A 57,671-nucleotide genomic window follows, 5' to 3' on the forward strand; every position below is an offset into this window, starting at 1 on the left:
GATCGTGCTGCTGGCCATCGGGGTGTTCATCGCCCTGACGCTGCTCGCCGCCCCACTGGCCCGGATCCGTGCCCGCCGCCGCGAAACGGCGGACGAGCGGTGCACCCTGGAAGTACCGGCCACCCGCCCGGCGGCGGACGACGTTCACGTCTGACCCCGCCGCCGGTGCGTACTGGCACAATGGCCCGACATATGTACGGGCGACACGAGGAGGCTCCTGTGGCGACGGCGCCGATCAGTGGAACGAACGCTGCACCGGTACGCGGCCGGTCGACCCGGCAGCGGGCAGCGGTGGCGGCGGCGCTCGACGAGGTGGACGAGTTCCGCAGCGCCCAGGAACTGCACGACGTACTCAAGCACCGCGGTGACTCGGTCGGGCTGACCACGGTCTACCGCACCCTGCAGTCCCTCGCGGACGCGGGCGAGGTCGACGTGCTGCGCACCACCGAGGGCGAGTCCGTCTACCGCCGGTGCTCGACCGGCGAACACCACCACCATCTGGTGTGCCGGATGTGCGGCAAGGCCGTCGAGGTCGAGGGCCCGGCGGTGGAGACGTGGGCGGAGACCATCGCGGCGCAGCACGGTTTCGTGAACGTGGCACACACCGTGGAGGTCTTCGGTACGTGCGTGGAGTGCGCGAGCGCCAAGGGGTGACCTCCGGGGGCGCGGCCCCCGGAGCCCCCGCTGCTCAGCTGCTCAGCTGCTCAGCTGCTCAGCTGCCGGAGGATTCCGCCTTCTGTGCCGCCTCCACCGCACCGCCGAAGCGCCGGTCGCGCTGGGCGAACTCCAGACAGGCCCGCCACAGGTCACGGCGGTCGAAGTCCGGCCACAGCACGTCCTGGAAGACCATCTCGGCGTACGCGCTCTGCCAGATCAGGTAGTTCGAGGTGCGCTGCTCGCCGCTGGGGCGGACGAAGAGGTCGACGTCCGGCATGTCCGGGTAGTAGATGTACTTCGCGAACGTCTTCTCGTTGACCTTCGACGGGTCGAGCTTCCCGGCCGCGACGTCCTGGGCGATCCGCTGCGCGGCGTCCGCGATCTCGGCCCGGCCGCCGTAGTTGACGCAGAAGTACAGCGTCATCTTGTCGTTGTCCTTGGTCTGCTCCTGGGCGACCTGGAGCTCCTGGACGACGGACTTCCACAGCTTCGGCATGCGGCCGACCCAGCGGATCCGGATGCCGAGTTCGTCCATCTCGTCGCGGCGGCGGCGGATGACGTCCCGGTTGAAGTTCATGAGGAACTTCACCTCCTCCGGGGACCGTTTCCAGTTCTCCGTCGAGAACGCGTACAGCGAGAGGTTCTTGACGCCCATCTCGATGCAGCCCTTGAGCACGTCCATGACGACGCCCTCGCCGACCTTGTGGCCCTCGGTGCGCGGCAGACCGCGCTCCTTGGCCCAGCGGCCGTTGCCGTCCATCACGACGGCGACGTGCTTGGGCACGAGCTCACCGGGGATCTTCGGGGGCACGGCACCGGACGGGTGCGGCTCCGGGGTCTTGTAGTCGCGCCGGTTACGGCCACCGAAAATCCCAGATACTGCCATGAACTGTTTCGCTCCCTGTGCCTGATCTGCCTGTGCTGCCTTGGTCATTTCTCTACGTACCGCAGTGAGCGCAGCCCGCGCTCCAGGTGCCAGTGCAGATAGGCGGACACCAGCCCGCTCCCCTCCCTGACATGACGCGCCTCGCACGCGTCCGCCGTCTCCCAGTCACCGCTGAGCAGTGCGCTCAGCAGGGTGACGGCCTCAGCCGAGGGTACGACGCTGCCGGGTACCCGGCAGTCGCCGCATATGACGCCGCCCGCCGCGACGGAGAAGAACCGGTTCGGACCGGGCATTCCGCACCGGGCGCAGTCGACGAAGCTGGGGGCGTAGCCGTTGACCGCGAGGGAGCGCAGCAGGAAGGCGTCGAGGATGAGATTCGGCTCGTGCTCCCCGCGGGCCAGGGTGCGCAGGCCGCCCACCAGCAGCAGGTACTGCTGGACCGCCGGCTCGCCCTCGTGGTCGGTGAAGCGTTCGGCGGTCTCCAGCATCGCGGTGCCGGCGGTGTAACGCCCGTAGTCGGTGACGATTCCGCCGCCGTACGGGGAGATGGTCTCGCTCTGGGTGCAGAGCGGCAGACCACGCCCGACCAGCTCGCTGCCCCGGGCGAAGAACTGCACGTCCACATGGGAGAACGGCTCCAGCCGGGCCCCGAACTTCGACTTCGTGCGCCGCACCCCGCGCGCGACGGCCCGTACCCGGCCGTGGCCGCGGGTCAGGATCGTGATGATCCGGTCGGCCTCGCCCAGCTTCTGCGTGCGGAGCACCACGCCGTCGTCCCGGAACAAGCTCATGGCTCCATTGTCCGGTACGCGGGCGGCCCGGCGGGGCCGCCCCCGCAACCCGGTCCGGTCAGTTCCCGTCCGCGCCGCCGCCCGCGGGCACGACGAGGCCGGATTCGTAGGCGACGATCACCAGCTGGGCCCGGTCGCGGGCGCCCAGTTTGCCCATGATCCGGCTGACGTGGGTCTTGGCGGTGAGCGGGCTGAGGCCGAGGGTCTCGGCGATCTCGGTGTTGTTCAGTCCGCGTGCGACGAGGGCGAGGACCTGGCGTTCCCGGCCGGAGAGCGTCCCGGGGCCGCCGGGTCCGGCACCGGTCGGGGGCTGCGGCGCGCTGAGGACCCGGGCGATGAGCCGGGCGGTCGGGCCGGGCGAGAGCAGGGACTCGCCCGCGGCCACCGTCCTGATCGCGGCGAGCAGGTCGGCGGGCCGGGTGTCCTTGACCAGGAAGCCGGAGGCTCCGGCGCGCAGCGCGTCGACGATGTGGTCGTCGGTGTCGTACGTGGTCAGGACGAGCACCCTCACCCCGGCCAGGTCCTCGTCGGCGGCGATGCGGCGGGTCGCCTCGATGCCGTCGAGCTCGGGCATCCGGATGTCCATCACGACGAGGTCGGCACGGGCGGTGCGGGCGAGGGCGACGGCTTCGAGGCCGGTGCCTGCCTCGCCGACGACCTCCATGTCCGGGTCGGAGCCGACGAGCATCGCGAACGCCGCCCGGACGAGGGTCTGGTCGTCGGCGAGCAGTACGCGGATCATGATGCGGTCTCCGATGCCTGTCTCTGTTCCGGGCCACGCGCTCGTCCCGGTCCCGGGTTCTGTCCCTCGCCCTCGTTCTGGAACGGCAGCAGCGCCGAGACCTCGAAGCCGCCGCCGGAGCGGGGCCCGGCATCCAGGGTGCCGCCCGTGCTGCGGGCCCTCTCCCGCATCCCCACGATGCCGAACCCGGGCGCGGAGCCGTCCTCCACCGGGCCGGTGCCGTCGTCGGTGACCGTGACCCGCAGGGCGCCCGTGCCGGCGGGTTCGACGGCGACGACGATGCGGACGCCGGGGCCCGCGTGCCGTACCGCGTTCGTCAGGGACTCCTGGACGATGCGGTACGCGGCCGCTCCGGTCGCCGGGGCGAGGCGGCTGTCCGGTGCGCGCACCCGGAGGTCCACCTGCGCCCCGGCCGCCTCCGCGGCGCGTACGAGACCGGGCAGTGCGGCCAGATCGGGCAGCGGGCCGTCCGTGTCGTGCCGGTTGCCGTTCCCGGTGTCGCGCAGCACCTGGAGGGTGGTCCGGAGCTCCGCCCTGGCTTCCCGGCAGGTGTCCGCGATGTCGTCCAGGGACGCGGCGACGGCCTGCCGGTCGAGCCGTTCCGGGTCGACGGTCAGGATGTGCGAGGCGACCGAGGTCTGCACGCCGATGAGGGTGATGCTGTGGGCCAGCAGGTCGTGCAGATCGCGGGCGATCCGCAGCCGCTCCTCGGCGACCCGCCGCCGGGCCTCCTCCTCGCGGGTGCGTTCGGCTCGTTCCGCGCGCTCCAGCATCGAGGCGACGTACTGGCGGTAGATGCGTACGTCGACACCGCAGAACAGCACGGCGACGATCCACCCGGAGATCCGCAGCAGTTCGAGGCCCTGATGGGCGTCGATGGTGAGCACCACCGTCACCATCACGGACGTCACCCCGATACCGGTGATCAGGGTGCGCAGCGGGCGGCCGGTCACGGCCACGGTGTAGAGCGCGATCCAGGTCTGCGGCATCGGAGCCGTATGGGCGTTGTCGAGGCCGTGGTAGAGCATCAGCAGCGGGATCATGGCGAGCAGGACGAGGACGGGGTTCCGCCGCCGCCACACGAGCGGTGCGGCGCTGCCCAGCAGCAGGAGCCAGCCGAGAGCGTCGGGCGCGGCGGCGGCGTCGGCGAACAGGGCGAGGACGGCGGAGAGCGCACCGGCGCCCACGGCTACGAGGGCGTCGGTGCGCGTCTTGTGCGGCGCGTGCATGGGGTCGCGGTTGACGACGGCCAGGATGCGCTCGCGGCGGCGTGCGGTGGTGGACACGCCGCCATCCTCCGGTACGGGTCGGGGCATTGTCAGGGGGCCCTGACGAGTTCCTGTTCGCGCGGGGCGGGCGCGGCAGGAGTACGGCTGAGCGCGCCGGGCCACCACATCCTCCGCTGCAGGGCCACGCTCGCCGAGGTCACCAGGTAGGTGCGGACGAGGAAGGTGTCGAGCAGGACCCCCACGGCGATGACGAAGCCCATCTCGACCAGGGAGGTCAGCGGCATGTTCGTCAGGACGGCGAAGGTGGCGGCGAGCACGAGTCCCGCAGAGGCGATCACACCGCCGGTGGTGCGCAGTGCGGTGAGCGCGGCCTCGGTGGGTTCGGCGCCGCCCCGGGCCTCCTCGCGGACCCGGTGCATCAGGAAGATGCCGTAGTCGACGCCGAGTGCCACCAGGAAGACGAAGGAGAGCAGCGGCAGACCGGGATCGGTGCCCTTGAGCCCGAAAAGCGGTTCGAAGAGCAGTCCGCCGATGCCGAGCGCGGCGCCCCAGACCGCGACGACGGCGGCGACGAGCAGCAGCGGGGCGACGAGGCTTCGCAGCAGGACGATCAGGATCAGCAGGACGGAGAGCAGGACGAGCGGGACGACGATGTTCAGGTCCCGGGAGCTGGCTGTCTCCAGGTCCATCTGCTGGGCGCCGGGCCCGCCGACGTGGCTGCCGTCCAGGCCGTCGCGCAGGGCGCGGATGGTCTCCCGCTCCCCCGCGGACTCCGGCCGGTCCCTGGCGACGACGGACAGTTCGGTCCAGCCGCCGCCGCTGCGGCCGCGTTCGGCGGAGGCGACGCCCTCGGTCGTACGGGCCTTCGCCAGCGCGGCGCCGGCCCGGTCGCTGGGGGTGATCACGGTGATCGGCTGGGCGGAGCGGCCGGGGTAGGTGTCGGCGAGGATCGTCATGGCCACGACCGAGTCCGGCTTGCTGGTGAAGGAGTCCTCCTGCTTGAGGTCGCCGGGCAGGTTGAACGCGCCGAGCGACAGGGCGCCCAGCAGCACGCCGCCGACGACGAGCACGGCGACGGGCCTGCGCTCGGCGGAGCCGCCCATGGCGGCGAAGAGCGAGCGGCGCTTCTTCGGCTCGGTGCCGTACACGGGGACGAGAGGCCAGAACACCCGGCGGCCCAGGAGCACCAGGACGGCCGGCAGCAGCGTCAGCATCGCCAGGAGCGCGCACAGCACCCCGACGGCGGCGATGGGCCCCATGCCCCGGCTGCTGGTGAGATCGGCGGCCAGCAGGCACAGGAGGCCCGCTGCGACGGTGGCGGAGGACGCGAGGACGGCGGGCCCGCAGCCGCGCAGCGCCGCCGCCATCGCCTCGTGCGGCCGGGCGACACGGGTGAGTTCCTCGCGGTAGCGGGAGACGAGCAGCAGGGCGTAGTCGGTGCCCGCGCCGAAGACGAGGATGGTCATCACCGCGGAACTCTGGCCGGTGACGGTGACGTCGAAGCCCCGGTTGAGGCCGTATACGACCGCCATCGACAGGGCGTCGGCGACGCCCGCGACGACGAGCGGCACCAGCCACAGCAGCGGGCTGCGGTAGATGAGGATCAGCAGGATCGCCACGACGGCGACAGTCGTGTAGAGCAGCGGCCCGCCGAGCGAGCCGTAGACCTTCTGTGCGTCGGCGTTCAGTGCGCCGGGTCCGCCGACCTCGACGCTCAGCCCGCCGCCGCCCTTCGCGGTCTCGCGCACCTCGTCGACGAACGCGGTGCGCGCCTCGTCGTCCTGGCCGGGCTCGGTCGTGGAGACCGGGTACATCAGCGTCGTGCCGTCCTTGGACGGCACCGCCCGGGGCGGCGTGGTGAGGGTGTGGCCGCTCGCCACCTCGGCGGTCTGCCGGGCCGCAGCGGCCCGGTCGGCGGCGGTCAGTCCGCCGTCGCGGTGGTAGACGAGGACGAGGTCGGTCGACTCGCCGCCGGGCAGCGTGTCCTGGATCTTCGCCACCTGGGTGGAGTCGGCGCTCGCCGGCAGATAGTCGACGGCGCGGTTGACCTGTACGTCCCCGAGCTTGCCGGCCAGCGGGCCGGCGATCGCGATCACGGCGACCCAGAGCGCGACGATCGCCCAGGGCAGCATGCGCCACCTGCTCCGTGGTCGTGTCCGCTCGCCCTCGTCCTGTGCTGCGGCCCTCATGAAGGGCCCCCCTTCCGTACGGGTGTCCGGTCATCTCCAGACTCCCGTCGGACCGGGGGCGGTTCGTCGCGCTGGGGGCCGACTTCCCGGCTACTGCCGGGGAGGGCAAGACGGCCCGGCTACTCCCGCGGGAGTACCGGGCCGGTGCAGAGAGAAGGGGATCAAGAGGGCGTACGTGCTGCCGCCGCGAGGAGTCGGGCGGTGTCCTCGGCGCGGAGCCGCAGCGCCCCGCCGATCGTGGTCAGCACCTCGCGCTCGGCCGGGCTGTACGGTCCGTCGGCGAGGGCGATCCGGGCGCCCTGGAGCAGAATCGATTCGCGCCCGGCGGAGGCGAGATGCGGGGCGAGCGGCTCCAGCGCCTCGTGGAGCTCGATGGCAAGGGCCGCACCGCACGCCTCGGCCGCGGGGTCGAACGCGGAGCCGTGGCCGATGTCGGCGGAGAGGATCTCGACGACGGTGGCGAGCTGCTCCTGCGTGCAGTCGTCGAAGCCGGCGCCGCGCACGGTCTCGACCGCCGTCTCCAGGACCGTACGGGAGGTGCTGCCGCCCGCCGCGAGGACCCCGAGGGTCACGGTGTGGACGGCGTCCCTGAGCATCGCGGAGAACCGTGTGGTGGTGGGGTGGTCGAGCGCCTCGGTGTCGAAGTGGGCGTGGCAGGCGGCGCATTCGACGACCGGGCCCACGGTGCCGCGGCGCAGCAGCGGCACTCCGAGGACGGCCAGGCGGCGGCGCCCGGTGAGGCGGCGGTAGTTGCGGTCGCCTCCGCAGCCGGGGCAGAAGAACTCGCCGTCACCGACGGTGTCCCACATCGTGCGAATGCCGCAGATACGCAGCTTTATGGCGCGTTGTCCCAGGGCTGACCGCACGTCGCACACCTCCGTAACTCCCCCGTAGCCCGAAGGGCACGGGAGGTGCCCCCTCCGGCAACATTGCCGTGTTGGACGTGATGTTAACCACATCCATGAAGCGGCGTCAGCACCTCGATCGTCACAACCGTCGGGAGATGGCCGAACCCCGCCCCCCGGGTGCGGGTGGGCGGGGTTCACGGACCGTACGACTTCATGCCCTTTCGGGCACCGGGTCAGCGGGTGGCGCGGTTGACGGCCGAGACGACCGCCTTCAGGGAGGCCCGCGTGGTGTTGGCGTCGATGCCGATGCCCCACAGGACCTTTCCGTCGATGGCGCACTCGATGTACGAGGCGGCCTGCGCGCTCGCACCCTCGCTCATGGTGTGCTCGGTGTAGTCCAGCAGCCGGACGTCGATGCCGATGGCCTGCAGCGCTTCGAAGAACGCCGAGATCGGGCCGTTGCCGGTGCCGTTGAGCACGGTGTCCACGCCGTCCACGGTCGCCTCGACGGTGATCGTGTCCTGGCCGTCCGAACCGGTCGTGGTCTGGCCGGAGCGGATCTGCACGCGCCCCCAGGCGTTTTCCGGGTTGGGCAGGTACTCGTCCTGGAACGTGGTCCAGATCTGCGTCGGCGTGACCTCGCCGCCCTCGGCGTCGGTCTTGGCCTGAATGATCCGGGAGAACTCGATCTGCATCCGGCGCGGCAGGTCCAGCTTGTGGTCGTTCTTCAGGACGTATGCGATTCCGCCCTTGCCGGACTGCGAGTTGACCCGGATGACGGCCTCGTAGGAACGGCCGACGTCCTTCGGGTCGATCGGCAGGTACGGGACCGCCCACTCGATGTCGTCGACGGTCTTGCCCTGGGCGGCCGCGTCGGCCTCCATGGCGTCGAAGCCCTTCTTGATGGCGTCCTGGTGGGAGCCGGAGAAGGCGGTGTAGACCAGGTCGCCCGCGTAGGGGTGGCGCGGGTGGACCTCCATCTGGTTGCAGTACTCGCTGGTGCGGCGGATCTCGTCGATCTGCGAGAAGTCGATCTGCGGGTCGACGCCCTGCGAGAACAGGTTCATGCCCAGCGTCACCAGGTCGACGTTGCCGGTGCGCTCGCCCTGGCCGAACAGACAGCCCTCGATCCGGTCCGCGCCTGCCATCAGCGCCAGTTCGGCGGCGGCGACGGCGGTGCCGCGGTCGTTGTGCGGGTGGACGGACAGGCAGACGAACTCGCGGCGCGACAGGTTGCGCGACATCCACTCGAACCGGTCCGCGTGCGTGGACGGCGTCGAACGCTCCACGGTGGCGGGCAGGTTGAGGATGATCTCGCGGCCCTCCTCGGGCTGCCAGACGTCACAGACCGCCTCGCAGACCTCCAGGGCGAAGTCCAGCTCGGTGTCGGTGAAGATCTCGGGGCTGTACTGGTAGCCGAAGATCGTCTCGTCGCCCAGGATCTTCTCGGCGTACTCCATGACCAGCCGGGTGCCGTCCACGGCGATCTGCTTGACCTGCTCCTTGGAGCCGCGGAAGACCACGCGGCGGAAGGTGGGGGCGGTCGCGTTGTACAGGTGCACGGTTGCGCGGTGGGCGCCGCGCAGGGACTCGACGGTCCGCTCGATCAGCTCCTCGCGGGCCTGCGTCAGGACGGAGATCGTCACGTCCTCGGGGATCGCGCCCTCTTCGATGATGGAGCGGACGAACGCGAAGTCGGTCTCGCCGGAGGACGGGAAGCCGACCTCGATCTCCTTGTAGCCCATGCGCACCAGCAGGTCGAACATCTCACGCTTGCGGGCCGGCGACATCGGGTCGATCAGGGCCTGGTTGCCGTCGCGCAGGTCGGTGGAGAGCCAGCGGGGCGCGGTGGTGACGCGCTTTTCCGGCCAGGTGCGGTCGGGGATCTCCACGGCCTCGTACCGGCCGTACTTGTGAACCGGCATCCCGGACGGCTTCTGCAGCCCCGTGGCGTTGGTGATCGGCGTGGGACGGCCCACGGCGTTCTCGGCGGGGGTCTGCGCGGGGTTCACTACGGTCATGGCGTGGGGCTCCTCGGGGTCCTGCAAGGGGACGGCCGACTGTGTCGCTGCAACACCAGACTCCGCGGGGAGGGGGTCGGCCTACGACTACAGGCCCTCGCCGCGGCAGCTAAGAAGAAGCAGCCCGAAACGCATGATGCGATGAGGTTAGCCCAGTGGCGCCCGAGACGTCGGTGCCGTATCAGTATGCGGGACCGGACGCCGGTAACGGGTGAACAGTGATGGATCACTCTATTTCGTCAATCCAGGTAGCAACCAGTGACTTTGCCGTCACACGCTGCCACAGTCGTGTGTATGCAGCCTCGATCTCAGCACGGGTCCCACCCCGTCTTCTGCACCATCGTGCCGCCCCACGTCCTCGACAAGCTGTCGCAGTCCGACGACCCCGTCCTGGCGGGCCCGGCCCGCCGCACCCTGGAGGCGGACGCCGCCCGGCGCACCCGCCGCCAGGTGACCACCGTCGTACGGTCCACCATCGCCCCCGCACCCGAGGGCGACCGGTCCGGCAAGCCCGACCGCACGCTCTACGACTGCCGCCACGGCACGGACCTCCCCGGCACCGAGGTCCGCGCCGAGGGCGATGAGCCCACGTCCGACGCCAGCGTCAACCGCGCGTACGCGGGCCTCGGCGCCACCTTCGAACTGCTGCTCAGCGCCTATGGCCGCCGTTCGATCGACGGCAACGGGCTGCCGCTGATCGGCTCCGTGCACTACGACGAGAAGTACAACAACGCCTTCTTCGACGGCGAGCAGATGGTCTTCGGCGACGGGGACGGGGAGATCTTCCTGGACTTCACCGTCGCCATCGACGTGATCGCCCATGAGCTGGCGCACGGACTGACCCAGTACACGGCCAACCTGAACTACTACGGCCAGTCCGGCGCGCTCAACGAGTCGGTCTCCGACGTGTTCGGGTCCCTGGTGAAGCAGTACTCGCTGGGCCAGACCGCCGCACAGGCCGACTGGCTGATCGGCGCGGGGCTGCTGGCTCCCCGCGTCCAGGGGGTGGCGCTGCGCTCGATGAAGGCGCCCGGTACCGCGTACGACGACGACGTGCTCGGCAAGGACCCGCAGCCCGCCTCGATGGACGACTACATCCACACGGGCGAGGACAACGGCGGGGTGCACCTCAACTCCGGCATCCCGAACCGCGCGTTCTACCTGCTGGCCACCGCGCTCGGCGGCAGTTCCTGGGAGCGGGCGGGCCAGCTCTGGTTCGATGTCCTCACCGGTGGTGAACTGGCGGTGGACGCGGACTTCGCGTCCTTCGCCCGGCTCACCGTGGCGGCGGCCCGCAGCCGCTTCGGCGAGGGCGACGAGGCGGAGGCGGTCCTCAAGGCCTGGTCGGAGGTGGGCGTGCCGACCACGTAACCGGGCCGGGCAGGCCTGTCCGTCGAGGAAGGACACCGCATGCGGATCCAGGTGAGCAGGACCGGAGGCTTCGCCGGCATCGCGCGCCGCCGCGAGATCGACACCTCGGGACGGGCCGACGCCCACGATTGGGAGGCCCTGGCCGAATCGGCACTCACCGGCGGCCGGGAGGCTGCCGCGACGGGCGTTCCGGACGGCTTCAGCTACCGGATCACGGTCGACGGCCGCACCGTGCACTGCGCGGACCCGCGGCTGACCGACGCCCAGCGCGCCCTGGTCTCACGCGTCCTGAAGGAGGGCGCGTGAGACCGGCGGCGCACGACTGACGGGGCTCGGGAACGGTCCCCGCTCCCTGCTGGGCTCAGAACCCCAGCTTGCGCAGCTGCTTGGGGTCGCGCTGCCAGTCCTTGGCGACCTTCACGTGCAGGTCGAGGAAGACCGGTGTGCCCAGCAGGGCCTCGATGTGCTTGCGCGACTTCGTGCCGACGTCCTTCAGCCGCTTGCCCTTCGGGCCGATGATGATGCCCTTCTGGCTGGGCCGCTCGATGTAGACGTTGGCGTGGATGTCCAGCAGCGGCTTGTCCGCCGGACGGTCCTCGCGCGGCAGCATCTCCTCGACGACGACCGCGATGGAGTGCGGCAGCTCGTCCCGTACGCCTTCGAGTGCCGCCTCCCGGATCAGTTCCGCGACCATGACCATCTCGGGCTCGTCGGTGAGATCGCCCTCCGGGTAGAGCGGCGGGCTCTCCGGGAGCAGCGGGGCGATCAGGTCGGCCAGCAGGCCGACCTGATCGTCCTTGACGGCCGATACCGGGATGATCTCCGCCCACTCGAAGCCGAGCTCCTCGCCGAGGCGGGAGACGGCCAGCAGCTGTTCGGCGAGCTGCTTGGACTCGACCAGGTCGGACTTGGTGATGATCGCGATCTTGGGCGTCTTCTTGATGCCCGCGAGTTCCTTGACGATGTACTTGTCGCCGGGGCCGAGCTTCTGGTCGGCGGGCAGGCAGAAGCCGATGACGTCGACCTCGGCCCAGGTGGTGCGTACGACGTCGTTGAGACGCTCGCCCAGCAGGGTGCGTGGCTTGTGGAGGCCGGGGGTGTCGACCAGGATCAGCTGTGCGTCCGGCCGGTGCACGATGCCGCGCACGGTGTGCCGGGTCGTCTGGGGCCGGTTGGACGTGATCGCCACCTTCTGGCCGACCAGAGCGTTCGTAAGGGTGGACTTGCCCGCGTTGGGACGGCCCACGAAGCAGGCGAAGCCGGCCCGGTGGGGGGCGGTGTTCTCAGCCTGCTGCGCAGCAGCTTCTGGGTTAGGTCGAGCGCTCATGGCGCCCATTGTCCCCGATCCCGGCGGCCGCGGGGCACCAAGGAGGCCGCCGCGGCCACCGGACCCTCTTCTCAGGCCGTGCGGCGACGGTTCCGGCGTGACCGGATCCACAGCGCCGCACCCCCGGAGAGGACCGCCAGCAGCGCCCCGGCGACCAGCCAGGGCAGTGCGAAGTACGAGACGGAGGCGGACTCGCGGGTGTCGCGGGCGCTCGCGGTCAGCTTGATCTCGCCCCACTCCACCTGCGGCGCGCCCGCCCACTCCTCGGTGAGCCGCACCTCCTGGCGCGGCAGCAGCTCGGAGGGGATGCGTTTGAGGTCGCGGGCGAGCAGGGTGCGGCCGAAGAGGCCCTCTGCCTTGAGGGCGACCTTGGGGCTGAGGGTGACGTTGCCGCGGTTGCGGAGCGTGTACGAGATGACGGCCCGGGACTTGCCCGTGCCCGGGACCAGCGGGTGGGTGTGCTTGACCGCCACGTCCTCGACGGAGAGCGCGGGCATCGTCGGGCCGTTGACCCGCAGGTAGATCCGGGCGCCGACCGCCTTCTGGATGCCGACGGCGACGGCGCCCGCGTCGGCGGGGTCGATGCGCTCGTCGAGAGCGACGAGCGCGCCGGGGTGGTCGCCCGGTTCGGCGTCCTCGGGCACCTTGATCGTCACGGGCACGGTGACGGAGCCGTGCGGTTTCACGGTGACCCGGTCGCGCCCGGCCTTCGCCCAGGCGCCGACGGAGCGCTGCTTCTCGTTCTGCGCCCGGACCGCGAATCCGCCGTCGCGTGCGGTGTTGTAGGCGTCGGCGGCGTACAGCCGGAAGGCCAGCGGCTCACCGGTCTTGTTGGTGACGGTCACCTTGTCGGTGAGGGTGGCGCCGGGGTCGGCGGAGAGGTAGAAGTACGGCCGCGTGCCCGCGTCGGCGGTGGCGGGGAAGACCGACCAGCTGCCGTTGTCGGCGGCGGCGGCCGTGGGCGCGCCGAGCAGGAGCAGGCCCCCGGCCAGCAGGGTCGCCAGGGTCGTCAGGAGTACGGACGGTTTGCGCACGGTGCGGGCCCCCAGGTGCACGCTCGGGCGGGGTGGGCCGGCCGGGTGCGCGCCCGGCCCACCGGTTGATCAGTGGTGCTCGCTCACGTGATCAGCTGTTCTCGCTCACGCGATCGGTTGTTCTCGTTCACGCGATCGGTTGTTCCCGCTCACGTCAGGGTGAGCGTGAGCACTCCGGTGTACGAGCCGGCGGCGGTGAACGCCGGTACGTCCAGCGACAGCTGTGCGTCGACGGTGAACTCACCTCCGGTGAACGCGCCGTCCGGCGTGGACGCCAGGGTGGCTCCCCCGCTGCCGACCGTTCCTTCGGACCCGGCCGCGCAGGTGCTCGGGCTGCCGGACTTCGTGGCGCAGGCCGGACTCCAGCCGAGCGCGGAAGCGCCGATCGTCGCCCCGCCCGGACCCGTGAAGTCGGTGACCTTGCCGGTCAGGGACCAGCCCGCGGGGCCGCCGCGGAAGTCCTTGACCGTCACCGTCTGCAGAGCGCCGGTGGAGGCGCCGCCCTGCCCGAAGTCGACCGCCGACAGTGCGACGGAGTCCCCGGCCTGGGCCATGGAGAGGGTGCCCGCCCTGACCGACGAGGTCAGCTGCTGGCTGCCGTCCGGAATCTCACCGCCGCCACCGGTGACGGTGTAGGCCTGGGGGCCCGCGCCCTTGGCGGCGTCCCAGCCGGCGCCCTCGTAGGCGACGATGCCGGTGGTCGCCGGGTCGTTGACGGTGAGCTGTCCGGTGAAGCCGCCCGAACCGTCGGCGGTGACCGTCGCGGTGTCACCGGTCTGGGCGTCCCCGGCCCGGCCGGCGAGCGTGACGGGTGCGCCCGCGGTGAACTTCGACCCGGTCACGGTGACCTGGTCGCCGGCCGCGCCGGAGGCCGTACCGAGCTGGATGGCACGTTCGTTGACCTGGCCGCCGCCGTCCGTGGCGATGATCGTCTGGGAGACGGGGGCGGGCGGATCGGTGACCGTGCAGGGCGTGTCCAGCTCCATGATGTAGCTGGTGTGGATGTTGTAGTCGCCGGGCGAGAGCGTGATCTCGCCGGGCGCGGTGACCGTGAAGGTGCCGGTCATGGAGAACGACGGGAAATCGCCCTTGCCGGGCACCGGTTCGTTCTTCTTCGGGCCCGCCACCGTGACGTCGGCGGACTGCGCACCGCCGACGGTGACCTTGCCGGTCGGCGTCATGATGTCGGCGGGCAGCGCCAGGTCGACGGGGTTGCTCGCGGCAGGCTTGACGACGGTGTAGGTCACCGTGACCGTGTCGCCGACCTTCGGGGCGGCGTTGTCGACGGTGATCCGGGCCGAGGTCGTCCCGTCGATCGGCGGGATGCCGGCGATGGCGGGCGGGATGCAGTGGGTCGGGAAGTCCACCGCGACCGAGGCCGTCGCACTGGCCTGCGCGGGTCCGGCGAGCAGCCCTCCCCCGGTGACGACGAGCGCGCCGACACCCAGCGCGGCGGCCCAGCGGCGGCCGCGGTCCGGACGGTCCCGGCGACGGGATCCTCGGCTGTCGGATCTTCGAATGGCTTGGCGCATGGAGCCCCCTCCTGCGGGATCCGGCGCGGCGGCTCTTCCGCGCCGGCAGGGGGCCATTGATGACTCCGGTCCGGAAGAAGTCAATGCACTCGAAACGCGCTGACTGATGGGCCATCAGATGGTGTCAAGATCCGTGCTTCCCGCACATCCCGTACGAACGCCCCGCGCCGGTGGGGCGCGGGGCGTTCGTACACACGATGGGGTCCTGCGGAGGTCAGCCCGCCGTCACGGTGAGCCGCAGCACCCCGTCGGGCCCCGCGAGCAGCACGGGCGTGTCGGCCCCGCCCAGGTCCCGTACGGCGGCCCTGTCCTCGTCGGAGGGGGTCTCCGCCGCGGAGACGACAGCGGCCGCCTCCAACGACGTGGCCCCGCTGGCCACGGCCATCGCGACGGCCGTCCGGAGCGCGCTGAGCTTCAGCGACTCCAGCTCCACGGTCCCCGCCACATACGTACGTCCGGTCTCGTCCCGCACGGCCGCGCCCTCCGGCACACCGTTGCGGGCGCGGGCGCTGCGCGCCAGCGTGACGATCTTGCGGTCCTCGGCCCCGAGGTCGGTGCTATCGGTCATGTGCCGAGCATACGAAGTGCGGCGACGGGCGCGGCACTCGGGAGCCCGGACCTCTCACAACTGCACCTGACGCATCGAACCACGCCGCCCCTCGGGTGAGGCCAGCCACCGCAGCTTCTCCTCCGTGCCGGTGCCCGGCCACGGCATGTGCACCACGACCGCCAGATCCGGGCGGGCCGGAATGCGCAACTGGGTGGCCTCCAGGACCAGCTCGCCCACCGCCGGGTGTGCCAGCTCCTTGCGCATCTGCCCGCCCGGCGCGACGTCCCGCCGCCCCCACAGCTCGGCGAACTCGGGGCTGCGCTCGGCCGCCTCGGCCACGATCGCCCGGAACCCCTCGTCGTCGGGGCACTCCGAGCACGCGGCCCGGAACTGGGCGACGACCCGGGCGGCGGTCTCCCACCACTCCTTCTCCCCGCCCCGGTGGACCGGATCGGTGAAGAAGGCGATCACACAGTTCTGCGGCCGGTCCGGCCGCAGCCCCATCACCATCGAGGCCGCGTCGTTGTAGCGGATGACGTTCCAGTACGCGTCCAGGATCTGCGCCGGGAACGGCATCCAGCCGTCGAGCAGCCGCTGCAGTCCCTCGCACATGTCCGTGTGGGCCGGATCGACCTCGAGGGCGGGCGGGTTGAGCCCCGCCAGTACGTAGAGGTGACGGCGTTCGGCGCTGCTGAGCCGCAGCACCCGGGCCACGGAGTCCAGCACCTGGGGCGACACCGTGATGTCGCGGCCCTGCTCCAGCCACTGATACCAGGAGACCCCCACCCCCGCGAGGACCGCGACCTCCTCGCGCCGCAGCCCCGGGGTGCGCCGCCGGGCCCCACCGTCCGGGAGGCCCGCCTCGGCCGGGCTGACCCGCGCCCGCCTGCTCATCAGGAACTCCCGCAGCTCGCCGAGGCGATGCGCTTTGCCGGCGTCCGCCGCGGTCCGGGCCGGTGTGCCCACGTGCTTCCCCCTGGTGTCCGGGCCCGCTCCTGCCTGGTGGTGCGGCCAACAGGATAAGTTCCCGCTCCCCACAGATATTCCGGCGGCCGCAGGCTCGTGCCCATGGCGATCGATTCACCCACCCCAGCAGCTGTCACCGCTCCCGTCCCCGCACCACCCGCCCCGGACCGGCTCTCCGGCCGGGCCCGGCTGGTCCTCCTCGTCCTGTGCGCCGCGCAGTTCATGGTGTCGCTCGACTTCTCCGTACTGAACGTGGCACTTCCCGTCCTCGGTGACGACCTCGGTCTGAGCCGGTCAGGACTTCAGTGGGCGATCACCGCCTTCGCCCTGCCGTCCGGCGGGTTCCTGCTGCTCTTCGGCCGGATCGCCGATCTCTACGGCCGCCGCCGGCTGTTCCTCACCGGCCTCGCCGTCTTCGGCGCGGCCTCGCTGCTGGCCACGCTCGCCTGGAACCCGGCCGCCTTCCTCACCGGGCGGGCGCTCCAGGGGCTCGGCGCAGCCGCCATCGTCCCGACCGGCATGTCCCTGCTCACCACCACGTTCCCGGAGGGACCGCTGCGGGACCGGGCGCTCGGCATCAGCGGCACCCTGCTCTCCCTCGGCTTCACCGTCGGCATGGTGGCCGGCGGCACCCTCACCGACACACTCGGCTGGCGCTCCACGATGGGGCTGCTGACGCTGGCCGCGGTGGTCGTCCTGGCGGCGGCGCCCGCGCTGCTCACCGAGTCCCGTACGCCGGACCGGCCGCGGCTGGACGTACCGGGCGCCGTGACCGTCACCGGTGGGCTCCTGGCCCTGATCTACGCCCTTTCCACCGCGGCCGAGCACGGCTTCGGGCGCCCGGACGTGCAGATCTCCCTGGCCGCCGGAGTCGCCCTGCTCGCCGCCTTCGCGGTCATCGAGTCGCGGGCGTCGGCACCGCTGGTCTCACTGCCGATGCTCCGCCGGCGCACGGTGGCCTTCGGCAATCTGGGCGGGCTGCTCACCTTCTCGATGATGAGCACCATCGTCTTCGTCCTGACCCTGTACCTGCAGGAGGTCCTGGACCTGTCGGCGTTCGGGACCGGGCTCGTCTTCGGGGTGCAGGGCATCGCCTCGGTGGCAGCGGGCATGTACGCCCCGAAGGTCATCGGCCGGATCGGTGCCCGGCGCACCCTGGCCGTCTCCCTGCTGGGCCAGGGCCTGTTCATCGCGGCGCTGCTGGGACTCGGCGCGGACTCGGGCGTCTGGCTGGCCACGGTCGCGGTCTCGATCGCCAGCATGTTCCACCTGGGCGCGATCATCGCGTACGGACTGACCGTCACATCGGGGGTGCCGGACGCGGAGCAGGGCCTGGCGACGGGTCTGGTCACCACGACCCAGCAGGTCGGGCTCACGATCGGGATCCCGCTGCTCGGCGTGGTGGCGACGACCCAGGACTCCCTGTTCGACGGCGTACGGACCGTGATCGCGGTGGCCGCGGGCCTGCTGGTCGTCGCCGCGGGCCTGGTGGCCGCGGGGCTGCGGCGGGCCTAGGGTCTTTCGTTTGGATCAGGCCGGATCAGAGCCCGCGAGCCCGGCATGATCCAAACGAAAGCCTAGGGGGTCTGCGCCTCCCGGGCCGCGGCCTCATAGGCGGCGGTCAGTTCCGCCAGCACGCCGTCCGTGCGGGCCGGCGCCCCGGTCAGGTGGGTGGCGCGGAGTTCCGCCATGAACCGCTCCCACATCGGCGGTCCGCCGGCGGCCAGCAGTTCGGCCCGCACCGTGAGCTCCGGCGCCGTGTCCAGCCAGCGGGCACCCCAGGCGCCCAGCTGGGCCATCACCGGGACGAGCTGCACCGCCGCCTCGGTGAGGTGGTACGCGACCTTCTGGCGGTGGCTCGGGTCGTCGTCGCGGGTGAGCAGCCCCGCCTCGACGAGTTTCGCGAGCCGGTTGGCCAGGATGTTCGACGCGATGCCTTCCATGGAGGCGTTGAGCAGCTCACGGAAGTGGGTGAGGCCTCCGAACATGATGTCGCGCAGCACGATCAGGCTCCAGCGGTCCCCGAGGAGCTCGACCGTCATGTTGATCGGGCAGCCGGACCGGCCCGGCGACACGGGCAGCTTTCCGGAGGGAACTGGTTGCAACATGGGAGCAGTCTAGATAGCTTACGAACCGGTTGCAGATTGCAATCGGAAGGGGATCCGATGAAACAGCTGGTCCGCGTCCAGAACTTCTGTGTCTCCCGAGACGGCTACGGCGCCGGGGAGGGTCAAACGCTCGACCGCCCGTTCGGCAACGTCGATCCCGGCGAGCTCATCTCCTGGGCCGGTGCCACCGCCCACTGGCCCAACCGGACCGACCCCGGGGGCACCCTCGGCCTGGACGACTACTTCACCCGCGACTTCACCAACAACATCGGCGCCGAGATCATGGGCCGCAACAAGTTCGGCCCGCAGCGCGGACCGTGGGAGAACCACGACTGGGAGGGCTGGTGGGGCGAGGAGCCCCCGTTCCGCACCCCGGTGTTCGTCCTCACCCATCACGAACGCCCGTCGATCACGCTCGGGGACACCACGTTCCACTTCCTCGACGCGTCCCCGAAGGACGCACTCGCCCGGGCCTTCGAGGCCGCCGAGGGCAAGGACGTGCGCATCGGCGGCGGTGTCGCCACGGTCCGGGAGTTCCTCGACGCCGACCTCATCGACTCGCTGCACGTCGCCGTCTCGCCGGTCGACTTCGGCGCCGGCGAACGGCTGTGGGAGAGCCCCGACGACCTGACGGACCGTTTCCACCTGGAGCGGGTCCCGAGCCCGAGCGGCAACGTGGTGCACCACCTGTTCTGGCGGAAGTGACCGGCCCGGACCCGGCCTACGCCCGGTCGAGCCGCAGCCGCTCCGCCCGCGACAGCTTCGCCACCACGAGGTCGTAGCTGTCCTCGATCAGCTCACGCAGCTTCGCGTCCGGCAGACCGGACACCGTCACGGTGTTCCAGTGCCGCTTGTTCATGTGCCACCCCGGCGCCACGGCCTCGTGCTCCTCCCGGAGCCGCACCGCGTCGTCGGGGTCGCACTTGAGGTTCACCGTCAGCGGCCGCGCGTCCAGGGCGCTCAGCGCGAACATCTTGCCGAGCACCTTGAAGACGGACGTCTCCGGCCCGAACGGGAACTCCTCCACGCTCGCGTTGAACCCCAGGCAGAACTTCCTGAGCTGCTGCGGTGTCATGCCGTCGCCTCCTCCTCGGGAGCCAGCGGCTCCACCAGCACCGTGACGATCTTGTTCCGCCGGCCCGCCGGGGACTCCGCGGTCAGCCGCAGCCGGCGCCCGTCGGGAAGCTCGACGTGGGACGAGGCACCCGCGATCGGGACCCGGCCCAGCGCCTTCGCGAGCAGCCCGCCGACGGTCTCCACGTCCTCGTCGTCGTACTCGTCGAGGCCGAACAGCTCACCGAGGTCACCGATGTCCAGCCGGGCCGTCACCCGGAAGCAGCCGTTCTCCAGCGCCTGGACCGGCGGGAGCTCACGGTCGTACTCGTCGGTGATCTCGCCGACGATCTCCTCCAGGATGTCCTCGATGGTGACGATGCCCGCCGTGCCGCCGTACTCGTCGATGACGACGGCGACGTGGCTGCGGTCCTGCTGCATCTCCCGCAGCAGGTCACCGGCGTTCTTCGTGTCGGGCACGAACGCCGCCGGCCGCATCGCCGTGGAGACCAGATCGGCCTCGGACTCCCGGTTGATGTGCGTCTTGCGGACCAGGTCCTTGAGATAGACGATCCCGACGATGTCGTCCTCGTTCTCCCCGGTGACGGGGATCCGCGAGAAACCGGAACGCAGCGCCAGGGTCAGCGCCTGCCGGATCGTCTTGTAGCGCTCGATGCAGACCAGGTCGGTGCGCGGCACCATGACCTCACGCACGAGCGTGTCACCGAGCTCGAAGACGGAGTGCACCATGCGGCGCTCCTCGTCCTCGATCAGCGACTCCTGCTCGGCGAGGTCGACCATCGCCCGCAGCTCGGCCTCGCTGGCGAACGGGCCCTTGCGGAACCCCTTGCCCGGCGTCAGCGCGTTGCCGATGAGGATCAGCAGCTGCGGAATCGGCCCCATGATCCGGGCCAGCGGCAGCAGGACGTACGCCGCCGCGGTGGCCGTGTTCAGCGGGTGCTGACGGCCGATGGTGCGCGGCGAGACACCGATGGCGACGTAGGAGACGAGGACCATCACGCCCATGGCGACGGCCAGCGCCTGCCAGGTCTCCGGGAACTCCTTCAGGCAGGCGTACGTGACGAGCACCCCGGCCGCCATCTCGCAGGCGACCCGCACCAGCAGGGCGACGTTGAGATAGCGCGTCGGATCAGCCGCGACCTGTTCCAGCTTGTCGCTGCCGCGGCGCCCCGAGCGGACCGCCTCGGCGGCCCGGAAGCTCGACGTACGCGCGATGCCGGCCTCGGCGCAGGCCGCCAGCCAGCCGACGACGACCAGCAGGACGACTCCGAAGACGAGAGGCAGGCTCACGAGACGGTGGGTGCGGGGGACGGGCCGGTGAGCCCGTGCTCGCCGCGCCAGCCGTCCACGATCGCCGCCTGGAGACCGAACATCTCGGCCTTCTCGTCGGGCTCCTCGTGGTCGTAGCCGAGCAGGTGCAGCACCCCGTGGACGGTGAGGAGCTGGAGCTCCTCGTCCATGGAGTGCTGCGTGTCGGCGTCCTCGCCCTGCTTCTTGGCGACCTCCGGGCAGAGCACGATGTCACCGAGGAGCCCCTGCGGGGGCTCCTCGTCGTCCTTGGCCGGCGGACGCAGTTCGTCCATCGGGAAGGACATGACATCCGTCGGGCCCGGCAGGTCCATCCACTGGATGTGGAGCTGCTCCATGGCGGCGGCGTCCACCACGATCACCGAGAGTTCGGAGAGCGGGTGGATCCTCATCCGCGCGAGCGCATAGCGGGCGATGTCGAGGATCGCCTGCTCGTCGACCTCGGTTCCGGACTCGTTGTTGACGTCGATCGACATGGTGCGCTGCTACTGCTTCCCGTTGCGTCGGCCCCGGCCCTTGCCGGCCTGGCCGTCCTGGTCGCCCTGGCTGTCGTACTTCTCGTACGCGTCGACGATACGGCCGACCAGCTTGTGCCGGACGACATCCTGGGAGGTGAGCCGGGAGAAGTGCACGTCGTCGATGCCATCGAGGATGTCCTGGACCTGACGCAGACCGCTCTTGGTCCCGTTCGGCAGGTCGACCTGCGTGACGTCACCGGTGACGACGATCTTCGAGTCGAAGCCGAGCCGGGTCAGGAACATCTTCATCTGCTCGGCGCTGGTGTTCTGCGCCTCGTCCAGGATGATAAAAGCATCATTGAGGGTTCGGCCCCTCATGTATGCCAGCGGCGCCACCTCGATCGTGCCCGCCGCCATCAGCCGCGGGATCGAGTCCGGGTCGAGCATGTCGTGCAGGGCGTCGTAGAGCGGGCGCAGATACGGGTCGATCTTGTCGAAGAGCGTGCCGGGCAGGAAGCCGAGCCGCTCACCGGCCTCGACCGCCGGGCGGGTCAGGATGATCCGGCTGACCTGCTTGGACTGCAGGGCCTGAACCGCCTTGGCCATGGCGAGGTACGTCTTGCCGGTACCGGCGGGGCCGATGCCGAAGACGATCGTGTGCTTGTCGATCGCGTCGACGTACCGCTTCTGGTTGAGCGTCTTGGGACGGATGGTGCGGCCGCGGCTGGAGAGGATGTTCTGAGTGAGCACCTCGGCCGGGGTCTCGGTGCCGTCGGCCTGGCCGGTGTCGGCGGCCCTGAGCATCGCGATCGAACGTTCCACAGCGTCCTCCGTCATCGGCTGACCGGTGCGGAGCACCAGCACCATCTCGTCGAACAGGCGCTGGATCAGGGCGATGTCCGCCGCGCCGCCCGTCGCAGTTATGTCATTGCCCCGGACGTGGATGTCGGCCGCCGGGAACGCCGATTCGATCACGCGCAGCAGCGAATCGCCCGATCCCAGGAGCATCACCATGGGGTGTGCGGCCGGAATGCTGATGTGGGCACGCGCCTGCGGCTGTGTGGGTGTCTGAGTCATGGGCCGGCCCTCGGGCCTGCACATACCTCCCGTTGCAGGGTTCTCGCTGCTCGAAAACCTCGTGTGCACCAAGCCTACGACTCCGTACTGACAACGCCGAGAGGTTTTCGCGGTCGGAACAAGGGCGTCGAGCCCTTAGGGACGGAAGCCGATGGTCGGGACGGCCCGGCGCAGCGGCCAGGGGCGGGTGGCCGCGGGGAGCAGGTCCTGGAGGAAGGCGTACCGCTGGAGTGCGGCCGGGTCCTGGTCGCTGACGGTGCGGATCCGCTGCCACCAGGCGGCGATCTCCGCCCAGCCGGGGGCGGAGAGCGAGCCGCCGAACTCCTGGACCGAGAGGGCGGCGGTGAGGCCGGCGAAGGCGATGCGGTCGGCGAGCGGCCAGTTGGCGAGGGTGCCGGTGACGAAGCCGGCCACGAAGACGTCGCCTGCGCCGGTCGGATCCAGGGCCTCGACCGCAATCGCGGGGACCTCGGCGGTGGTCCCGGTGGCCGCGTCGACCGCGTACGCGCCCTCGGCGCCGAGGGTGACGACGGCGAGCGGGACCCGCTCGGCGAGGGCGTGTGCGGCGGCGCGGGGGCAGTCGGTGCGGGTGTAGCGCATGGCCTCCTCGGCGTTGGGGAGGAAGGCCTGGCAGTGCTCCAGGTCGGTCAGGCCGTCCAGGTCCCAGCGGCCGGTCTCGTCCCAGCCGACGTCGGCGAAGACCACGGCGCCCCGGCGGGCCGCCGTGGCGACCCAGGGTTCACTGCGGCCGGGGGCGAGCGAGGCGATGGCGGCCCGGGCCCGGGGCGGGCACCGGGGGGTGGCGGGGGCTCCCGTGGACGCGAACGCGGGCGGGGGCGGGGCCTCGTGGCCGTGCGAGACCATCGTCCGCTCGCCCTCGTACGCCATCGAGACGGTCACCGGGGAGTGCCAGCCGCGGACGGTGTGCGACAGGGACAGGTCGATGCCCTCGCCCTGTGCGAGGGCGTCCCAGCAGTACTCGCCGTAGTGGTCGTCGCCGAACGCGGCGGCGAGTGAGGTGCGGAGGCCGAGGCGGGCGAGAGCGGTGGCCATGTTGGCGACGCCGCCGGGGCTGGATCCCATGCCGCGGGCCCAGGACTCGGTGCCGCGCACCGGGGCGCTGTCCAGTCCGGTGAAGATGATGTCGAGGAAGACCGTGCCGGTGAGGAAGACGTCGCAGTCGGGGTCCTGCGGCGCGCGCAGCCCGTCCAGTGGGTCGATGGCTGGGATGTCGGTGCTCACCTTGCACTCCCCGGTCGTGGCGGTTCCGGCCAGTGTGCCCGACTCCCGTGCCTGTGCGCCGGGTCCGCGCCGGGACTGTGCGGTTCTCCGCACACAGAGGCTGACCTGCATAAACATGCGCTGGTACCCGCATAGAAACACGGCAAACGCATAAGTGATGCAGATCACACCGGAGCAGCTTTCGGTCGGCCGGGAGCACTTGATACAAATTGGCCCGCGACCACCGTTGGCGACCTAACCGACGAGTGTGCCGAACCTTCGCATTCTCAGCGTTTCTCGCAGTTCTCGCAGTTCTCCTGTCTTCGCAGTTCTCGCATTGCCCCCCTCTGCCTTCTCCGCCTCTTCTGGCATGTCTTCAGGAACGCCCATGTCCTCGCGCCCTCGCGCCGCGTGGCCCCTGGTTGCCGTGTTCACCGCCGGTTACCTCGCCGCCTATCTGCTCCCCACCATCGTGGGACGGCTCTCCGTCTATCTGGGCCTCAGCACGGCGCAGGCCGGTCTGGTCGGCAGCGCCCTGCTGCTGAGTTCGGCCTCGGCCGGCTTCTGCCTGGCGGGCCGCGTCGAGACGTACGGGCCGCGGAGACCGGCGCGGCTCGGCCTGGTGCTGGCCGTGCTGGGGTACGGCTGCGCCGCACTGGCGGGTTCCGTGCCGCTGGTGGTCCTGGGCGCCGTGGTGGGCGGTTTCGGTTCCGGTACGGCGACCGCTGTGGCCGCGGCGGGCATCGCCGCCCAGCGTGATCCGCACCGGACGTCGTCCCTGGGGCTGTTGAGCGTCTCGGCGACCGCGGGAGCCCTGTATCTGACGATCCCGCACCTGGGCGGCGGCCATCGGCTCCCGTTCGCGTCGATCGCACTGGTCGCGCTGCTCGTCTGGCCGGCCACCTCCCGGCTCGGCAGCCCGGCCCCGGCCGGTCCGGCCGTCCCCGCGTCGGGACGGCTGCCGCACCGCCGCTCGGGCCTGGTGCTGGCGGGCGGCATGCTCGTCTGGTCCATGGCGCAGAACGCGCTGTGGGGGGTCAGCAGCCGCATCGGCGTGGACCAGGTCGGGCTCTCCGAGGTCACCATCGGCGCGGTGTTCGCCGCCGCGCTCGGCGCCGGTCTGCTCGGTGTGATGGGCGCCGGCGTGCTGGGCGCCCGGCTCGGACGGGCGGTGCCGATCGGTCTGGGCACCGTGGTCATCGCGGCGAGCATCGTGCTCAGCTCGTCGGCCGGGAGCCTCGGCTCGTTCGCGACCGGCGAGATCCTGTGGAACACCGTCTACCCGGTGGTCCTGTCGTATCTGATCGGCCTGGCCGCGTCCCTGGACGTGCGCGGGCGCTGGGCGGTCCTGGCGGGCTCGGCCTCGTCGGTCGGTGTGGCCTGTGGTCCGGTGCTCGGCAGTGTGCTGTCCGAGGGGGCCGGCTTCCCGGTGATGGGGCTGATCCTGGGCGCCGTGACCCTGCTGGTCGCGGTCCCGGTGACGGCGGTCGCGCTGCACACCGGTGGGCGTCCGCTGGTGCCGGGTTCGGTGCGCCGCAGGGGCGGCGCTCCGGCTGCCCTGCTCGCGGTCACCACCGGTGCGGTGCCCGGCGCGGTGCCGAAGCTGGGCGCGCCCGAGCAGGCCGTCACGGAGATCAGCCTGCCCGCGCTGCGCCGCCGGCGCCTGGTCAGGAGTGCCTTCCGGACGGCCGGCCCGTCGGGTGGCGGTCAGTCGAACGCGTACGCCTCGACCTCGGACAGGTAGCGCGCCCTGCGCTCCTCGTCGTGGTCGAGGAAGGCCGCCTCGAAGGAGTTGCGGGCCAGGGTGCGCAACTGCTCGCGCTCCAGTCCGAGCGCTTCGTGGACGGCGTGGAAGGTGTCTCCGACGTATCCGCCGAAGTAGGCGGGGTCGTCGGAGTTCACCGTGCAGAGCAGGCCGGCGTCCATCATGGCCCGCAGCGGGTGCTCCTCCAGCGTGTCGATGGCGCGCAGCCGTACGTTGGACAGCGGGCAGAGGGTGAGCGGCACCCGGTCGGCGACCAGCCGCTTCACGAGCTCCGGGTCCTCCATGCAGCGCAGTCCGTGGTCGATGCGCTCCACGCCGAGCACGTCGAGCGCCTCGGTGATGTACGCCGGCGGCCCCTCCTCGCCCGCGTGGGCGACCTTGCGCAGTCCGAGCGACTCGGCCGCGGCGTACACCTCGCGGAACTTGGCGGGCGGGTGGCCGACCTCGGCGGAGTCCAGGCCGACGGCGCTGATCCGGTGCAGATACGGCTTCGCGGCTTCCAGGGTCTCCAGCGCCGAGTCGGCGGACCGGTCGCGCAGGAAGCACATGATCAGCTGGGTGGAGATGCCGTGCTTCTCCTCGCTGCGCTCCAGCGCACGGCCCAGTCCCTCGACGACGGTGCCGATGGCAACGCCGCGGGCAGTGTGCGCCTGCGGGTCGAAGAAGATCTCCGCGTGGCGCACGCCCTGGGCGGCGGCACGGGTCAGGTAGGCGTCGGCGAGTTCGGTGAAGTCCTCCTCGGTCCGCAGCACCGCCATCAGCGCGTAGTACAGGTCGAGGAAGCTCTGCAGGTCGTCGAAGAGATAGGCGGTGCGCAGCTCCTCGGTGTCCGCGTAGGGCAGCGGCACGCCGTTGCGTGCGGCGAGCGCGAAGGCCAGCTCGGGTTCGAGGGTGCCTTCGATGTGGAGGTGGAGTTCTGCTTTGGGGAGGTGCACGGTTTCTCTCTTACGCATGGTGGTGCTGTGACGTGTTACGGGTGACGGCTCGGTACCGGGACCCGGATCAGGTCCTGGGCGACGGTCAGTTCGCCCTCGAACCCGGCCGCCCGGGCCTGGGTCTCGAAGACTTCCGGGTCCGGGTAGCGCTGGGAGAAGTGAGTGAGCACGAGGTGTCGCACACCCGCTTCCCGCGCCACCCGGGCCGCCTGCCCGGCGGTCAGATGGCCGTGGTCGGTGGCCAGTCCTTCGTCCTCGTCGAGGAAGGTCGACTCGATGACCAGCATGTCGCACCCTTCGGCGAGCACGTACACGCCGTCGCACAGCCTCGTGTCCATGATGAACGCGAACCGCTGTCCGCGCCTGTGCTCGGAGACGTCGTCGAGGGTGACATCACCGAGGGCGCCCTGGCGCTGGAGCCGGCCGACGTCCGGTCCCGCGATGCCGTGCTCTGCGAGCTTCGCGGGCAGCATGCGCCGCCCGTCGGGCTCGACGAGCCGGTAGCCGTACGACTCGACGGGGTGCGAGAGCCTGTGGCTGCTGAGGGTGTACGTGTCCGTGGTGGCCAGCGGTCCGTCGGCGGCGACCGGGGCCTCGGTCAGTTCGACGGATTCCCGGTAGGCGGTGGCGTACCGCAGCCGTTCGAAGAAGTGCTGACCGCTCGCCGGGTAGTGCGCGGTGACGGGGTGCGGGACCTGGTCGAGGTTGATCCGCTGGATCACCCCCGCCAGGCCGAGCGAGTGGTCGCCGTGGAAGTGCGTGACGCAGATCCGGTCGATGTCGTGCGCGGCGACGCCGGCCCGCAGCATCTGGCGCTGGGTGCCCTCACCGGGATCGAAGAGGATGCCCTCGCCGTCCCAGCGCAGCAGGTAGCCGTTGTGGTTGCGGTGCCGGGTCGGCACCTGGCTGGCGGTGCCGAGGACGACGAGTTCACGTGCGGACATGGGTGCGGCCGTCGCTAGCCGGGGGGCCACTGGAGACCGCGGCCGCCCAGGACGTGGGCGTGCGCGTGGAAGACGGTCTGCCCGGCCCCGGCGCCGGTGTTGAACACGACCCGGTACCCGGTCTCGTCGACCTTCTCGTCGGCGGCGACGTGTCCGGCCTCGCACAGGACGTCGGCGAGGATCTGCGGCTCGGCGGCGGCGAGGGACGCGGCGTCGGGGTGGTGGACGCGCGGGATGACCAGAACGTGGGTGGGGGCCTGGGGGTTGATGTCGCGGAAGGCGACCGTGGTGTCGGTCTCCCGGACGATGGTGGCCGGGATCTCACCCGACACGATCTTGCAGAACAGGCAGTCGGGCTGCGGTTCTCCTGCCATGGGGTGCGCTCCCTCTGTCTCGGTGATCCGTTACGGGGCAGCCTATCGGGGCACCCAGCCCCGCGGGCGTTCGAGGCGCGGGGTCCGTGGCGGAGCCCCCGTCGCGGGAAGGGGCGGGGCGGGGAACAGGCGCGCCCGTCCCCCGCCCCGCCCCAGGCGTCACTCCGTGCCGGGCAGTGCCGGCGCCGTCTTCGCCGGGGTGCGGGTCAGCGACTCCAGTGCGATCCGGATCGCCTCGTCCAGCTGCGGGTCCCGCCCCGCCGCATGGTCCTGCGGGGCCATGACGACCTCGACGTCGGGATCGACGCCGTGGTTCTCGACGCCCCAGCCGTACCCCTCAAGCCAGAAGGCGTACTTGGGCTGGGTGACCAGTGTGCCGTCGACGAGCCGGTACCGGCTGTCGATGCCCACCACGCCGCCCCAGGTGCGTACGCCGACCACGGGGCCGATGTTCAGCGCCTTGATCGCCGCGTTCACGATGTCGCCGTCCGAGCCGGAGAACTCGTTCGCGACGGCCACGACGGGACCCCGCGGCGCGTCGCCCGGGTAGCTGAAGGGCCGCATGCCGCGGGGCAGGTCCCAGCCGACGATGCGGCGGGCCAGCTTCTCCACCACCAGTTGCGAGGTGTGGCCGCCGCGGTTCTCCCGTACGTCCACCACCAGTCCCTCACGGGCGACCTCGGTGCGCAGATCGCGGTGGATCTGCGCCCAGCCCGAGCCGACCATGTCGGGGACGTGGAGGTAGCCGAGGCGCCCGCCGGACTGCTCGTGCACGTACGCGCGCCGGCCGGCGACCCACGCGTGGTAGCGCAGGGCCTCCTCGTCGGCGATCGGCACGACGACGACGTGGCGCGGGTCGCCGCCGTCGACCGGCGAGACGGTCAGCTCGACGGGTTTGCCGGCCGAGCCGGTGAGCAGCGGTGCGGGACCGGTGAGCGGGTCGACGGGGTGTCCGTCGACGGCCACGATCGCGTCACCGGCACGAACGGCGACGCCGGGTGCGGCGAGCGGAGCGCGGGCGGCCGGGTCGGAGGTCTCGGACGGCAGGATCCGGTCGATGCGCCAGCTCCCGTCGTCCGCGCGCGAGAGATCGGCGCCCAGCAGCCCCTGCCGGGCGGAGTCGTCGCGCCAGCCGCCGGAAGGGGTCACATAGGCGTGTGAGGTGCCGAGTTCGCCCTGGACCTCCCAGAGGAGGTCGATGAGGTCGTCGTGGGTGGCGACGCGATCGAGGACGGGCCGGTAGCGGTCCAGGACGCCGTCCCAGTCGATGCCGCCCATGTCGGGGCGCCAGAAGTTGTCCCGCATGATGCGGCCGGCCTCGTCGTACATCTGGCGCCATTCGGCGGCCGGGTCGAGGGTGCGGCGGACGCGGGAGAGGTCGACGGTGATGTTGTTGTCGTCGTGGTCGTCGTCGGAGGCCCCGGACACCCGGCTGTCGGACGGGACGACGCGCAGCTTGCCGTGGCTGTGCAGGACGAGGCGCTTGCCGTCGCCGCTGACCGCGAACCGGCTGATGTCGGAGGCGAGTTCCTCGCAGCGCAGCTTCTCCAGGTCGTACCGCTCCAGGACGGTCTCGGGGTGGTGGGCGTCGGGGGTGGCGGCGCTCGTGCCGAGGACTCCGGTCACCGGGTGGCGCAGCCACAGCAGCCCGTCCCTGGCGGCCCGCAGCGAGGAGTAGCTGGCGGCCTCGACGGGCAGCGGAACGATCCGGTCGGCGAGGCCGTCCAGATCGATGCGGGTGACCGGGAGCGCGGTGGGGTTGTCCTCGCCGTCGCCGCCCTTCTCCTTCTCGGTCGGGCGGCCGTGGAGCTGCGGTCCGAACGGGGAGGGGGTGGTCGCGGCGAGCGTCAGCAGGTGCGGCCGGCAGGCTCCGATGAACGCCAGGTCGAAGACGTGCGCGTCGTAGACCGGGTCGAAGGCCCGCTCGGAGAGGAAGGCCAGGTGCTTGCCGTCGGCGGTGAAGGCGGGCGCGAAGTCCCGGAACCGCAGCGGGGTCGCCTCGGAGACCGACAGGTCGGCCAGGTGCGCGAGCTTGAGCTGGCTCAGCGGGTCGGGACCCGGGTGCGACCAGGCGAGCCAGGCGGAGTCGGGCGAGAAGACGAGGCCGGAGGCGTCGCCGTGCTCGCTGCGGTCCACCTCGTGGACCTCACCGCTCTCCCGCTCGACGACGAGGACGCGTCCGTCGTGGGCGGCGACGGCGAAGCGGCTGCCGTCAGGTGCGGGGACCAGGTCGAGGACCCGGCCGATCCTGCCTGCGGCGAGGCGGCGCGGTACGGCGCCGGGACCGGTCCCGGTGGCGGGTGCGCACTCCAGCGCGTCGTCACCCTCGGCGTCGGTGACCCAGACGACGTGCTGGTCGCCGTCGGCCTGGAAGGTGTGGGGCAGCCTGGCCCGTACGCCGGGTTCGACGGCGAGTGCGCGGGCCGGGCCCTCGCGGTGGGTGACCCAGTGGACGGCGCCGCGGGACCCGATGGCGCTGCCGCGGCCGGTGCGGTCGGGGGATGCGGTGTGCAGGTGGCTGCCGGCGTGCACGGGGTGCGGCTGGAGGTCGGCGCGCTGGCCGCCGAGCCGGATATCGAGGCGGCGGGGGCCGTCGCTCTCCAGACTGTCCAGGAGCCACAGTTCACCGGCGGACGCGTAGGCGACGCGGGTGCCGTCGGTGGTGGCGTGCCGGGCGTAGAAGCCTTCGATGCCGGTGTGCCGGCGCAGGTCCGTGCCGTCGGGGAGGGAGGAGTAGAGCGCGCCGACGCCTTCGTGGTCGGAGAGGAAGGCGATGCGGTCGCCGACCCACAGGGGGCACTCGATGTTGCCGTCGAGCTCCTCGTGGACGCGTACGAACTCCGCCGGGTCCCCCTCGGCCGCGATCCAGAGCTTGCCCGCAGTGCCGCCCCGGTAGCGCTTCCAGGTGGCGGCCTCGCGCCCCATCGTGGCCGAGAGCAGCAGGACCCGTCCGCCGGGGCCGTACGCGAGGGAGCCGACCGGTCCGTACGGGAGGGTCCGTGCGGGACCTCCGTCGACGGGGACGGCGCGGGCCCAGCTGCGCCGGAGAGAGACCTGGCCCTCGGTGCTGGTGACCAGCACGTCGCCGTCGGGTGTCCAGCCGCGTACGGCAGTCCGCGCGTCGCCCCAGTGGGTCAGCCGCCGGGAGGGGCCGCCGCCGACGGGGGCGAGGTGTACCTCGGGTGCCCCGTCCCGGGTGGACGTCCAGGCGACGAGGGTGCCGTCGGGAGATATCCGCGGCTGGGTGACGGGGCGGTTGTCGGCGCTGACACGCCAGGCTCGACCGCCGTCGAGCGGCGCGAGCCAGACATCGTCCTCGGCGGTGAAGGCGATCGAGTCGCCCTGGACATGGGGATACCGGAGGTAGGAAGGCTGTGTCACATCGATCACCCTAGGCCGCGGCCGTGGCCGGTGGAACGGAGTTGGCCGGAGTACGCCGTCCGCTCAACTCACTTCCCCCGGGGCTGCTCGGTGACCGTGACGGTCACGGTCACCGTCGGCCGGGCTCCTCCTCCGCCGCTGTTCCCGCCGCTGCCCGGTGCGGGGGTCGAGGGCGGCGCCTCGCAGTTGCCGAGCAGGGTGGCCCGGAACACGGTCCGGGCGCCGGCCTTCGCGGTCAGGTCGCCGCGCACGCACCGGCCGTCGACCGCCTGCCGCACCTGGCCGGTGATCTTGATGTCCTGGCCGTCCTTCGTCCTGCCGCTGCAGTCGACGTCGGCGACGCGGCGCGTGGAGGCAGTGGCCGAACCGGCCCTTGCGGACGACGTCTTCGCTCCGTCCCCGTCTCCGTTCAGGTTCGCCGTGCAGGTCAGCCACTGCACGTGCACGCCTTCGTGCTCCAGGGCGTTGGTGGCGGTGCGGTCCGTGGTCACGGCGATGGACGCGGTGTTCAGTCCGTCCGTGGGTTCGCAGGCGGCGAGGCCTGCGACGGCTGCGGCCGCGAGGCAGATCACGGCCGGAAAATGACGGGTCCTTCGGCGACCCCATGCCCTTGATGTCCCCATACGGGCAGCTTCCCACCGCTCCTGACGCAGCGGTAGACCGCTTGCGGCCACAACTGCCCCGGAGGACGGCCTCTACGACCAGCGGCCCGTGCGCCCCAGCAGCAGCGCAGTCGCCGCGGTGCCCGCCGTCGAGGTGCGCAGCACGGTCGGTCCGAGTCGGCAGGTCCGGGCGCCGGCGGCTGCGAAGAGGGCCAACTCCTCGGGCGACACGCCTCCTTCAGGCCCCACGACCAGCACGATGTCGCCCTGGTCGGGCAGGGCGACAGTGGCCAGCGGCTCGCTGTCGTACCCCCGGTCCTCGTGGAGCACGGCAGCGAAGTCGGCTGTGGCCAGAAGTGCGGCAACCTGTTTGGTCGTTGCCGCGTCCGCCACGTCCGGGAACCGGACCCGGCGCGACTGCTTGCCGGCCTCGCGGGACGTACTGCGCCACTTCGCCAGGGACTTGAGACCTCGGTCACCCTTCCACTGGGTGATGCAGCGCGCGGCCTGCCACGGCACGATCACATCGACGCCGGTCTCCGTCATCGTCTCGACGGCGACCTCGCCGCGGTCGCCCTTGGGCAGCGCCTGGACGACAGTGATACGGACGCCGGGCCGGGGTTCCTCGTGGACGGACTCCAGGCCGGTGATCACCAGCCGGTCCTTGCCCTCGGCCGCCGCCACGACGCCTTCGGCCCAGTGGCCGCGCCCGTCGGTCAGGACGACGTCCTCACCGGCGCGCAGGCGTTTCACCGAGACGGCGTGCCTGCCCTCGGACCCCTCCAGGACGAACCCGGGCCCGTCCGGCAGCTGTTCGATGACGAAGACGGGTGCCGTCACTGTGTACTCCTCGTGTTCACTGCCGTCCGTGCGGCGTCCAGTTCCTCGGCCAGCAGTCTGACCAGCCGGCCGGCGGGCAGCTCCCGTGCCATCCGGTGCCCCTGCCCCGCCCACAGTGCCATGCCCTGCGCGTCGCCGGCCTTGGCCGCCGCCTTGCGGAGCGCGGCCGTCAGATGGTGCACCTGGGGGTAGGCGGCGGGGGCGTACGGTCCGTGCTCGCGCACGAAACGGTTGACCAGGCCGCGGGCCGGGCGTCCGGAGAACGCCCGGGTCAGGGTGGTGCGGACGAACAGCGGGTTGGTGAGCGCCTGTTTGTGCAGGAGGTGGGCGCCCGACTCGGGGCAGACCAGGAAGGCGGTGCCGAGCTGCGCGGCATCGGCGCCCGCCGCCAGCACCGCGGCGATCTGGGAGCCGCGCATCACCCCGCCCGCGGCCACGATCGGTATCTGCACGGTCTCGCGCACCTGGGCCACCAGGCAGAGCAGCCCGGTCCCGGCGCCGTCGATCTGGGGGTCGTCGCGGAACGTGGACTGGTGGCCGCCCGCCTCGACGCCCTGGGCGCAGACGGCGTCGGCGCCCGCCCACTGGGCGGCCTGGGCCTCCTCGGGCGAGGTGACCGTGACGACGGTGAACGTACCCACCGCGGCGAACGCGTCGAGGGTGTCGCGGGAGGGGCAGCCGAAGGTGAAGGAGACCACCGGGACGGGGTCCTCCAGCAGGATGGCGACCTTGGCCTCGTAGCCGTCGTCGCCACTGGCGTCGGTGTCGCCGAGCGGGGTCTCGTACCAGGAGGTCTCGCCCGCGAGCTGGTGCCGGTACACCTCGACGGCGGCCGGGTCGGCGAGGTTCGGCTGCGGCATGAAGAGATTGACGCCGAAGGGCTGTCCGGTGAGCCCGCGCACCTGCTTGACCTCGTTGTACATGCCGTCCGCCGTCTTGTACCCGGCGGCCAGGAAGCCGAGTCCGCCGGCCTCGGCGACGGCCGCGACGAGCTGCGGACAGGAGGGACCGCCCGCCATCGGGGCCTGCACGATCGGATACCGGCAGAGATCGGTCAATGCGGATGACATGACCGCATCGTGTCATGTCGTTCCTGCCCTGTGATGCGCACCCCGCTGCCACGTTTTGTCCGCAATGCGGTACGGGCCCGGAAACCGGGCCCGTACGACATCGTTGCGCGGATCTAGCGGCCGTTGAACGCGTCCTTCAGCCGCGAGAACAGGCCCTGCTGCCCGGGCTGGAACTGGCCGGTGGGCCGCTCCTCGCCGCGCAGTTTCGCCAGCTCGCGCAGGAGGCGTTCCTGCTCGGGGTCCATCTTCGTCGGGGTCATCACCTCGACGTGCACGATCAGGTCGCCGCGTCCGCCGCCTCGCAGGTGCGTGATGCCGCGCCCGTGCAGCGGGACGGACTGGCCGGACTGGGTGCCCGGCCGGATGTCGACCTCCTCCAGTCCGTCGAGCGTCTCCAGCGGCACCTTGGTGCCGAGGGCCGCCGCCGTCATCGGGATGGTGACCGTGCAGTGCAGATCGTCGCCACGCCGCTGGAACACGGCGTGCGGCAGCTCGTGGATCTCGACGTAGAGATCACCGGCCGGGCCGCCGCCGGGGCCGACCTCGCCCTCGCCCGCGAGCTGGATGCGGGTGCCGTTGTCGACACCGGCGGGGATCTTCACGGTGAGCGTGCGCCGCGAGCGGATGCGGCCGTCACCGGCGCACTCCGGGCACGGCGTCGGCACGACCGTACCGAAGCCCTGGCACTGGGGGCAGGGCCGCGAGGTCATGACCTGGCCGAGGAACGACCGCGTGACCTGGGAGACCTCGCCGCGGCCGCGGCACATGTCACAGGTCTGGGCGGAGGTGCCGGGTGCGGCACCCTCGCCGCTGCAGGTCGTACAGACGACGGCCGTGTCGACCTGGATGTCCTTGGTCGTACCGAAGGCCGACTCGGAGAGGTCGATCTCCAGCCGGATCATGGCGTCCTGGCCGCGACGGGTGCGCGAACGGGGTCCGCGCTGCGACGCCGTACCGAAGAACGCGTCCATGATGTCGGAGAAGTTGCCGAAGCCGCCCTGTCCGAATCCGCCCGCGCCACCACCTCCGGAGGCGGACAGCGGGTCGCCGCCGAGGTCGTAGACCTGCTTCTTCTGAGCGTCCGACAACACCTCGTAAGCGGCGTTGATCTCCTTGAACCGCTCCTGGGTCTTCGGATCGGGGTTCACATCCGGGTGCAGCTCGCGGGCGAGCCTCCGGAAGGCCTTCTTGATCTCGTCCTGAGAAGCGTCGCGGCGCACGCCGAGTACGGCGTAGTAGTCCGTGGCCACTTACGACTCCGCCAGGATCTGTCCGACGTAACGTGCCACTGCGCGTACCGCTCCCATCGTTCCGGGGTAGTCCATGCGGGTCGGTCCGACCACGCCGAGTTTGGCGACTGCCTCGTCGCCCGAACCGTAGCCGACCGCGACGACGGACGTGGAGTTGAGCCCCTCGTGGGCGTTCTCGTGCCCGATACGTACGGTCATGCCCGAGTCCTTGGCCTCGCCGAGCAGCTTCAGCAGCACGACCTGTTCCTCCAATGCCTCCAGCACCGGCCGGATCATCACAGGGAAGTCGTGCCCGAAGCGGGTGAGGTTGGAGGTGCCGCCGATCATCAGCCGCTCCTCCGTCTCCTCGACGAGGCATTCGAGCAGGATCGAGAGCACGGTGGACACGGTTCCCCGGTCCTCGCTCTCGAAGGATTCCGGCAGGTCCTGCACCAGCTGAGGGACGTCCGCGAAACGGCGTCCCACGACCCGGCTGTTGAGCCGGGCCCGCAGGTCGGCGAGAGAGGTCTCACCGAACGGAGCGGGGCAGTCGACCAGCCGCTGTTCGACCCGGCCGGTGTCCGTGATCAGCACGAGCATCAGCCGGGCGGGGGCCAGGGACAGCAGTTCCACGTGCCGCACCGTCGAGCGGGTCAGCGAGGGGTACTGCACGACGGCGACCTGCCGGGTCAGCTGCGCGAGCAGCCGTACGGTACGTCCCACGACATCGTCGAGGTCGACCGCGCCGTCGAGGAAATTCTGAATGGCACGGCGCTCCGGCGACGACAGGGGCTTGACGCCCGCGAGCTTGTCGACGAAGAGCCGGTAACCCTTGTCCGTCGGGATGCGTCCCGCGCTGGTGTGCGGCTGGGCGATGAAGCCCTCGTCCTCCAGCACCGCCATGTCGTTGCGGACGGTGGCCGGGGAGACCCCCAGCTTGTGCCGCTCCGTGAGTGCCTTGGAGCCGACGGGCTCCTCGGTGCCGACATAGTCCTGGACGATGGCGCGCAGCACTTCGAGTCTGCGTTCGCTGAGCATCGCGCACACCTCCAGCTGTGTACCTCGGTGGTTCTCGGGCCGTTCCCGGGACTTCTCCTGGCACTCTGTGCGTACGAGTGCCAGCGATCCCCCGGCCAGTGTACGGCGACGGGGTAGCCCCCTAGCAAGGGCGACCGGCCACGCTACCGCGAGACCGCGCAGGTCGTTGCCGATAGCGTCGTCGCATGGACGCCTCTTGGGAAGAGTTCGGCTGGGAGCGACTCGGACACGGAATGGGCCGGCGACGCCTTCCGGTGTGGGATGCGACGGTCGCCCTCGTGGCCGGGACCGACGGAGTGCTGCTCTGCGACACCGGGTCGTCACTCCGTGAAGCGGTGGAGGTGCGCACCCAGGCGCAGGCGCTGCTGGGCCGGAGGGTGACGCATATCGCACTCAGCCACCCCCACTTCGATCATGTGCTGGGCACGGCGGCCTTCGCCGGGACACAGGTGTACGGCGCGGTGGGCATGGCGGATCTGCTGCGGCGCGGTGCGGACGAGTTGCACGCCGACGCGGTGCGGCACGGTCTGCCCGAGCACGACGCGGCCGAGTCGGCCGATGTGCTGGTGGCGCCCCCTCACGAGGTGTGCGCCGAATGGACGCTCGACCTGGGCGGCGGGCGCGAGGTGCTGCTCGTGAACGCGGGTCCCGCGCACAGCGGCCACGATCTGGCGGTGCTGGTACCCGGCGTCCCCGGCTCGCCCACGGTCGTGTTCTGCGGCGACCTGGTCGAGGAGTCCGGTGACCCCCAGGCGGGCCCGGACGCCTTCCCCGCGCGCTGGCCGGCGGCGCTGGACCGGCTGTTGGAGCTGGGCGGCGAGGACGCGCTGTACGTGCCGGGACACGGGGCCGTGGTGGACGCCTCGTTCGTACGGGCCCAGCGCGACGACCTCGCCGTCCGGTTCGGCGTGTCGTAGCCGGTTCCCCGCTTATCGTCGTCCGATGCGCAGCTACCAGCCGGACCTGACCCCGCCGTGGAAGAAGTCCGCCCCCGCCCCTGAGGTGTCCGCCGAGCCCGATCTGGTCGTGGAGGACGTCGCCACCGGCTTCTGCGGTGCGGTGATCCGGTGCGAGAAGACGGCAGAGGGCCCGACGGTGACCCTGGAGGACCGCTTCGGCAAGCACCGGGTCTTCCCGATGGCGCCCCGCGGCTTCCTGCTGGAGGGCCGGGTCGTCACGCTGGTGCGCCCGTCGGCGGGCGGCCCGGCCCGGCCCGCCCGTACGGCTTCCGGCTCGGTGGCGGTGCCCGGGGCGCGGGCCCGGGTGGCGCGGGCCGGGCGGATCTATGTGGAGGGCCGGCACGACGCCGAGCTGGTGGAGCGGGTCTGGGGCGACGACCTGCGCATCGAGGGTGTGGTCGTCGAGTACCTGGAGGGCATCGACGACCTTCCCGCGATCGTGCGCGAGTTCTCACCGGGACCGGACGCGCGTCTGGGGGTGCTGGTCGACCATCTCGTACCGGGCTCCAAGGAGTCCCGGATCGCGGCGCAGATCTCGGACGGGAACGTCCTGGTGGTCGGCCACCCGTACATCGACGTGTGGGAGGCCGTGAAGCCGTCGTCCGTCGGGATCGCCGGCTGGCCGGTGGTGCCGCGCGGCCAGGACTGGAAGACGGGTGTGTGCCGGTCGCTGGGGTGGCCGGAGAACACCGGGGCGGCCTGGCAGCGGATCCTGTCCACGGTCCGCTCCTACCGGGACCTGGAGCCGGAGCTGCTGGGCCGGGTGGAGGAGCTGATCGACTTCGTGACGGCGCCGCCTGCGTAAGCCTGTTCTCTCAGTCCACCAGGTCCCGTACGACCGCGTCCGCCAGCAGCCGCCCGCGCAGGGTCAGCACCGCCCGTCCGTCCCCGAACGGGCCGGGCTCCAGCAGCCCGTCCGCCACCGCCCGCCCCGCCGCCGCAAGACCGGCCGGGGCGAGCAGCGACAGCGGGCAGCCGTCGACGAGCCGCAGCTCCAGCAGGATGCGCTCGACCCGCCGGTCCTCCGCGGAGAGGATCTCGCGGCCCGCGCCGGGTGAGCGCCCCTCGGCGAGCGCCTGCGCGTACGCGCCGGGGTGCTTCACGTTCCACCAGCGCACGCCGCCGACGTGGCTGTGCGCGCCGGGGCCGGCGCCCCACCAGTCGGCCCCGCGCCAGTACAGCTCGTTGTGCAGGCAGCGGCCCTCGGGCGTCCGGGCCCAGTTCGACACCTCGTACCAGGAGAAGCCGGCCGCGGCCATCGCCTCGTCGGCGATGAGATACCGGTCGGCGTGCGCGTCGTCGTCCGTCATCGGGATCTCGCCGCGCTTGATCCGGCGGGCCAGCTGGGTGCCCTCCTCGACGATCAGGGCGTACGCCGACACATGGTCGGGCCCGGCGCCGATCGCCGCGTCGAGGGAGGCGCGCCAGTCGTCGTCGGACTCCCCCGGGGTGCCGTAGATCAGGTCGAGGTTGACGTGCTCGAAGCCGGCCGCTCTTGCCTCGGCGACACAGGCCTCGGGCCGGCCGGGGGTGTGGGTGCGGTCGAGGATCTTCAGTACGTGCTGCCGGGCGCTCTGCATCCCGAAGGAGATCCGGTTGAACCCGCCTTCGCGCAGTTCGGCCAGGTACGCGGGTCCGACGGATTCGGGGTTGGCCTCGGTGGTGATCTCGGCATCGTCCGCGAGGCCGAACTCCTCCCGGATCGCGGCCAGCATCCGGACCAGATCGGCGGCGGCGAGCAGCGTCGGCGTACCGCCTCCGACGAAGACCGTACGGACCTGGCGGGGGTCGTCGCCGAGGACCTTGCGGGCCTGGCGGACCTCGCCGATGAGATGGGAGGCGTAGTTGTCGCGGGAGGCCAGCGCACCACCGGAGCCGCGCAGCTCGGTCGCGGTGTAGGTGTTGAAGTCGCAGTAGCCGCAGCGGGTCGCGCAGTACGGCACGTGGAGGTAGAAGCCGAGCGGGCGTTCTGCGGCGCCTTCCAGGGCGTGGCGGGGCAGCGCCCCGTCGTCGGGCACGGGCTCACCATCGGGCAGTACGGAAGGCATACCGTCCATTGTCGCGCGCCGCCCGGCAACCGGACGCCACGCCGGGTGGGCGCCGGCGGGCGGCGCTACCGGCGCCTCTACTCGGCCTGGAGGACCAGCAGCGCCAGATCGTCGTCCGGCGGGCGCTCGGCGAAGGCGTGCACCGCGTGCTTGATGCGGTCCGCGATCCCCTCCGCGGTCAGCCCCGCGCAGCCGGAGAGCGCCTGCGCCAGCCCGTCGCCATCGTCGAACATCAGGGGTCCCGAGCGCCGCTCCGTGACCCCGTCGGTGACGCACAGGAGGCTGTCGCCAGGGGCCAGGTCGAAGCTCTGGGTCTCGTAGACGGCGTCGTCCATGACGCCGAGGAGCAGTTGCGGTTCGGCGGCCGGCCGCACGGTGCCGTCGGGGCGCAGCAGCAGCGGCAGCGGGTGCCCGGCGCTGACCAGGGTGCAGCGGGCGCCGCCGCCGGGCAGCGGCACGAGCTCCCCGTACAGCAGGGAGAGGAACCGGGACTGTCCGCTGTCCGCCGAGTGCTGGCCGCCGGCCGCGGCGACCATGAGCGCGGCCGCCTCGGCGGCCTCCATCGCGTCGTCGAGGAGCAGCCGGTTGAGACGGACCAGGACCTCGTCGGCCTGGAAGCCCTCACGGGCCAGCAGCCGCAGCCAGGGGCGGGCGAGCCCGGTCACGACGGCGGCCTCGGGGCCGCTGCCCTGGACATCGCCGAGGACGAAGCACCAGCGGTCGTTGGGGCACGGGAAAATGTCGTAGAAGTCACCGCCGACCACCCCGTCGTCGCTTGGCTCGTAGACGAGGGAGCTGGCGACGCCCGGTATGTCGGCGACCTTGCTGGGCAGCAGTCCGCGCTGGAGGATGCGGCTGATGGTGGCCTGCCGGGTGTAGGCGCGGGCGGCGCCGACGGCGAGACCGACCCTGCGTACGAAGTCCTCGATCAGCGCCGTGACCTCGTCGGGGACCCGGGTGATGCCTTCGCGGCCGAGGAGTACGGCTCCGAGGGTGCGGCCGCCCGAGGTGATCCGATAGGCGAGCGCGACGCCTTCGAGCCCGTCCGGCTGCCCGCCGTCCTCCGCGCTGCCGGGCCACGGCATCGACACGGGTCCGGTCCCGACCCGCTCGGGAAGCCGGAGCGGGTCGCCCTCCAGCAGGGTGCGCAGCGGCTGGATGCGGGTCTCGTCGACGTGCCAGACCTTGGCGAGCCGTGGGACGGCCGCGCGGCCTGCGGTCTCGGGCTCCAGCCAGATCGCGCACCAGTCGGCGAGCCGGGGCACGAGTAACTGACCGGCGAGCGCGGCCACGATGTCCTCGTCGAGCTGGCCGGCCAGCAGGTCCGAGGCCTCGGCGAGGAACGACAGCGCGCCACGGCCCGCCCAGTCCGCGTCGTCGCGCAGGGCGCGGCGGGCGGTGGGGGCGAGCAGTTCGGCGGCGCGCAGTCCGCGCTGGAATCCGGCCTCCGGGCGGGCGTCGGGAAAGGGGTTCCAGTCGTCGACGGGGAGCCGGGCCCAGACGGTCTTGAGGCCGGTGCGGTAGGTGATGCCCCAGCGTTCGGCGAGAGTGGCGACGAGCTCCAGGCCGCGCCCGTACTCGGCGGGATCCCCCGGTCCGTCCTCGCCCCCGGCGCCGTCCTCGGGACGGTCGCTGCGCACCGCGCGGGCCGGGTGGTGGTCGGAGACCTCCAGGACGAGCGCGGAGGCCTCGTCCTCGGTCGCCTCCTCCAGCCGGAAGAGCAGTTCGACGTTGGTCCCGGCGTGCACGACGGCGTTGGTGACGAGTTCGCTGACGATGACCGCCGCGTCATCGGAAAGCCGCTCGCTGAAGCCGACGGCCGCGGGCAGCCCGAGCCCGCTCCATTCGGCGAGCGCCGCCGCGACGAACCGCCGGGCCGCGGAGGGCGCGAGCAGGTTCCCGGGAAGGCTCGTCCGCGCGACGGGCTGTGCGCCCGCGGACGCGCCAGTGGTTCCGGGACGTTGCACGATGTCCCGCTGCAAGGGAATGGACCCCACAGGGCGGCTCCTGACCTGTTCTCGCTCTGCCTGTTCTCCGTTAAGACGGACCCTCTAAGCGCCGCTGACGACACGGACAGAGTGACAGATCGACCCTTCGCATACGCGTCGAGTTACCGAAGTGCCTGGAGAACGCGGATCCGGCCCCTCACGCGGGGCTCGGGGACCGGGTGCCGGGAACAGGCCGGGAGGCCGGTCGCTACGCCTCGCGGGAGCCCGCGTACATGTCGTCGATCAGGTCCTTGTACGCACGCTCGACGACCGGCCGCTTCAGTTTGAGACTGGGGGTGACCTCGCCGTGCTCGATGTCGAGGTCGCGCGGGAGCAGCCGGAACTGCTTGATGGTCTGCCAGCGCTGCAGTCCCTCGTTGAGGCGCTTCACGTAGCCGTCGATGAGCTCGACGGTCCGCGGGGAGGCCACGACGTCCGCGTAGGACTTGCCCTCCATGCCGTTCTCGGCGGCCCAGTCGAGGATGGTCGGCTCGTCGAGGGCGATGAGCGCGGTGCAGAAGTTACGGTCCGCGCCGTGCACCAGGATGTTGGAGACGAACGGGCAGACCGCCTTGAACTGACCCTCGACCTCGGCCGGCGCGATGTACTTGCCGCCGGACGTCTTGATCAGGTCCTTCTTGCGGTCGGTGATCCGCAGATAGCCGTCCACGGACAGCTCTCCGATGTCGCCGGTGTGGAACCAGCCGTCGGCCTCCAGCACCTCGGACGTCTTCTCCGGCAGCCCCTGGTAGCCCTGCATCACACCGGGGCTGCGCAGGAGGATCTCGCCGTCGTCGGCGATCCGGACCTCGGTGCCGGGGAGCGGCTTGCCGACGGTGCCGGTGCGGTAGGCCTCGCCCGGGTTGACGAAGGAGGCCGCGCTCGTCTCGGTGAGGCCGTAGCCCTCCAGGATGTGGATGCCGGCGCCGGCGAAGAAGAAGCCGATGTCGGGGGCGAGCGCGGCGGAGCCGGAGATACAGGCGCGGAGCCGGCCGCCGAAGGCCTCACGGATCTTGGCGAAGACGAGGGTGTCGGCCACCTTGTGCTTGGCGCCGAGCGCGAAGGGTACGGAGGCGGTGCCGGTGCGCCGGAAGTTGTCCTGGGAGACCTTGGCGTACTCGCGGGCGACCCCGGCCGCCCAGAGGAAGATCTTGTACTTGGCCCCGCCACCGGCGCGGGCCTTGGCCGCGACGCCGTTGTAGACCTTCTCGAAGATCCGGGGGACGGCCGCCATGTACGTCGGCTGGACGATGGGCAGGTTCTCGATGATCTTGTCGACCCGGCCGTCGACGGCGGTGACGTGCCCCACCTCGATCTGGCCGGAGGTGAGGACCTTGCCGAAGACGTGCGCGAGCGGCAGCCAGAGGTACTGGACGTCGTCCTTGGTGATCAGCCCGGTGGCGATGGTGGCCTTGGCCATGTACGACCAGTTGTCGTGCGGCAGCCGTACGCCCTTGGGGCGGCCGGTGGTGCCCGAGGTGTAGATGAGGGTCGCCAGCTGCTCGGGGGTGATCGCGTCGACCCGCTCGGTGATCGCGGCCGGGTTCTCGGCCAGATGCGCGGCGCCCAGGGCCTCCAGGTCGGCCAGCGTCAGCACCCAGCCCTCCGGGTCGCCCTCGGCCGGTCCGGCGCCCTCGGCGTCGATGACGACGACGTGCGCGAGGTTCGGCAGCTCGGCGCGGCGCTCGCGGGCCTTGGCCAGCTGCGCCGCGTCCTCGGCGATCAGCACCCGGCTCTCGGAGTCGGCGAGGATGAACGCCGACTCCTCGGTGTTCGTCGAGGGGTAGATCGTGGTGGTCGCGGCGCCCGCGCACATGACCCCGAGGTCGGCCAGGATCCATTCGACCCGGGTGCTCGCGGCGAGCGCGACGCGCTCCTCCGGCTGCACGCCCAGAGCGATCAGCCCGGCCGCCACGGCGTAGACCCGCTCGGCGGCCTGCGCCCAGCTGAGCGACTTCCACTCGTCGGGACCCTGACCGGCGGCGGCGGGGACGGGGTAGCGGTAGGCCTCCCCGTCCGGGGTGGCTGCCACCCGGTCGATGAAGAGGGTCGCCACGGAGGGCGGACGGTTCTCGATCATGGTCTGTGTGTCGCTCACGACATCCTCCGGGCCTGCGGCAGTGCTTCACGACGGGCTGCTGGTTGCGGTGCGCTCTCCGCTTACGTCTGCGTGCTTGATCCTGCTTGTTTAACTGGCGAGTAACTACGAAGCCGTGATCAGAGTAAAGCGCCCGCGCCCCCCGCGTAAGAGGCAACAGGGCGCCGCTTCATAACGAACGGGCCCCCGCGGCGCAGCGTTCTGCGATGCGGGGACCCGTTCGTCTACCGGCCGGTAGGAAGCGGGGGCGAAACTCCGTGCCGTCTCTCGCCCCACGCCTCCGTACTACTTCTTGGCCTTGGTCTCCCCGGCGGACTCGTCGGTCGACAGCACGGAGATGAACGCGTCCTGCGGCACCTCCACATTGCCGACCATCTTCATCCGCTTCTTGCCTTCCTTCTGCTTCTCCAGCAGCTTCCGCTTACGGGAGATGTCACCGCCGTAGCACTTGGCGAGGACGTCCTTGCGGATGGCGCGGACGGTCTCACGGGCGATGACCCGGGAGCCGATGGCCGCCTGGATCGGCACCTCGAAGTTCTGCCGCGGGATGAGCTTCTGCAGCTTGGCGACGAGCCGGACGCCGTACGCGTACGCCTTGTCCTTGTGCGTGACCGCGGAGAAGGCGTCGACCTTGTCGCCGTGCAGCAGGATGTCGACCTTGACGAGCTCGGCGGACTGCTCACCGGTGGGCTCGTAGTCGAGCGAGGCGTAACCGCGGGTCTTGGACTTCAGCTGGTCGAAGAAGTCGAAGACGATCTCGGCGAGCGGCAGGGTGTAGCGGATCTCGACCCGGTCCTCGGAGAGGTAGTCCATGCCGAGGAGGGTGCCGCGGCGCTGCTGGCAGAGCTCCATGATCGCGCCGATGAACTCGCTGGGCGCCAGGACCGTGGCCCGGACGACCGGCTCGTGCACCTTGTCGATCTTGCCCTCGGGGAATTCACTCGGGTTGGTGACGGTGTGCTCGCTGCCGTCCTCCATCTCGACGCGGTAGACCACGTTGGGGGCGGTCGCGATGAGGTCGAGGCCGAACTCGCGCTCCAGCCGCTCGCGGACCACGTCGAGGTGGAGCAGACCGAGGAAGCCGACGCGGAAACCGAAGCCGAGCGCCGCGGAGGTCTCCGGCTCGTAGACCAGGGCTGCGTCGTTGAGCTGGAGCTTGTCCAGGGCCTCGCGCAGGTCCGGGTAGTCCGATCCGTCCAGCGGGTACAGACCCGAGAACACCATCGGCTTGGGGTCCTTGTAGCCGCCCAGCGCCTCGGTCGCACCGTTGTGCAGGGAGGTGATCGTGTCACCGACCTTGGACTGCCGGACGTCCTTCACACCGGTGATGATGTAGCCGACCTCACCCACACCGATGCCGTCGGACGGGGTCATCTCCGGGGAGGACACCCCGATCTCCAGCAGCTCGTGAGTGGCTCCGGTCGACATCATCCGGATGCGCTCGCGCTTGTTCAGCGAGCCGTCGACGACCCGGACGTACGTCACGACGCCACGGTAGGAGTCGTAGACCGAGTCGAAGATCATCGCGCGGGCCGGGGCGTCGGCGTTGCCGACGGGCGCGGGGACGTCCCTGACCACCCGGTCGAGCAGCGCGTCCACACCCACGCCGGTCTTCGCGGAGACCTTGAGGACGTCCTCGGGCTGGCAGCCGATGAGGTTGGCCAGCTCCTCGGAGAACTTCTCGGGCTGGGCGGCCGGCAGGTCGATCTTGTTGAGCACCGGGACGATGGTGAGGTCGTTCTCCATGGCCAGGTAGAGGTTGGCCAGCGTCTGGGCCTCGATACCCTGCGCGGCGTCGACCAGCAGGACCGTGCCCTCACAGGCGGCGAGCGACCGGGAGACCTCGTAGGTGAAGTCGACGTGTCCCGGGGTGTCGATCATGTTGAGGACATGGGTGCTGCCCTGGCCCTCACCGGTCGTGGGCGCCCAGGGCAGTCGTACCGCCTGGGACTTGATGGTGATGCCACGCTCGCGCTCGATGTCCATCCGGTCGAGGTACTGAGCGCGCATCTGCCGCTGGTCGACCACACCGGTCAGCTGGAGCATCCGGTCGGCAAGGGTCGACTTGCCGTGGTCGATGTGCGCGATGATGCAGAAATTGCGGATCAGCGCCGGGTCGGTACGGCTCGGCTCGGGCACGTGGAGAGGAGTCGCGGGCACGCAGGGTCCTGATTCTTGAGACGCCGAACGCCGTGTCTCGGGTCGATGTCGGGTCGGTCGGATCTGTACGTAGCCTCCATCGTCCCACGCCTGCGGCGCGAAGACCGGTTTGGGCCGGTCGGAGTGCGACTGGTACCGTGGACAGCTGTGCCTCGTGGCTCTCGGGCCGCAAGGACACACATCGAAGATCCAACGAACCTGAAAAGGCTCTTTCGTGGCGAACATCAAGTCCCAGATCAAGCGGAACAAGACGAACGAGAAGGCGCGCCTGCGTAACAAGGCCGTCAAGTCCTCGCTCAAGACCGCGATCCGCAAGGCCCGCGAGGCCGTCGTTGCGGGCGACGCCGAGAAGGCCACCGTGGCCGTTCGCGACGCTTCGCGCGCTCTCGACAAGGCTGTCTCGAAGGGTGTCATCCACAAGAACGCCGCCGCCAACAAGAAGTCGGCGCTGGCCACCAAGGTTGCCACCCTCCAGGGCTGAGCATTCTGATGTGATCGCCGGAACGGACCAAGCGGGCCCTCTCTCCCGCTCCTGACCGGCACCCCGCGCCGCACACCGAACCTGCGTTCGCCACGCGGGTGCGGCGCACCAAGCGCAAAGCGAAGGCCCCGGTTGTCCCCCTCCCCAGGGTGACGACCGGGGCCTTCGGCATGCGTACGCACGAAGATCCGGGACCCGGCCCCCGTCAAGCCCGTCCCTCAATTGAGGACAGGGACAGGGCGGGCGGCCATACGAACATGGCGCCCCCTGTCCCGTCTCGCCCGGGCCCCCGCTACCGCCCCGTCCGAGCCGCCCGCGCCACCGCGCTACCGCCCCGTCCGAGCCGCCCGCGCCACCGCGACCACGGCCTTCTCCAGCGCGTACTCCGGGTCGTCCCCGCCGCCCTTTACGCCCGCGTCCGCATCCGCGACCGCCCGCAGCGCCACCGCCACCCCGTCCGGCGTCCATCCCCGCATCTGCTGGCGCACCCGGTCGATCTTCCACGGGGGCATGCCCAGCTCCCGGGCGAGATCCGCCGGCCGCCCCCCGCGTGCCGACGAGAGCTTGCCGATCGCCCGGACTCCCTGCGCGAGCGCGCTGGTGATCAGGACAGGGGCCACACCGGTCGACAGCGACCAGCGCAAGGCCTCCAGGGCCTCGGCCGCCCGCCCCTCGACCGCGCGGTCGGCGACCGTGAAGCTCGACGCCTCCGCGCGCCCCGTGTAATAGCGCCCGACGACGGCTTCGTCGATCGTGCCCTCGACGTCCGCGACAAGCTGTGATGCCGCGCTCGCCAGCTCCCGCAGATCGCTGCCGATGGAGTCGACCAGTGCCTGGCACGCCTCGGGCGTCGCGGAGCGTCCCAGCGTCCGGAACTCGCCCCGCACGAAGGAGAGGCGCTCAGCGGGCTTGGTGGTCTTCGGGCACGCGACCTCCCGCGCCCCGGCCTTGCGCGCCGCGTCGAGCAGCCCCTTGCCCTTGGCGCCGCCCGCGTGCAGCAGCACGAGCGTGATCTCCTCGACCGGGTCGTCGAGATACTTCTTGACGTCCTTGATCGTGTCGGCGGAGAGATCCTGCGCGTTGCGCACGATCACCACCTTCCGCTCGGCGAAGAGCGAAGGGCTCGTCAGCTCGGCGAGGGTGCCCGGCTGGAGCTGGTCGGAGGTGAGGTCCCGGACGTCCGTGTCGGCGTCGGAGGCCCGGGCCGCCGCCACCACCTGCTGCACGGCGCGGTCCAGGAGCAGGTCCTCCTGCCCCACGGCGAGCGTGAGGGGGGCGAGCGGGTCGTCGGTGGAATTCCTTCTGGTGGCCATCGCCGTCCAGCATCCCACGGGCCACTGACAGCCCGGCCGCGACTGGCGTTCCGGCACCGCGGCCCGTAGCCGAGAATGGGCGGGTGAGCGATGTGAGACATGTACTGGTGCTGCCCGACCGCGATGCCGCGGAGGAGGCGGCCGGAGAGCTGGCCGACCGGTTCGGGGTCGCCGAGGAACCACAACTCGTACGCGACGCGCTGGCCGGCGAGGACGACGCCGAGGACGCCCAGTGGCTGGTGGTCGTGGAGGACCCGGACAGCCGCCTGGAATCCGCGGCGCTCGACGCGTTCGCCGCGGAGTACGAGGGATGGCTGGAGGCTCCGTAGGGGCCCGGGGCTGCACCGGGCGCCGCCCCGCAGTCAGCTCTTCGGAACGATCTGGATGTCCATGTCGATGGAAATACTGGAGCCGACCGCGGCGATGCCACGGGCCAGCATCGTCTGCCAGGTGAGGGTGAAGTCCTCACGGTGCAGCTCGGTGGTGGCGCGGCAGGCGGCGCGGGTCTCGCCCTCCAGGCCGTTGCCGATGCCGAGGTACTGGGTGTCCAGCGTCACCGTGCGGCTCACTCCGTGCAGGGTGAGCGCGCCGCTCACGCCCCAGCGGGTGCCGCCCCGGTGGACGAAGCGGTCGCTGTAGAACTCCAGCGTCGGATAGCGGCCGACGTCCAGGAAGTCGCCCGAGCGCAGGTGGTCGTCGCGCATCTGGACGTTCGTGTCGATCGACGCGGCGTCGATGATCACGTGCATGGCCGAGTTCTCCATGCGGTCGGCGATCCGGACCGCACCGGCGAAGGTGTTGAACCGGCCGTGGATGCGAGCCATCCCGATGTGCCGGGCGGTGAAACCGATCTGGGAGTGCATCGGCTCGATCTCCCACTCGCCCGGGTCGGGCAGCTGCGGAGGCGCGGAGACCTGCAGGGTCACATCGCCCAGACCTGTGTGAGCCCCCTCGGCGACCGCGACCGAACCGCGGAACGGGGTGAACCCCTCCGCCGTGACAGCCAGTCGGTACTCGCCCGCCGGCACCGTGGCGAGGACGCTGCCGAACGGGTCCGTCTCCCCGCCGACGACCTTGCGTCCGGCGGCATCCGTGACGACGAACTCGGCCTGCTGCACCGCCTCGTTGACCGGGTCGAGCACCCGGCAGCTGAGGACGCCCGCAGAGTCCGGTACGGCAAGACCGGCGAGGGCGTTGCCGCGTACGGCACCCGTCGCTCCCTTGTTTCCGAGCCAACGGCCGAACATCTCCACGCACTCCCGGGGGCTGTTTCACCTCGGGCCGAAGGGCTGGACACCGGTGTCGGAGCAGCGGCCCGCCGACGAGCATGCATTCGATCACCCTTGTGGCGTTCGAGGCAAACAGAGTGACTCGCAGGGACTTGGGTGGAGGTGTTACCCAAGGTCCGAATTGATCGCCCCGTCTACGTGTCACCGATTCGGCAGAGAAATGCCCGCCTCCCGTTCGGCGGGGAGCCGGTCGAGACACACCCCGAAGTGCTCGCGGTACGCGGCGAGAACCTCCTCATCGCTCTCCAGCGGCGTCTCGTGACGCTCCCCACCCACCGTCGTGAGAAGCCTGTGGCCCTTGAGCGTGATCCGCCCGGTGGCCGTGACGCGCGAGCAGACCGGAGACCGGGTGAAGCCGGAATCGGGAGAGGTCCGGTGGTACCAGGATCCCGCCCGGAAGTCGGCCAGCGCCCGGGGCCGCGGGTCCAGGCGGAACTGGGGTGCGCCGCCCCACAGCACATCGACGTCCCCGTAGTCCTCGCCGCCCTCGGTGGGGGCCCGCACGATCCGGAAGGTGCCGCGCGGGTCCTCCTGGTCCGTGCGGTCGTCGAGCGCGAGCGGATGCTGGGCATGGTCGCCGAAGCCGACGTCGGCGAGCCACGGCCCGGTGCCGTCGTCCGTCTCCACCCGCAACGCCATGTGGTCGTACGGGATGCCGAGCCGCCCGCCGTCACCGTGGACCCGGGCCTGGAGCAGCGTGACGCGGAAGCCGAGCGCCCGCAGCAGTGCGGCGAAGGCGCCGTTGACTTCGTAGCAGAACCCGCCGCGGCGGTCCCCCACGATCTTGTCGAGGAGCGCCTCCTCCTCCAGCACGATGTCCTCGCCGAGGTGGATCGAGAGGTTCTCGAAGGGCACGGTGGTGAGGTGGCGCAGCTGCAGCTCGCGCAGCGCCGTGGCGTCGGGGCGGGACGGCCGGGTGGCGCCGATGCGCTCCAGGTAGGCGTCGATGGTCTGAGGCAGGCGCGGGTCCATGAGGGCAGTCTGTACCGGCGAGCGGCTCCGCGCCCTGAGCCGATGGTCCTAGGACCGGCGACGGAGGTGTCACGCAGGGCGTGTTCACCGCGAACGAGCCGGCCCGCCGTGAACTGATGGCCGACGGCTGGTGGCTGGTGGCTGGTGGCTGGTGGCTGGGGTGAACGCGCCGTCATGACCGTCCCACCGCCCGCAGTTCCGGCCCGGTACCCGTCACCGCGATCGCACCTTCTCTGTCCGTACGGAGCACCACCGCTCCCCCGGATCTGAGCGCCTCGACCGTCCGTGCGGCAGGATGCCCGTACGGGTTGTCCCGGCCCACGCTCACCAGCGCGAACCTCGGACGCGCGCTGCGGAGCAGTGCCGCGTCCTGGTGCGCGGATCCGTGGTGGGCGACCTTGAGCACATCCACCCGAGGCAGCGTGGGGTGACTGCGCAACAGGCCTTGTTGAGCCGGAGGTTCGAGGTCGCCGAGAAGTAACAGCGTGAGCCCACCTGCTCGTACGAGCAGGGTGACACTGGCGTCGTTCGGTTCCTCCGGTACGGGGCCGGCGGCCGGGCCCGCGGCGGTGGTCGCGCTGCCCGGCGGCCACAGCACCTGCCATGCGAGCGCTCCGATCCGCCGCCGCTCACCAGGGGTGGTGCGCACCACGGGGATGCCGGCCGCCGCGGCCGTCCTCCTGACGAACGCGGACTGTTCCGGGGGTTCGTCCAGGCTCGTCGTCTGGATCACGCCCACCGTTCTGCCCCGCAGCACACCGGTCAGGCCGCGAACGTGGTCGGCGTGGAAGTGGGTGAGCAGCAGCAGCGGGATGCGGGTGATGGCCAGGTCGCGCAGGCACCGGTCGACAAGCCGGGGATCCGGCCCGGCGTCGACGACCACGCCCGTGCCGGGCCCGGCCGCGAGCACCAGGGAATCCCCCTGACCGACGTCGCACATCGCGAACGCCCAGCCGGGCGGCGGCCATCCGGTCAGCACCCGGGTCAGTGGCACCGGCCGGAGCACCGCGAGGACGAGCAGCAGCGCGGCGGCCGAACAGAGCCAGGGATGGCGTCCGATGCGCCGCGCGGACAACACCAGGAGCCCGGTCAGCGCGGCCAGCAGCAGCGCCCCCGGCCGGCCGTCGGGCCAGTCGGCCTCCGCCCCGGGGAGCGCGGCTCCGGTCCGGGCCACGGAGGCGATCCACCCCGCCGGCCACCCCGCCACCGGGCGAGCAGTTCGGCCCCCGGCATGGCCACCGGCGCCAGGGCCAGCACGGCGAACCCGAGCACCGTGGCGGGCGCCACCGCGAACTCGGCCAGCAGGTTGCACGGGATCGCCACCAGACTTACGCGGGAGGCGAGCAGCACCACGACGGGCGAGCACACGGCCTGGGCCGCGGCCGCGGCCGCCAGCGCCTCCGCCAACCGTGGTGGCACCCGCCGCCCTTGCAGCGCTTCGCTCCACCGAGGGGCCAGGGTCAGGAGGGCGCCGGTAGCGAGCACTGACAGAACGAAGCCGTAACTGCGCGCCAGCCACGGGTCGTAGAGCACCAGCAGCAGAACGGCGGCAGCCAGCGCGGGAATCAGTGATCTGCGCCGCCCGGTGCCGATGGCCAGCAGTGTGATCAGACCGCAGGCCGCGGCCCGCAGCACGCTCGGTTCCGGCCGGCAGACGAGCACGAAGGCGAGGGTGAGCCCGCCTCCGAGCAGAGCGGTACCCCGCAGGGAAATCCCCCACGCGGGTGCCAGTCCGCGGCGTTCGACGCGCAGGGCGCTGCCGGGCGGTCCGATGAGCAGGACGAGCAGGATCGCCAGGTTGGCGCCCGATACCGCCATGAGATGGGTGAGGTCGGTCGCCCGGAACGCCTCGTGCAGTTCCGGTGTGACGCGTGTGGTGTCGCCGACGACCAGTCCGGGCAGAAGCGCCCGTGCATCAGGGCCAAGGTCTTCCGTCGCCGTGCGCAGGCCTGCGCGCAATCCGCCCGCCGTGCGCTGGAGTCGGGTGGGCGGGCCGATGACGCGGGGCGGCCCCTTTCCCTCGGCGCGCAGCACGGCGGTGGCGCGCTCCCCGCCATGCAGCGGCGGGGCCAGCCGGCCGCTGACGCGCAGCCGCGTGGAGGGAAGCAGCTGCTGCCACCGTGCGGCCGCGCCTTCGGGCGTGACGATGACCAGCACCGGCGTACGCAGCCGGACGGCCGTGCCGCCGGGTCTCGTCAGCCGGACGATCTCGGCGTCCAGGAGCAGGGAGGCGGGGGCGCTGTGGTCTCCGCGCACCCGGGGGGTCGTGCGGCGGGCATCGGAGGTCAGGGTGATCTCCGCGTCGATGTGCGCGAACTGCCCGGCCAGCCCGGGCACGGGTCCCTGCCGCGCATCGGCCCTGTGCAGACCTGCGGACGCCGCCCCGGCCGCCGCGCAGAGCAGCACCGCCGCGGCAGCCGTGGTGTGCAGCCGCCATCGGCCACCGCCGCCGCTCTCCGCACGGTCGCTCCGCGCCGCGAGTGCTGCGCGGAAGGGCGGGAGGCCTGGTAGGGCCAGGAGGGCCATGGCCGCCCCGAGGCAGAGCACCACACCCACCGCCACCCAGCGGCCCGGCGCGTCCAGGGCCGGTGCGGCACCCGCCCAGGCCGCCAGGGCCGGAGGGACCAACCGCAGGTCGACCGGGCCTTCCTGTCTCGGGTCGGCGCTCCCCAGCCGACGGCCCGACGCCGTGTGGACGTCCTGGGTACTCACGGTCGCACCAGGGGCTGGAGATCGGCGAACCGGCGGTCACCGATCCCGTTGACCTCGCGGAGCTCGTCGACGGACCGGAAGCCTCCGTGCTGGGTGCGGTGGTCGACGATGTGCTGGGCGAGGACGGGGCCGACGCCCGGCAGGGTGTCGAGCTGTTCCACCGTCGCGGTGTTGAGGCTCACCGGCCCGGCGGCGGCGCCCGGGCCGGCGCTTGCTCCTGTACCGCCTGCGGCAGCCGGGCCGGGCGGGGCGCCCACGATGATCTGTTCCCCGTCCATGAGGACCCGGGCCCGGTTGAGGCTGTCGAGGTCCACGCCCGGCCGGGCTCCGCCCGCCACTCGCAGCGCGTCGGCGACCCTGGCTCCGGCCGGCAGCCGGTGGATCCCGGGCCGCCTCACCTTCCCGCTCACGTCCACCACGACCTGCCCGCCCGGCCCGGTGACGGGTGGCGTCCCGGGCGAGGGCTCCGGCGTGCCGGCCCCGCCCGCATCCCCGTCCGTATCCGTCTCCGCCACGGGCGCGTGCGCGGCCTCGCCGACACGCTCCGGAGCGCGGACGGATGCGGGGCGCGCGGACCAGAAGTGCGTCGCGGCGAACACCGCTGCCGCGACCAGGACGACAGTCAGCGCGGCCAGGGCCCTCGGCTCCAGCCCGCACCTGAGCTGGAGCCACACCGGAAGCCGCTCACGCACCGCGGGAAGGACCCGCCGCAGCCGACCCGCGGTCACCGGGCCGGGGACCGGAACCGGAACCGTCGATGAGGCCGGCGCGTCTGCCATCGCAGGCACAGGCGGTGCCGTCATCACTCCGAGCGCAGACACAGACGCAGAAGCAAGCGCGGGCGCGGGCGGAGGTACGGGCGCGGGCGGAGGTACGGGCGCGGGCGGAGGTACGGGCGCGGGCGGAGGTGCGGATGTGGGCGGAGCCGTCTTCGTACGAGCCTCACTCGCTGTACGAGCCGCCATCGCCGTACGAGCCCCGCTCGCCGCGCCGGCCGCAATCACCGTGCCGGCCGCCGACGAACCCGCGCCCATCCCCAGCACCGGCCGCGCGACGCGCCCCCCGTAACCGCCTGCCATCAGCGCGTCCGCGCGGCTGCGTGAAGCCGCGGCCGCGGCGGTGCGCCCCCTCTCCCGCCGCCGTCGGCCCGGCCCGGTGCCCGCACCGCTCCGGACACGACCGTCCGAGGCCGGATCGCGCCCCGGCCCGCTACCGGGCCCGGGCCCGCCGAACCGGCCGATGCCGCTGACACGTCCGACGCTGCCGACGCGGCTGACGCGGCCGACACCGGCGCGATTGGTTGCACGATGTGATCGGGAAGCCATGCCTCATGACGCTAGGCACTTCTGCCGGAACCCGCTGAGCACACCCAATTCCGGTGGAAAACCGGACCGTTGTGCATAACTCCACCACTCCCGGGAGTGAAGTCAGCGGTGTGAGATCACCGCTCCCAGCAGCCCGGGGCCGGTGTGGGCGCCGATCACCGCGCCCACCTCACTGACATGCAGGTCGACCAGGCCCGGAACCCGCTCGCGCAGCCGCTCGGCCAGTCGCTCGGCCCGCTCCGGGGCCGCGAGGTGATGCACCGCGATGTCCACCCGCCCGCTGCCCGCCCGCTCGGCCACGATCTCCTCCAGCCGGGCGATGGCCTTCGAGGCCGTCCGTACCTTCTCCAGCAGCTCGATCCGGCCGCCGTCCAGCTGAAGGATCGGTTTCACGGCCAGGGCCGAACCGAACAGGGCCTGCGCTGCACCGATCCGGCCGCCGCGCCGCAGATAGTCCAGGGTGTCGACGTAGAAGTAGGCCGACGTGCCCGCCGCACGCTCCTCGGCGGCGGCCACCGCGTCGTCCTGGCTGCCGCCTGCCTCCGCCGCCTCCGCCGCGGCCAGGGCGCAGAACCCGAGGGCCATGGCGACCATCCCGGTGTCCACGACGCGCACCGGGACCGGAGCGTCCTTCGCTGCGAGGACGGCCGCGTCGTACGTGCCGGAGAACTCCGCCGACAGATGCAGCGAGACGATGGCGCTCGCTCCCGCTTCGGCGGCCGCTCGGTAGGCGGCGGCGAAGACCTCGGGGCTGGGCCTTGAAGTCGTCACGGAACGGCGCTTCTGCAGGGCCAGCGCGAGGGAGCGGGCCGAGATCTCGGTGCCCTCCTCCAGCGCCTGGTCGCCGAGAACGACGGTCAGCGGCACTGCGGTGATGCCATGCCGTTCCATCGCCTGGGGCGGCAGGTAGGCCGTTGAATCGGTGACGATCGCGACATGGCGGGACATGAGCGGGAGATTACCTGCCGGGGAGGCGGCTCGGCAGTTCGACCCCGACTGAATGATCAGTTCCGGTCGCTTCGTGCCGCATCCTTCCATCCCCGTTCACCTGCGGTCCCGGCCCGTCACCGGCCACCCCGCCAACGGCCGGCCATGACGACCCCGAATGCCCGAGGCCTCAGGAGACGCCCAGGCCTCTCGTTCTCAGTTCGTGGTCTCCGGCCGTGCCGTCTTCTGCCACGGATATCCCGTCCGCAGCCGGGGGTCCGGGGCCGTGACGGCCCGCGGAGTCCCCTCGTCGCCCGCCGGGTCGCCGGCGGGCTGCTCCTCAACGCGGTCCGCCGGACGCCCCGGCGCCGGCTCCTCCGTCGTCCAGTGCCGCAGCGCCCCGGCCTCCACGTCGATCTGCACGTTCAGCGCCTCCAGATCGTCGTCGGCGAACTGCCGGGCCCGGTCACGGGCCGCCCATCGCAGCGACTCCGCGGCGTGCGTGATCCGCTCGGTGCGCTCCTTCAGGCCGGGCAGCAGCGAGGCGACCGTCGTCCTGTCGGGTTCACGCTCCAGGCGCTTCAGGTCCTCCTCCAGCTCGCGGCCGTGCACCCCGAGGCGCTGGAACAGGCCCAGCGACTCCGAGAGCGAGGCGTCCTCGACCACACCCGCCTGCAGCGCATCCTGCGTGGCGCGCATCGAGGTGCGCAGCGAGAGACGGAGCTGAGCCAGCTCACCGCCGACGCCCACCTGCCCGTAGCTCTTGGCCCGCAGCGTGGTGTCCTCGACCGTGCGGCGCGCCTGCGTGATCGTGCGGTCCACGCCACGCTTGGCCGCCCCGATGACCTTGACGGCCGCATAGACGCCCAACGCCATGAATACGACGACGAGCAGCCCCAGAATCAGGATCACGGCTTCCATGAGCGCCCCTCGGATGGTGTGACGGCTGACAGCACGGTTTCACCCGCCCCTCCACCGTAAACGGAACGGGCAGGCGGAGGGTTCCATCGGAACCCCCAACCTGCCCGTAGGGGAAAGCCCTCACGCCGTCATGACGCCAACTGCCGACCAGGGCCTCCCCTGTGGATCATGCCGGGTTCGCGGCTTCCTGCACCCTGATCCGGCCTGGTCCGGACGCGAGTCCTGGGCCGGAACCCGGGCCGGAACTCAGGCCGGAACTCAGGCCGGAACGATGTTCACCAGCTTCGGCGCCCTGACGATCACCTTGCGGATGCCCGCCCCGTCCAGCGCCGCGACGACGGCCGGGTCCGCCAGGGCCAGCGCCTCCAGCTCCGCGTCCGTGATCGACGGGGAGATCTCCAGGCGCGCCCTGACCTTGCCCTTGATCTGGACGACGCAGGTCACGGTCTCGTCCACGACGTACGCCGGGTCGGCGACCGGGAAGTCCTGGTGCACGACCGAGTCGGTGTGGCCCAGCCGACGCCACAGCTCCTCGGCGATGTGCGGCGCCAGCGGCGCCACCAGCAGCACCAGCGCCTCGGCGACGGGGCGCGGCAGCGGACCGCCGGCCTTGGTCAGGTGGTTGTTCAGCTCGGTGACCTTGGCGATGGCCGTGTTGAAGCGCATCCCGGCCATGTCCGCACCGACGCCGTCGATCGCCTTGTGCAGCGCGCGCAGCGTGTCCTCGCCGGGCTCGGTGTCGACGACGGTGACCTCGCCGCTCTCCTCGTCGACGACGTTGCGCCACAGCCGCTGCAGCAGCCGGTACTGGCCGACGACCGCGCGCGTGTCCCAGGGGCGCGACACGTCCAGGGGTCCCATGGCCATCTCGTACAGCCGCAGCGTGTCCGCGCCGTACTCGCCGCAGATCTCGTCGGGCGTCACGGCGTTCTTCAGGGACTTACCCATCTTGCCCAGAACGCGGGAGACCTTCTCACCCTCGTAGTAGAACGCCCCGTCACGCTCCTCGACCTCGGCGGCCGGGACCGCGATGCCGCGGCTGTCCCGGTAGACGAAGGCCTGGATCATGCCCTGGTTGTACAGCTTGTGGAACGGCTCGGCGGACGAGACGTGGCCCAGGTCGTGCAGCACCTTGGACCAGAAGCGCGCGTACAGCAGGTGCAGCACGGCGTGCTCGGCGCCGCCCACGTACAGGTCGACGCCGCCGGTCGGCTGTCCTTCGCGCGGGCCCATCCAGTACTGCTCGATCGCCGGGTCGACCAGCTGCTCGGAGTTGTTCGGGTCCAGGTAGCGCAGCTCGTACCAGCAGGAGCCCGCCCAGTTGGGCATCGTGTTGGTCTCGCGGCGGTACTTCTTCGGCCCGTCGCCCAGGTCCAGCGTGACGTTGACCCAGTCGGCATTGCGCGACAGCGGGGTCTCGGGCTGGGTGTCGGCGTCGTCGGGGTCGAAGGTGCGCGGCGAGTAGTCGTCGACCTCCGGCAGCTCCAGCGGCAGCATCGACTCGGGCAGCGGGTGGGCGATGCCCTCCTCGTCGTACACGATCGGGAAGGGCTCACCCCAGTAGCGCTGGCGGCTGAACAGCCAGTCGCGCAGCCGGAAGTTGACGGTGCCCTCACCGACGCCGTGTTCCTTCAGCCAGTCGGTGATCCGCGCCTTCGCGTCGACGACGCCCAGGCCGTCCAGGGAGATCTCGTCGTTGGCGGAGTTGACCAGCTTCGCCTCGTACGAGGCGAAGGCGTCCTCCCACGTCGAGGCATCCGTGCCGCGGTCGTCCGACGGCTCGACGACACAGCGCATCGGCAGCTCGAAGGCGCGCGCGAAGGCGAAGTCGCGGGCGTCGTGCGCCGGTACGGCCATGATCGCGCCGGTGCCGTAGCCCATCAGGACGTAGTCGGCGATGAAGACGGGGATCTGCTCGCCGCTGACGGGGTTGGTCGCGTACGCGCCGGTGAAGACACCCGTCTTGTCCTTGGCCTCGGCCTGGCGCTCCACGTCGGACTTGGCGGCGGCCTGCTTGCGGTAGGCGGTGACGGCCTCGGCGGGGGTGGCGTGGCCACCGGTCCAGACCGGGTGGGTGCCGTCGGGCCAGGCGGCCGGAATGATCCGCTCGACCAGCTCGTGCTCCGGCGCCAGCACCATGTATGTGGCGCCGAACAGGGTGTCCTGGCGAGTGGTGAAGACGGTGATGCTGCCTGCGCCGTCGACGGGGAAGTCGACGCGCGCGCCCTCGGAGCGGCCGATCCAGTTGCGCTGCTGCAGCTTGATGGCCTCGGGCCAGTCCAGCCCGTCCAGGTCGTTCAGCAGCCGGTCGGCGTAGGCCGTGATGCGCATGTTCCACTGGCGCAGCTTGGCCTTGAAGACGGGGAAGTTGCCGCGCTCGGAGCGGCCGTCGGCCGTGACCTCCTCGTTGGCCAGGACGGTGCCCAGGCCGGGAGACCAGTTGACGGGCGCGTCGGAGGCGTAGGCCAGCCGGTGGTCACTCAGGACGTCGGCGCGCTCGGCGGCGCTCAGGGCGCTCCAGTCACGGCCGTCCGGGGTCGGGCGCTCGCCGCTCTCGAACTGGGCGACCAGCTCGGTGATCGGCCGGGCGCGGTCCGCGTCGGTGTCGTACCAGGAGTTGAAGATCTGCAGGAAGATCCACTGGGTCCACTTGTAGTACTCGGACTCGATCGTGGCGAACGAGCGGCGCTTGTCGTGGCCCAGGCCCAGCCGGCGCAGCTGCGCCGTCATGTTCTCGATGTTGGCCTCGGTCGAGATCCGCGGGTGCGTGCCGGTCTGTACGGCGTACTGCTCCGCGGGCAGGCCGAAGGCGTCGAAGCCCAGGGTGTGCAGGACGTTGTGGCCGGTCATCCGCTGGTGGCGGGCGTAGACATCGGTGGCGATGTAGCCCAGCGGGTGGCCGACGTGCAGG

The 57,671-nt window shown here is 71.5% G+C and carries 49 protein-coding genes and 1 pseudogene (2 of these 50 cut by a window edge); 11 read left to right on the forward strand and 39 right to left on the reverse strand.

The annotated features are described in order from the left end of the window. A protein-coding gene (locus tag SH922_RS12565) for a metal ABC transporter permease (protein ID WP_393057965.1) crosses the window boundary here: on the forward strand, positions 1–154 show its 3' portion. The gene continues 740 nt to the left of window position 1, outside the view; the window shows 154 of its 894 coding nt (coding positions 741–894); its start codon lies off the left edge, out of view; its stop codon occupies positions 152–154. 65 nt (positions 155–219) lie between these two features. Beyond that, entirely contained in the window at positions 220–654 is a 435-nt protein-coding gene (locus tag SH922_RS12570) for a Fur family transcriptional regulator (RefSeq protein ID WP_393057967.1), read from the forward strand. A 58-nt stretch (positions 655–712) separates the two neighbouring features. Here SH922_RS12570 and SH922_RS12575 read toward each other — a convergent pair whose 3' ends face one another. From SH922_RS12575 to leuA, 7 genes are all read right to left on the reverse strand, one after another. Next, entirely contained in the window at positions 713–1,543 is an 831-nt protein-coding gene (locus tag SH922_RS12575; RefSeq protein ID WP_393057969.1) for an isoprenyl transferase, read from the reverse strand. A gap of 44 nt (positions 1,544–1,587) precedes the next feature. Continuing rightward, complete coding sequence (recO, locus tag SH922_RS12580; RefSeq protein ID WP_393057971.1) at positions 1,588–2,334, reverse strand: DNA repair protein RecO; 747 nt, start codon at positions 2,332–2,334, stop codon at positions 1,588–1,590. Positions 2,335–2,392: 58 nt separating this feature from the next. Continuing rightward, on the reverse strand, positions 2,393–3,076 hold the full coding sequence (locus tag SH922_RS12585; RefSeq protein ID WP_393057974.1) for a response regulator: 684 nt from the start codon (positions 3,074–3,076) through the stop codon (positions 2,393–2,395). Beyond that, positions 3,073–4,392: a sensor histidine kinase gene (locus tag SH922_RS12590; RefSeq protein ID WP_393057976.1), complete on the reverse strand. Its 1,320-nt coding sequence runs from the start codon at positions 4,390–4,392 to the stop codon at positions 3,073–3,075. Before SH922_RS12590 ends, SH922_RS12585 begins: the two co-directional genes overlap by 4 nt. Before the next feature lie 2 nt (positions 4,393–4,394). Further along, the gene (locus SH922_RS12595) at positions 4,395–6,494 is read right to left on the reverse strand and encodes an MMPL family transporter (protein WP_393057979.1); all 2,100 of its coding nucleotides are present in this window, start codon (positions 6,492–6,494) and stop codon (positions 4,395–4,397) included. Positions 6,495–6,655: 161 nt separating this feature from the next. Then, positions 6,656–7,360 carry a TerB family tellurite resistance protein gene (locus SH922_RS12600; protein WP_393057981.1) on the reverse strand — a complete coding sequence of 235 codons (705 nt, stop codon included), beginning with the start codon at positions 7,358–7,360 and terminating at the stop codon, positions 6,656–6,658. A gap of 215 nt (positions 7,361–7,575) precedes the next feature. After that, a complete protein-coding gene (gene leuA / locus SH922_RS12605) occupies positions 7,576–9,363 on the reverse strand; it encodes a 2-isopropylmalate synthase (protein WP_393057983.1) in 1,788 nt (595 codons plus the stop codon). 294 nt (positions 9,364–9,657) lie between these two features. On the opposite strand from leuA, the gene SH922_RS12610 reads away from it, so the two are divergent. Both SH922_RS12610 and SH922_RS12615 read left to right on the forward strand, forming a co-directional pair. After that, the gene (locus tag SH922_RS12610) at positions 9,658–10,734 is read left to right on the forward strand and encodes a M4 family metallopeptidase (protein ID WP_393057985.1); all 1,077 of its coding nucleotides are present in this window, start codon (positions 9,658–9,660) and stop codon (positions 10,732–10,734) included. A gap of 39 nt (positions 10,735–10,773) precedes the next feature. Further along, positions 10,774–11,040 (forward strand): protealysin inhibitor emfourin, encoded by a 267-nt coding sequence (locus SH922_RS12615; RefSeq protein WP_393057987.1) that lies wholly within the window; start codon positions 10,774–10,776, stop codon positions 11,038–11,040. A gap of 55 nt (positions 11,041–11,095) precedes the next feature. On the opposite strand, the gene era is transcribed toward SH922_RS12615, so the two are convergent. From era to SH922_RS12640, 5 genes are all read right to left on the reverse strand, one after another. Then, the gene (gene era, locus SH922_RS12620) at positions 11,096–12,070 is read right to left on the reverse strand and encodes a GTPase Era (protein ID WP_208764595.1); all 975 of its coding nucleotides are present in this window, start codon (positions 12,068–12,070) and stop codon (positions 11,096–11,098) included. 62 nt (positions 12,071–12,132) lie between these two features. Beyond that, positions 12,133–13,095 carry a WxL protein peptidoglycan domain-containing protein gene (locus SH922_RS12625; RefSeq protein ID WP_393057990.1) on the reverse strand — a complete coding sequence of 321 codons (963 nt, stop codon included), beginning with the start codon at positions 13,093–13,095 and terminating at the stop codon, positions 12,133–12,135. A gap of 149 nt (positions 13,096–13,244) precedes the next feature. Continuing rightward, a complete protein-coding gene (locus SH922_RS12630) occupies positions 13,245–14,627 on the reverse strand; it encodes a beta-xylosidase (RefSeq protein ID WP_393057992.1) in 1,383 nt (460 codons plus the stop codon). A 214-nt stretch (positions 14,628–14,841) separates the two neighbouring features. Beyond that, positions 14,842–15,195 (reverse strand): cytidine deaminase, encoded by a 354-nt coding sequence (locus SH922_RS12635; RefSeq protein ID WP_393057994.1) that lies wholly within the window; start codon positions 15,193–15,195, stop codon positions 14,842–14,844. A gap of 54 nt (positions 15,196–15,249) precedes the next feature. Continuing rightward, the gene (locus SH922_RS12640; protein ID WP_393057996.1) at positions 15,250–16,143 is read right to left on the reverse strand and encodes a helix-turn-helix transcriptional regulator; all 894 of its coding nucleotides are present in this window, start codon (positions 16,141–16,143) and stop codon (positions 15,250–15,252) included. Between the two features lie 102 nt (positions 16,144–16,245). Between SH922_RS12640 and SH922_RS12645 the strand changes: the two genes are divergently transcribed. Beyond that, on the forward strand, positions 16,246–17,658 hold the full coding sequence (locus SH922_RS12645; RefSeq protein WP_393057998.1) for an MFS transporter: 1,413 nt from the start codon (positions 16,246–16,248) through the stop codon (positions 17,656–17,658). 62 nt (positions 17,659–17,720) lie between these two features. Here SH922_RS12645 and SH922_RS12650 read toward each other — a convergent pair whose 3' ends face one another. Further along, positions 17,721–18,251, reverse strand: coding sequence for a winged helix-turn-helix transcriptional regulator (locus SH922_RS12650; protein ID WP_393058001.1), 531 nt, complete (start codon positions 18,249–18,251; stop codon positions 17,721–17,723). A 57-nt stretch (positions 18,252–18,308) separates the two neighbouring features. On the opposite strand from SH922_RS12650, the gene SH922_RS12655 reads away from it, so the two are divergent. Then, on the forward strand, positions 18,309–18,956 hold the full coding sequence (locus SH922_RS12655) for a dihydrofolate reductase family protein (protein ID WP_393058003.1): 648 nt from the start codon (positions 18,309–18,311) through the stop codon (positions 18,954–18,956). Between the two features lie 16 nt (positions 18,957–18,972). Here the strand turns inward: SH922_RS12655 and SH922_RS12660 are convergent, their stop codons facing one another. The 5 genes from SH922_RS12660 to SH922_RS12680 all read right to left on the reverse strand — a co-directional run bounded on the left by SH922_RS12660 (position 18,973) and on the right by SH922_RS12680 (position 23,410). Next, positions 18,973–19,326 carry an MmcQ/YjbR family DNA-binding protein gene (locus SH922_RS12660; protein ID WP_393058005.1) on the reverse strand — a complete coding sequence of 118 codons (354 nt, stop codon included), beginning with the start codon at positions 19,324–19,326 and terminating at the stop codon, positions 18,973–18,975. Further along, positions 19,323–20,615, reverse strand: coding sequence for a hemolysin family protein (locus tag SH922_RS12665; RefSeq protein ID WP_393058007.1), 1,293 nt, complete (start codon positions 20,613–20,615; stop codon positions 19,323–19,325). Before SH922_RS12665 ends, SH922_RS12660 begins: the two co-directional genes overlap by 4 nt. Continuing rightward, complete coding sequence (gene ybeY / locus SH922_RS12670) at positions 20,612–21,109, reverse strand: rRNA maturation RNase YbeY (protein WP_393058010.1); 498 nt, start codon at positions 21,107–21,109, stop codon at positions 20,612–20,614. Before ybeY ends, SH922_RS12665 begins: the two co-directional genes overlap by 4 nt. Before the next feature lie 9 nt (positions 21,110–21,118). Next, the gene (locus tag SH922_RS12675; RefSeq protein WP_393058012.1) at positions 21,119–22,168 is read right to left on the reverse strand and encodes a PhoH family protein; all 1,050 of its coding nucleotides are present in this window, start codon (positions 22,166–22,168) and stop codon (positions 21,119–21,121) included. A 135-nt stretch (positions 22,169–22,303) separates the two neighbouring features. Further along, on the reverse strand, positions 22,304–23,410 hold the full coding sequence (locus SH922_RS12680) for a carbohydrate kinase family protein (protein WP_393058015.1): 1,107 nt from the start codon (positions 23,408–23,410) through the stop codon (positions 22,304–22,306). Positions 23,411–23,777: 367 nt separating this feature from the next. On the opposite strand from SH922_RS12680, the gene SH922_RS12685 reads away from it, so the two are divergent. After that, a complete protein-coding gene (locus tag SH922_RS12685) occupies positions 23,778–25,133 on the forward strand; it encodes an MFS transporter (RefSeq protein WP_393058017.1) in 1,356 nt (451 codons plus the stop codon). Here SH922_RS12685 and SH922_RS12690 read toward each other — a convergent pair. The 9 genes from SH922_RS12690 to hrcA all read right to left on the reverse strand — a co-directional run bounded on the left by SH922_RS12690 (position 25,097) and on the right by hrcA (position 35,567). Then, positions 25,097–26,089 carry an adenosine deaminase gene (locus tag SH922_RS12690; protein ID WP_393063543.1) on the reverse strand — a complete coding sequence of 331 codons (993 nt, stop codon included), beginning with the start codon at positions 26,087–26,089 and terminating at the stop codon, positions 25,097–25,099. The genes SH922_RS12685 and SH922_RS12690 overlap by 37 nt on opposite strands. Positions 26,090–26,124: 35 nt before the next feature. Further along, positions 26,125–27,033, reverse strand: coding sequence for a ribonuclease Z (locus tag SH922_RS12695; protein ID WP_393058019.1), 909 nt, complete (start codon positions 27,031–27,033; stop codon positions 26,125–26,127). A 14-nt stretch (positions 27,034–27,047) separates the two neighbouring features. Beyond that, positions 27,048–27,407 carry a histidine triad nucleotide-binding protein gene (locus SH922_RS12700; RefSeq protein WP_393058021.1) on the reverse strand — a complete coding sequence of 120 codons (360 nt, stop codon included), beginning with the start codon at positions 27,405–27,407 and terminating at the stop codon, positions 27,048–27,050. A 159-nt stretch (positions 27,408–27,566) separates the two neighbouring features. Further along, entirely contained in the window at positions 27,567–30,788 is a 3,222-nt protein-coding gene (locus SH922_RS12705; RefSeq protein ID WP_393058023.1) for a S41 family peptidase, read from the reverse strand. Positions 30,789–30,856: 68 nt separating this feature from the next. Beyond that, on the reverse strand, positions 30,857–31,360 hold the full coding sequence (locus tag SH922_RS12710) for a hypothetical protein (protein WP_393058025.1): 504 nt from the start codon (positions 31,358–31,360) through the stop codon (positions 30,857–30,859). 123 nt (positions 31,361–31,483) lie between these two features. Next, positions 31,484–32,230 (reverse strand): 16S rRNA (uracil(1498)-N(3))-methyltransferase, encoded by a 747-nt coding sequence (locus tag SH922_RS12715; RefSeq protein WP_393058027.1) that lies wholly within the window; start codon positions 32,228–32,230, stop codon positions 31,484–31,486. Then, the gene (locus SH922_RS12720) at positions 32,227–33,300 is read right to left on the reverse strand and encodes a nitronate monooxygenase (RefSeq protein WP_393058029.1); all 1,074 of its coding nucleotides are present in this window, start codon (positions 33,298–33,300) and stop codon (positions 32,227–32,229) included. The genes SH922_RS12715 and SH922_RS12720 overlap by 4 nt, the downstream gene beginning before the upstream one ends. A gap of 113 nt (positions 33,301–33,413) precedes the next feature. Next, a complete protein-coding gene (gene dnaJ / locus SH922_RS12725; protein ID WP_148018633.1) occupies positions 33,414–34,550 on the reverse strand; it encodes a molecular chaperone DnaJ in 1,137 nt (378 codons plus the stop codon). Continuing rightward, positions 34,551–35,567: a heat-inducible transcriptional repressor HrcA gene (hrcA, locus tag SH922_RS12730; protein WP_219573125.1), complete on the reverse strand. Its 1,017-nt coding sequence runs from the start codon at positions 35,565–35,567 to the stop codon at positions 34,551–34,553. 185 nt (positions 35,568–35,752) lie between these two features. Between hrcA and SH922_RS12735 the strand changes: the two genes are divergently transcribed. Both SH922_RS12735 and SH922_RS12740 read left to right on the forward strand, forming a co-directional pair. Continuing rightward, positions 35,753–36,484, forward strand: a complete 732-nt coding sequence (locus tag SH922_RS12735; RefSeq protein WP_393058032.1) for an MBL fold metallo-hydrolase — start codon at positions 35,753–35,755, stop codon at positions 36,482–36,484. Positions 36,485–36,509: 25 nt separating this feature from the next. Continuing rightward, positions 36,510–37,331, forward strand: coding sequence for a DUF3097 domain-containing protein (locus SH922_RS12740; protein ID WP_393058034.1), 822 nt, complete (start codon positions 36,510–36,512; stop codon positions 37,329–37,331). 10 nt (positions 37,332–37,341) lie between these two features. Here the strand turns inward: SH922_RS12740 and hemW are convergent, their stop codons facing one another. From hemW to lepA, 4 genes are all read right to left on the reverse strand, one after another. Continuing rightward, entirely contained in the window at positions 37,342–38,574 is a 1,233-nt protein-coding gene (hemW, locus tag SH922_RS12745; protein ID WP_393058036.1) for a radical SAM family heme chaperone HemW, read from the reverse strand. 77 nt (positions 38,575–38,651) lie between these two features. Next, entirely contained in the window at positions 38,652–40,556 is a 1,905-nt protein-coding gene (locus tag SH922_RS12750) for a SpoIIE family protein phosphatase (RefSeq protein ID WP_393063544.1), read from the reverse strand. A 214-nt stretch (positions 40,557–40,770) separates the two neighbouring features. Then, the gene (locus SH922_RS12755; RefSeq protein WP_393058038.1) at positions 40,771–42,660 is read right to left on the reverse strand and encodes an AMP-dependent synthetase/ligase; all 1,890 of its coding nucleotides are present in this window, start codon (positions 42,658–42,660) and stop codon (positions 40,771–40,773) included. 285 nt (positions 42,661–42,945) lie between these two features. Continuing rightward, positions 42,946–44,820: a translation elongation factor 4 gene (gene lepA / locus SH922_RS12760; RefSeq protein ID WP_393058040.1), complete on the reverse strand. Its 1,875-nt coding sequence runs from the start codon at positions 44,818–44,820 to the stop codon at positions 42,946–42,948. 214 nt (positions 44,821–45,034) lie between these two features. On the opposite strand from lepA, the gene rpsT reads away from it, so the two are divergent. After that, the gene (gene rpsT, locus SH922_RS12765; RefSeq protein WP_024490123.1) at positions 45,035–45,301 is read left to right on the forward strand and encodes a 30S ribosomal protein S20; all 267 of its coding nucleotides are present in this window, start codon (positions 45,035–45,037) and stop codon (positions 45,299–45,301) included. A 326-nt stretch (positions 45,302–45,627) separates the two neighbouring features. Here the strand turns inward: rpsT and holA are convergent, their stop codons facing one another. After that, positions 45,628–46,614, reverse strand: coding sequence for a DNA polymerase III subunit delta (holA, locus tag SH922_RS12770; RefSeq protein ID WP_393058043.1), 987 nt, complete (start codon positions 46,612–46,614; stop codon positions 45,628–45,630). 83 nt (positions 46,615–46,697) lie between these two features. Here holA and SH922_RS12775 point away from each other — a divergent pair, with 83 nt between their 5' ends. Further along, positions 46,698–46,943, forward strand: a complete 246-nt coding sequence (locus SH922_RS12775) for a hypothetical protein (protein ID WP_393058045.1) — start codon at positions 46,698–46,700, stop codon at positions 46,941–46,943. A gap of 33 nt (positions 46,944–46,976) precedes the next feature. Here SH922_RS12775 and SH922_RS12780 read toward each other — a convergent pair whose 3' ends face one another. The 7 genes and pseudogenes from SH922_RS12780 to leuS all read right to left on the reverse strand — a co-directional run. Continuing rightward, positions 46,977–47,861: a YceI family protein gene (locus SH922_RS12780; RefSeq protein WP_393058047.1), complete on the reverse strand. Its 885-nt coding sequence runs from the start codon at positions 47,859–47,861 to the stop codon at positions 46,977–46,979. A gap of 183 nt (positions 47,862–48,044) precedes the next feature. After that, positions 48,045–48,875, reverse strand: a complete 831-nt coding sequence (locus tag SH922_RS12785) for an arylamine N-acetyltransferase (protein ID WP_393058049.1) — start codon at positions 48,873–48,875, stop codon at positions 48,045–48,047. 172 nt (positions 48,876–49,047) lie between these two features. Beyond that, a pseudogene (locus SH922_RS12790) lies at positions 49,048–51,587 on the reverse strand (ComEC/Rec2 family competence protein). Continuing rightward, positions 51,584–52,366, reverse strand: a complete 783-nt coding sequence (locus tag SH922_RS12795) for a helix-hairpin-helix domain-containing protein (RefSeq protein ID WP_393058051.1) — start codon at positions 52,364–52,366, stop codon at positions 51,584–51,586. The pseudogene SH922_RS12790 and the gene SH922_RS12795 overlap by 4 nt, the downstream one beginning before the upstream one ends. 648 nt (positions 52,367–53,014) lie before the next feature. Further along, positions 53,015–53,860: a DegV family protein gene (locus tag SH922_RS12800; RefSeq protein ID WP_393058053.1), complete on the reverse strand. Its 846-nt coding sequence runs from the start codon at positions 53,858–53,860 to the stop codon at positions 53,015–53,017. 195 nt (positions 53,861–54,055) lie between these two features. Next, a complete protein-coding gene (locus SH922_RS12805) occupies positions 54,056–54,760 on the reverse strand; it encodes a hypothetical protein (RefSeq protein ID WP_393058055.1) in 705 nt (234 codons plus the stop codon). A 258-nt stretch (positions 54,761–55,018) separates the two neighbouring features. Beyond that, positions 55,019–57,671: the 3' portion of a leucine--tRNA ligase gene (gene leuS / locus SH922_RS12810; protein WP_393058057.1), read on the reverse strand. Its footprint extends 215 nt past the window's final position; 2,653 of the gene's 2,868 nt are visible here — the last part of the coding sequence; the start codon falls outside the window, past its right edge — the gene reads right to left on this strand; the stop codon is at positions 55,019–55,021.

The organism is Streptomyces sp. LN549 (assembly GCF_043203805.1).
Taxonomy (GTDB): Bacteria; Actinomycetota; Actinomycetes; order Streptomycetales; family Streptomycetaceae; genus Streptomyces.

Excerpts from the sequence above, each read along its gene's own strand:
- SH922_RS12575 (WP_393057969.1), bottom strand. The coding sequence starts at position 1,543 with ATGGCAGTATCTGGGATTTTCGGTGGCCGTAACCGGCGCGACTACAAG.
- recO (WP_393057971.1), bottom strand. The coding sequence starts at position 2,334 with ATGAGCTTGTTCCGGGACGACGGCGTGGTGCTCCGCACGCAGAAGCTG.
- SH922_RS12585 (WP_393057974.1), bottom strand. The coding sequence starts at position 3,076 with ATGATCCGCGTACTGCTCGCCGACGACCAGACCCTCGTCCGGGCGGCG.
- SH922_RS12590 (WP_393057976.1), bottom strand. The coding sequence starts at position 4,392 with ATGCCCCGACCCGTACCGGAGGATGGCGGCGTGTCCACCACCGCACGC.
- SH922_RS12595 (WP_393057979.1), bottom strand. The coding sequence starts at position 6,494 with ATGAGGGCCGCAGCACAGGACGAGGGCGAGCGGACACGACCACGGAGC.
- leuA (WP_393057983.1), bottom strand. The coding sequence starts at position 9,363 with ATGACCGTAGTGAACCCCGCGCAGACCCCCGCCGAGAACGCCGTGGGC.
- SH922_RS12610 (WP_393057985.1), top strand. The coding sequence starts at position 9,658 with ATGCAGCCTCGATCTCAGCACGGGTCCCACCCCGTCTTCTGCACCATC.
- SH922_RS12615 (WP_393057987.1), top strand. The coding sequence starts at position 10,774 with ATGCGGATCCAGGTGAGCAGGACCGGAGGCTTCGCCGGCATCGCGCGC.
- era (WP_208764595.1), bottom strand. The coding sequence starts at position 12,070 with ATGGGCGCCATGAGCGCTCGACCTAACCCAGAAGCTGCTGCGCAGCAG.
- SH922_RS12630 (WP_393057992.1), bottom strand. The coding sequence starts at position 14,627 with ATGCGCCAAGCCATTCGAAGATCCGACAGCCGAGGATCCCGTCGCCGG.
- SH922_RS12635 (WP_393057994.1), bottom strand. The coding sequence starts at position 15,195 with ATGACCGATAGCACCGACCTCGGGGCCGAGGACCGCAAGATCGTCACG.
- SH922_RS12645 (WP_393057998.1), top strand. The coding sequence starts at position 16,246 with ATGGCGATCGATTCACCCACCCCAGCAGCTGTCACCGCTCCCGTCCCC.
- SH922_RS12650 (WP_393058001.1), bottom strand. The coding sequence starts at position 18,251 with ATGTTGCAACCAGTTCCCTCCGGAAAGCTGCCCGTGTCGCCGGGCCGG.
- SH922_RS12655 (WP_393058003.1), top strand. The coding sequence starts at position 18,309 with ATGAAACAGCTGGTCCGCGTCCAGAACTTCTGTGTCTCCCGAGACGGC.
- SH922_RS12660 (WP_393058005.1), bottom strand. The coding sequence starts at position 19,326 with ATGACACCGCAGCAGCTCAGGAAGTTCTGCCTGGGGTTCAACGCGAGC.
- ybeY (WP_393058010.1), bottom strand. The coding sequence starts at position 21,109 with ATGTCGATCGACGTCAACAACGAGTCCGGAACCGAGGTCGACGAGCAG.
- SH922_RS12675 (WP_393058012.1), bottom strand. The coding sequence starts at position 22,168 with ATGACTCAGACACCCACACAGCCGCAGGCGCGTGCCCACATCAGCATT.
- SH922_RS12685 (WP_393058017.1), top strand. The coding sequence starts at position 23,778 with ATGTCCTCGCGCCCTCGCGCCGCGTGGCCCCTGGTTGCCGTGTTCACC.
- SH922_RS12695 (WP_393058019.1), bottom strand. The coding sequence starts at position 27,033 with ATGTCCGCACGTGAACTCGTCGTCCTCGGCACCGCCAGCCAGGTGCCG.
- SH922_RS12700 (WP_393058021.1), bottom strand. The coding sequence starts at position 27,407 with ATGGCAGGAGAACCGCAGCCCGACTGCCTGTTCTGCAAGATCGTGTCG.
- SH922_RS12720 (WP_393058029.1), bottom strand. The coding sequence starts at position 33,300 with ATGTCATCCGCATTGACCGATCTCTGCCGGTATCCGATCGTGCAGGCC.
- hrcA (WP_219573125.1), bottom strand. The coding sequence starts at position 35,567 with ATGCTCAGCGAACGCAGACTCGAAGTGCTGCGCGCCATCGTCCAGGAC.
- SH922_RS12735 (WP_393058032.1), top strand. The coding sequence starts at position 35,753 with ATGGACGCCTCTTGGGAAGAGTTCGGCTGGGAGCGACTCGGACACGGA.
- SH922_RS12740 (WP_393058034.1), top strand. The coding sequence starts at position 36,510 with ATGCGCAGCTACCAGCCGGACCTGACCCCGCCGTGGAAGAAGTCCGCC.
- hemW (WP_393058036.1), bottom strand. The coding sequence starts at position 38,574 with ATGCCTTCCGTACTGCCCGATGGTGAGCCCGTGCCCGACGACGGGGCG.
- holA (WP_393058043.1), bottom strand. The coding sequence starts at position 46,614 with ATGGCCACCAGAAGGAATTCCACCGACGACCCGCTCGCCCCCCTCACG.
- SH922_RS12780 (WP_393058047.1), bottom strand. The coding sequence starts at position 47,861 with ATGTTCGGCCGTTGGCTCGGAAACAAGGGAGCGACGGGTGCCGTACGC.
- SH922_RS12785 (WP_393058049.1), bottom strand. The coding sequence starts at position 48,875 with ATGGACCCGCGCCTGCCTCAGACCATCGACGCCTACCTGGAGCGCATC.
- SH922_RS12795 (WP_393058051.1), bottom strand. The coding sequence starts at position 52,366 with ATGGCAGACGCGCCGGCCTCATCGACGGTTCCGGTTCCGGTCCCCGGC.
- SH922_RS12800 (WP_393058053.1), bottom strand. The coding sequence starts at position 53,860 with ATGTCCCGCCATGTCGCGATCGTCACCGATTCAACGGCCTACCTGCCG.
- SH922_RS12805 (WP_393058055.1), bottom strand. The coding sequence starts at position 54,760 with ATGGAAGCCGTGATCCTGATTCTGGGGCTGCTCGTCGTCGTATTCATG.